The 57,671-nt window shown below is 38.5% G+C and carries 47 protein-coding genes (1 of these 47 running past the window's edge); 19 read left to right on the plus strand and 28 right to left on the minus strand.

All coding sequences use genetic code 11. From position 1 onward, the window contains the following. Positions 1-655: 655 nt before the first annotated feature. From H7254_RS13455 to H7254_RS13465, 3 genes are all read right to left on the minus strand, one after another. Positions 656-4,336 carry a glycosyltransferase gene (locus H7254_RS13455; RefSeq protein WP_301933460.1) on the minus strand — a complete coding sequence of 1,227 codons (3,681 nt, stop codon included), beginning with the start codon at positions 4,334-4,336 and terminating at the stop codon, positions 656-658. Then, the gene (locus H7254_RS13460) at positions 4,333-5,637 is read right to left on the minus strand and encodes a hypothetical protein (RefSeq protein ID WP_301933461.1); all 1,305 of its coding nucleotides are present in this window, start codon (positions 5,635-5,637) and stop codon (positions 4,333-4,335) included. The genes H7254_RS13455 and H7254_RS13460 overlap by 4 nt, the downstream gene beginning before the upstream one ends. 488 nt (positions 5,638-6,125) lie before the next feature. Further along, positions 6,126-6,623 (minus strand): DUF6702 family protein, encoded by a 498-nt coding sequence (locus H7254_RS13465; RefSeq protein ID WP_301933462.1) that lies wholly within the window; start codon positions 6,621-6,623, stop codon positions 6,126-6,128. 176 nt (positions 6,624-6,799) lie between these two features. Between H7254_RS13465 and H7254_RS13470 the strand changes: the two genes are divergently transcribed. Then, positions 6,800-7,378 (plus strand): HupE/UreJ family protein, encoded by a 579-nt coding sequence (locus tag H7254_RS13470; RefSeq protein WP_301921866.1) that lies wholly within the window; start codon positions 6,800-6,802, stop codon positions 7,376-7,378. Positions 7,379-7,622: 244 nt separating this feature from the next. Continuing rightward, positions 7,623-9,998, plus strand: a complete 2,376-nt coding sequence (locus H7254_RS13475; RefSeq protein WP_301933463.1) for a M1 family metallopeptidase — start codon at positions 7,623-7,625, stop codon at positions 9,996-9,998. 668 nt (positions 9,999-10,666) lie between these two features. On the opposite strand, the gene H7254_RS13480 is transcribed toward H7254_RS13475, so the two are convergent. Together H7254_RS13480 and H7254_RS13485 are read right to left on the minus strand one after the other, a co-directional pair. Next, on the minus strand, positions 10,667-13,531 hold the full coding sequence (locus H7254_RS13480; RefSeq protein WP_301933464.1) for a DEAD/DEAH box helicase: 2,865 nt from the start codon (positions 13,529-13,531) through the stop codon (positions 10,667-10,669). A gap of 239 nt (positions 13,532-13,770) precedes the next feature. Further along, entirely contained in the window at positions 13,771-14,463 is a 693-nt protein-coding gene (locus tag H7254_RS13485) for a hypothetical protein (protein ID WP_301933465.1), read from the minus strand. A 172-nt stretch (positions 14,464-14,635) separates the two neighbouring features. On the opposite strand from H7254_RS13485, the gene H7254_RS13490 reads away from it, so the two are divergent. The 9 genes from H7254_RS13490 to H7254_RS13525 all read left to right on the plus strand — a co-directional run bounded on the left by H7254_RS13490 (position 14,636) and on the right by H7254_RS13525 (position 27,701). Further along, positions 14,636-15,976 carry a sigma-54 dependent transcriptional regulator gene (locus H7254_RS13490; protein WP_301933466.1) on the plus strand — a complete coding sequence of 447 codons (1,341 nt, stop codon included), beginning with the start codon at positions 14,636-14,638 and terminating at the stop codon, positions 15,974-15,976. A 251-nt stretch (positions 15,977-16,227) separates the two neighbouring features. Next, positions 16,228-18,201 carry a KUP/HAK/KT family potassium transporter gene (locus H7254_RS13495; RefSeq protein ID WP_301933467.1) on the plus strand — a complete coding sequence of 658 codons (1,974 nt, stop codon included), beginning with the start codon at positions 16,228-16,230 and terminating at the stop codon, positions 18,199-18,201. A 638-nt stretch (positions 18,202-18,839) separates the two neighbouring features. After that, the gene (gene kdpF, locus H7254_RS21520) at positions 18,840-18,920 is read left to right on the plus strand and encodes a K(+)-transporting ATPase subunit F (RefSeq protein ID WP_367875446.1); all 81 of its coding nucleotides are present in this window, start codon (positions 18,840-18,842) and stop codon (positions 18,918-18,920) included. 15 nt (positions 18,921-18,935) lie between these two features. Next, positions 18,936-20,651, plus strand: a complete 1,716-nt coding sequence (gene kdpA / locus H7254_RS13500) for a potassium-transporting ATPase subunit KdpA (RefSeq protein WP_301933468.1) — start codon at positions 18,936-18,938, stop codon at positions 20,649-20,651. Positions 20,652-20,744: 93 nt separating this feature from the next. Beyond that, positions 20,745-22,790, plus strand: a complete 2,046-nt coding sequence (gene kdpB / locus H7254_RS13505; RefSeq protein ID WP_301933469.1) for a potassium-transporting ATPase subunit KdpB — start codon at positions 20,745-20,747, stop codon at positions 22,788-22,790. Positions 22,791-22,886: 96 nt separating this feature from the next. Next, the gene (locus H7254_RS13510) at positions 22,887-23,450 is read left to right on the plus strand and encodes a K(+)-transporting ATPase subunit C (RefSeq protein WP_301933470.1); all 564 of its coding nucleotides are present in this window, start codon (positions 22,887-22,889) and stop codon (positions 23,448-23,450) included. A 10-nt stretch (positions 23,451-23,460) separates the two neighbouring features. Beyond that, complete coding sequence (locus tag H7254_RS13515) at positions 23,461-24,522, plus strand: outer membrane beta-barrel protein (RefSeq protein WP_301933471.1); 1,062 nt, start codon at positions 23,461-23,463, stop codon at positions 24,520-24,522. 363 nt (positions 24,523-24,885) lie between these two features. Further along, positions 24,886-26,013 carry a sensor protein KdpD gene (locus H7254_RS13520; protein WP_301933472.1) on the plus strand — a complete coding sequence of 376 codons (1,128 nt, stop codon included), beginning with the start codon at positions 24,886-24,888 and terminating at the stop codon, positions 26,011-26,013. Next, on the plus strand, positions 26,013-27,701 hold the full coding sequence (locus H7254_RS13525; RefSeq protein ID WP_301933473.1) for an ATP-binding protein: 1,689 nt from the start codon (positions 26,013-26,015) through the stop codon (positions 27,699-27,701). The genes H7254_RS13520 and H7254_RS13525 overlap by 1 nt, the downstream gene beginning before the upstream one ends. A gap of 367 nt (positions 27,702-28,068) precedes the next feature. Here H7254_RS13525 and H7254_RS13530 read toward each other — a convergent pair whose 3' ends face one another. Continuing rightward, positions 28,069-29,601 (minus strand): catalase, encoded by a 1,533-nt coding sequence (locus H7254_RS13530; protein WP_301933474.1) that lies wholly within the window; start codon positions 29,599-29,601, stop codon positions 28,069-28,071. Positions 29,602-29,715: 114 nt separating this feature from the next. On the opposite strand from H7254_RS13530, the gene H7254_RS13535 reads away from it, so the two are divergent. From H7254_RS13535 to H7254_RS13545, 3 genes are all read left to right on the plus strand, one after another. Beyond that, on the plus strand, positions 29,716-30,651 hold the full coding sequence (locus tag H7254_RS13535) for a hydrogen peroxide-inducible genes activator (protein ID WP_301933475.1): 936 nt from the start codon (positions 29,716-29,718) through the stop codon (positions 30,649-30,651). Between the two features lie 217 nt (positions 30,652-30,868). Continuing rightward, positions 30,869-31,339 carry a redoxin domain-containing protein gene (locus H7254_RS13540; RefSeq protein ID WP_301933476.1) on the plus strand — a complete coding sequence of 157 codons (471 nt, stop codon included), beginning with the start codon at positions 30,869-30,871 and terminating at the stop codon, positions 31,337-31,339. A 78-nt stretch (positions 31,340-31,417) separates the two neighbouring features. Then, positions 31,418-31,807, plus strand: a complete 390-nt coding sequence (locus H7254_RS13545; RefSeq protein ID WP_301933477.1) for a T9SS type A sorting domain-containing protein — start codon at positions 31,418-31,420, stop codon at positions 31,805-31,807. A 119-nt stretch (positions 31,808-31,926) separates the two neighbouring features. On the opposite strand, the gene H7254_RS13550 is transcribed toward H7254_RS13545, so the two are convergent. Next, entirely contained in the window at positions 31,927-33,108 is a 1,182-nt protein-coding gene (locus H7254_RS13550; protein WP_301933478.1) for a class I SAM-dependent rRNA methyltransferase, read from the minus strand. A gap of 78 nt (positions 33,109-33,186) precedes the next feature. Between H7254_RS13550 and H7254_RS13555 the strand changes: the two genes are divergently transcribed. Both H7254_RS13555 and dnaJ read left to right on the plus strand, forming a co-directional pair. Beyond that, positions 33,187-33,855: a nucleotide exchange factor GrpE gene (locus H7254_RS13555; RefSeq protein ID WP_301933479.1), complete on the plus strand. Its 669-nt coding sequence runs from the start codon at positions 33,187-33,189 to the stop codon at positions 33,853-33,855. 96 nt (positions 33,856-33,951) lie between these two features. After that, positions 33,952-35,130, plus strand: a complete 1,179-nt coding sequence (gene dnaJ / locus H7254_RS13560; RefSeq protein WP_301933480.1) for a molecular chaperone DnaJ — start codon at positions 33,952-33,954, stop codon at positions 35,128-35,130. On the opposite strand, the gene H7254_RS13565 is transcribed toward dnaJ, so the two are convergent. The 5 genes from H7254_RS13565 to H7254_RS13585 all read right to left on the minus strand — a co-directional run bounded on the left by H7254_RS13565 (position 35,127) and on the right by H7254_RS13585 (position 40,888). Then, positions 35,127-36,881, minus strand: coding sequence for a VWA domain-containing protein (locus tag H7254_RS13565; RefSeq protein WP_301933481.1), 1,755 nt, complete (start codon positions 36,879-36,881; stop codon positions 35,127-35,129). The genes dnaJ and H7254_RS13565 overlap by 4 nt on opposite strands. 68 nt (positions 36,882-36,949) lie before the next feature. After that, positions 36,950-37,486: a hypoxanthine phosphoribosyltransferase gene (gene hpt, locus H7254_RS13570; protein ID WP_301921182.1), complete on the minus strand. Its 537-nt coding sequence runs from the start codon at positions 37,484-37,486 to the stop codon at positions 36,950-36,952. Between the two features lie 31 nt (positions 37,487-37,517). After that, a complete protein-coding gene (locus H7254_RS13575) occupies positions 37,518-38,684 on the minus strand; it encodes a glucosaminidase domain-containing protein (RefSeq protein ID WP_301933482.1) in 1,167 nt (388 codons plus the stop codon). Positions 38,685-38,712: 28 nt separating this feature from the next. Continuing rightward, positions 38,713-39,351 (minus strand): O-methyltransferase, encoded by a 639-nt coding sequence (locus H7254_RS13580; RefSeq protein ID WP_301933483.1) that lies wholly within the window; start codon positions 39,349-39,351, stop codon positions 38,713-38,715. Between the two features lie 94 nt (positions 39,352-39,445). Continuing rightward, on the minus strand, positions 39,446-40,888 hold the full coding sequence (locus tag H7254_RS13585; protein WP_301933484.1) for a sodium:solute symporter: 1,443 nt from the start codon (positions 40,886-40,888) through the stop codon (positions 39,446-39,448). 81 nt (positions 40,889-40,969) lie between these two features. On the opposite strand from H7254_RS13585, the gene H7254_RS13590 reads away from it, so the two are divergent. Beyond that, entirely contained in the window at positions 40,970-41,509 is a 540-nt protein-coding gene (locus H7254_RS13590) for a TIGR00730 family Rossman fold protein (RefSeq protein ID WP_301933485.1), read from the plus strand. Here the strand turns inward: H7254_RS13590 and H7254_RS13595 are convergent. The 12 genes from H7254_RS13595 to H7254_RS13650 form a co-directional block, all read right to left on the minus strand. Then, entirely contained in the window at positions 41,503-42,117 is a 615-nt protein-coding gene (locus H7254_RS13595) for a hypothetical protein (RefSeq protein WP_301933486.1), read from the minus strand. The genes H7254_RS13590 and H7254_RS13595 overlap by 7 nt on opposite strands. 243 nt (positions 42,118-42,360) lie before the next feature. Beyond that, positions 42,361-43,392: a PorP/SprF family type IX secretion system membrane protein gene (locus H7254_RS13600; protein ID WP_301933487.1), complete on the minus strand. Its 1,032-nt coding sequence runs from the start codon at positions 43,390-43,392 to the stop codon at positions 42,361-42,363. Between the two features lie 25 nt (positions 43,393-43,417). Next, on the minus strand, positions 43,418-47,071 hold the full coding sequence (locus H7254_RS13605; protein ID WP_301933488.1) for a PKD domain-containing protein: 3,654 nt from the start codon (positions 47,069-47,071) through the stop codon (positions 43,418-43,420). Between the two features lie 102 nt (positions 47,072-47,173). Next, positions 47,174-49,324: an ATP-dependent DNA helicase RecG gene (recG, locus tag H7254_RS13610; RefSeq protein WP_301933489.1), complete on the minus strand. Its 2,151-nt coding sequence runs from the start codon at positions 49,322-49,324 to the stop codon at positions 47,174-47,176. A 177-nt stretch (positions 49,325-49,501) separates the two neighbouring features. Further along, positions 49,502-50,743 (minus strand): DEAD/DEAH box helicase, encoded by a 1,242-nt coding sequence (locus H7254_RS13615; RefSeq protein ID WP_301933490.1) that lies wholly within the window; start codon positions 50,741-50,743, stop codon positions 49,502-49,504. 52 nt (positions 50,744-50,795) lie between these two features. Further along, the gene (locus tag H7254_RS13620) at positions 50,796-51,155 is read right to left on the minus strand and encodes a hypothetical protein (protein WP_301923363.1); all 360 of its coding nucleotides are present in this window, start codon (positions 51,153-51,155) and stop codon (positions 50,796-50,798) included. 349 nt (positions 51,156-51,504) lie between these two features. Further along, the gene (locus H7254_RS13625) at positions 51,505-51,699 is read right to left on the minus strand and encodes a hypothetical protein (protein ID WP_301933491.1); all 195 of its coding nucleotides are present in this window, start codon (positions 51,697-51,699) and stop codon (positions 51,505-51,507) included. A 101-nt stretch (positions 51,700-51,800) separates the two neighbouring features. After that, entirely contained in the window at positions 51,801-52,133 is a 333-nt protein-coding gene (locus H7254_RS13630) for a hypothetical protein (RefSeq protein ID WP_301933492.1), read from the minus strand. Positions 52,134-52,325: 192 nt separating this feature from the next. After that, a complete protein-coding gene (locus H7254_RS13635) occupies positions 52,326-52,496 on the minus strand; it encodes a hypothetical protein (RefSeq protein ID WP_301933493.1) in 171 nt (56 codons plus the stop codon). 8 nt (positions 52,497-52,504) lie between these two features. After that, on the minus strand, positions 52,505-52,816 hold the full coding sequence (locus H7254_RS13640; protein ID WP_301933494.1) for a hypothetical protein: 312 nt from the start codon (positions 52,814-52,816) through the stop codon (positions 52,505-52,507). 86 nt (positions 52,817-52,902) lie between these two features. Continuing rightward, the gene (locus H7254_RS13645) at positions 52,903-53,709 is read right to left on the minus strand and encodes an anti-sigma factor (protein WP_301933495.1); all 807 of its coding nucleotides are present in this window, start codon (positions 53,707-53,709) and stop codon (positions 52,903-52,905) included. Next, positions 53,706-54,257 carry an RNA polymerase sigma factor gene (locus H7254_RS13650; protein ID WP_301933496.1) on the minus strand — a complete coding sequence of 184 codons (552 nt, stop codon included), beginning with the start codon at positions 54,255-54,257 and terminating at the stop codon, positions 53,706-53,708. The genes H7254_RS13645 and H7254_RS13650 overlap by 4 nt, the downstream gene beginning before the upstream one ends. A 78-nt stretch (positions 54,258-54,335) precedes the next feature. On the opposite strand from H7254_RS13650, the gene H7254_RS13655 reads away from it, so the two are divergent. After that, entirely contained in the window at positions 54,336-54,677 is a 342-nt protein-coding gene (locus H7254_RS13655; RefSeq protein WP_301933497.1) for a hypothetical protein, read from the plus strand. 79 nt (positions 54,678-54,756) lie between these two features. Here H7254_RS13655 and H7254_RS13660 read toward each other — a convergent pair whose 3' ends face one another. From H7254_RS13660 to H7254_RS13675, 4 genes are all read right to left on the minus strand, one after another. Next, positions 54,757-55,383, minus strand: coding sequence for a SprT-like domain-containing protein (locus H7254_RS13660; RefSeq protein WP_301933498.1), 627 nt, complete (start codon positions 55,381-55,383; stop codon positions 54,757-54,759). After that, positions 55,376-55,771, minus strand: a complete 396-nt coding sequence (locus tag H7254_RS13665) for a hypothetical protein (RefSeq protein WP_301923354.1) — start codon at positions 55,769-55,771, stop codon at positions 55,376-55,378. Before H7254_RS13665 ends, H7254_RS13660 begins: the two co-directional genes overlap by 8 nt. Before the next feature lie 27 nt (positions 55,772-55,798). Beyond that, a complete protein-coding gene (locus tag H7254_RS13670) occupies positions 55,799-56,221 on the minus strand; it encodes a polymer-forming cytoskeletal protein (protein WP_301923353.1) in 423 nt (140 codons plus the stop codon). Between the two features lie 209 nt (positions 56,222-56,430). Beyond that, positions 56,431-56,829, minus strand: coding sequence for a hypothetical protein (locus H7254_RS13675; protein WP_301933499.1), 399 nt, complete (start codon positions 56,827-56,829; stop codon positions 56,431-56,433). Positions 56,830-56,930: 101 nt separating this feature from the next. Between H7254_RS13675 and H7254_RS13680 the strand changes: the two genes are divergently transcribed. Continuing rightward, on the plus strand, positions 56,931-57,671 hold the beginning of the coding sequence (locus H7254_RS13680) for a hypothetical protein (protein ID WP_301933500.1). Its footprint extends 2,304 nt past the window's final position; the window shows 741 of its 3,045 coding nt (coding positions 1-741); it begins with the start codon at positions 56,931-56,933; its stop codon lies beyond the right edge, outside the window.

Genomic DNA, 57,671 nt, shown 5'->3' on the forward strand with positions numbered 1-57,671 from the left:
ACCATAAAAATTTTCTTCAATAATTAAACATCCGGTAATAACTGTGATTTTTAACGTACTTGTTAAGCAACCTTTCAGCCAAATCTCCGTTGGCGAACTTACTGCACACTCACTTTAATCACGGTGGTTTTATTATCTGGCGCCAATACTTCCAGTTGGTAAATGCTGCTTAGCAATACCCTGGTTAAATTATTTCTGTAGCCGTTTTCGTCAGATGGATAATATAACGGATTCCAACTACCCGGCCCAGGTTATTCGCCAGCCTTGTACCATACACACTTTTTGGCATGTTTTTTATCTCCAGGTGTTAGTAACGGAAGGTGTAAATATCAGCTGGTATCTTGTGCAAAAGCAGTGCTGGTAACTACCATAAATCAGCATCAGGAGTATCAATCATATTAATTGCGGTGGTATAAATCAAGTTGAGGCTTTTAAATCAGCAAGTATCAATTTTGCAACAACAGCCAAACCAGTGATACTGCTTACCGATGAAAAAAATCGGGATCTTATATATTTTCTTTGCACTTCTTTCTTCTTTCCTTTGAGACATGTTCGAAAAATCTACCGGACAAACCAGTCAATTGACAAACAAGTCCCGAACATGATACGAACATAATACGAACAAGACACGAACAAGAGTCTCGTTTTAGCATTATTATTCCAGCGGCGTATTTAAAGTGGCGGTAACCATCTTTACATTGTCGCCCATTACCGCTTCAACAGCAAGTTTGTAATACTTCGGCTCTTTTGGAATAATTAATTCAAGCGACGGCCCGTCGCCTGCTTTTTTTATAAACATGGTATTGCCGTATTGATCCGTTCTTACAAGATACCATTCAAAACGAAGCCCGGGAATTTTATCATTGTATAATTTCCATACCCCGTTGTTTTTAATAATTACCTGGTAAATTAAATCCGCATTTTCACCGGCTATTTTTGCAGGTTTTAATATTTTTATGTCTGGTACCGGTGACGGAGTTGTTGCTGCATTCGTCCAGGTACTTTTTACCAGGTTGTACCATTGTTTTTTTCTTCCTTCCATATCAAGCAAACCATCCAGGCTGATATAGTTTACATTTTCAATGTCCTGCCACCTGGGTATAATTCCAGATTGTTGTATAGAAGGTATCATTGGCCACATATCAACCCCTACTTTCCCCCAGGCCATTCCTTCTTCCAGCGGTTCATTTAAACCCTCTTTATATTTTGTATCGGCTACCAGCATAAAGGTATTTATTTGTGGCACCTGCGCTTTATAATACTTAAACCGTTTACGCCCGTTTTCATCCCAGTTTAAATCCATAATAATTGGCCTGGTGGTGTCTAATAAACGAATCTGCTCACAAACATCTTTTAGCCAGCTAACATATTTTTGCTGATAATAAAAATAATCCGGTAAAAAAGTACGGCTCGCAAGACTGCCTAAAACATCATCTCCGATATTCCAGGCAATGATGTATTTTTTATCAAGATTTAATTTTATTACTTCCAGTATTTTTTCCTTTTGGTGTTGAAGCTGGTCATAATCATTTACTACTTGTGTAGTGGCCAATATTCTAAAACAGGGCACCAGGTTCATCCTGTTTTCATGCAGCATTTTGCCCAGGCTGTTATCATAAAATCCCGGCATTATTCTTTCAACAGTATTAATACCAATTGATTTCATTGCGGTAATATCTGCACGAAGTGTACGCAGATTAAGTGTATGCCGGTTTCTAAACCAGAGGTATCCTTTATTGTACCCAACACTTTTTATACCCTTTGGAAGCTGGTATTTTTTTGTACTGGCAACAGAAGTTTCATTTTTTATCAGGGGCAATTCCAGGGGCATATCTCCGGCAGGTGCATTTTGTAAGATGGTATTTATGGAAACAGCTAAATCTGCATTTGCCGGTTTACCGGGCGCATCAGGGTCGCCCGCTATCACTGATTTTATTTCTGTAAAAGCGGTGTCCATTGTTTTCCACGCAGCATTCCACCATTGCGGTATGCCTGCAGGACTGGCGGGTGTTTTTGTAATCATTACAGGCAAGCCAGCTTTAAAAAGAGGCAGCAGGTGGTAAGGGCGGTAAAGGGCATCAAAGCTATTACCAGGCTTACTATTATTTTCGGCAATGTTTACACCAATCCAGTCTGCAAAACCATTTCCGGGAAAATAATCTGCGGCGGCGGCGCCCTCCCCGGCATTCCATATCCAGATCATTTTATCGGCTCCCGCACTATCAAAGAGCCGGTGAATATATTGCCAGGCTTTAATAAACTGTGGGGGGCTTTCCTTAAAAGTTGAAAACAAAGCGTATTTATTATTTACCGGATTGTTACCAAATCTAAAAAAAACAGGCTTATTTAAACGGGCTACCTGTTTGGCAAACGATTGAATCAGGCTATCATATTTTCCGATAACGATGTGCTGTAAAACATCTGCATCTTTTGCAGTATTAGCAGTATTACCTTTTTGCCAAAGCTGCAAAACCAGTAATGGCAGGGCATTGTGGCTATACACCTGGTACAGGTAATTGGTGTCCAGCGTATTTTTTTCACCTTCGCCCCAGGGAATATCCACCGCAATAATTGCAATGTCCTTTCTTTTTGCCGCAATAGAAAAAACAGCGTGTACAACTGAATCTTCCGGCTGGTTGTTTTGCTGGTACAAGCCGTTGTAAAACACCTGAAGACCTGGCAAAGGCTTGGGTAAAAAAACTGGTAATTTTTGCTGTTGGTAGTATCCCCCTATAAATGCAACAATTAACACCAGCGAAAGCGGTAATGAATATTTTCTTAAAAAACTATGAGATTTTTCAATGAGCCAGGTGTATTGCCTTAGCTTCATTGCAATACTATTTATTTTACTTGTATTGCTGGTATAGCCAGAAATAGATAAGATAAAAATCACGAAAAATACCTGCATAGAAGCAAACACTACCATAAAAATTGTGTAAGGATTGTAATCGTACCGAACGCCATAAACAATGGCTGCCAGCGAAATTACCGCTATCAGTATATTGGGCAAATTGAGCAGCAGCGGCAGTGGCTCATGGTCGTTTTTGGGGGTGGGTATATAAGGTACTTTTTTGCGAAAAACAGTATAGATAATTCCAACACAATAAATCCACCAGGTACCAATCTGCAGAATACCCCCCACCAGATGAAAGCCCCTTTCTTTATCTTCGGCCACCCATTTTTGCACATAGTACCTGATGAGCATACTCATTGTAAACACTGGAAAAGCCGCCAGCAGAAAATTAAGTACATCCATCTTTAATGGTACATAGCCTGTAAATAAAGAAATGACCGGAATTAAAAAATTAATAAAAAAAATAAAGCCAAACAGATAGTGAAACGGCAGGGTGAAATAATGGATTCTTTGCCGCCAGGTAAATTTTTTAAACAGTTTTGGATAAGTGGTAACCAACAATTCCCAGGTTCCCCTGCTCCATTTTAATTGTTGTTTAAAATAAGATGACATTGTAGCAGGCACCAATCCACGGGTTAAAATGGCGGGTAAATATACCGACCGCCACCCCCGGGCATGCAACTGCATGGAGGTATGCATATCTTCTGCCAGGCCGCTGGCATGGCCTCCAATGGCATCCAGTGCCGCTCTGCGAAAAGTACAGTTGGCGCCAATTGCCTGCACGGTTCCGTAACTGTGCATGGCCATCATCATGGGGCCGTAAAACTGGTAGGTTTGCTGCGCCGCACCTTTGGCCACCAGGCTTTGCTGCTGGTTATAATAGGCCTGCACTACCTGTACATAACCAATTGCAGGATCATCAAAATAAGCGACCACCTGATCTAAAAATTCCGGTGCCGGAATATGGTCAGGGTCCAGTACTACACATAACTCTCCGGTGGCATATTGCAATGCATTGTTGATATTACCAGCCTTGGCATCTTTTTTATTGGTTCGGGTAACATGCCTAACACCTAACTGCAGGCATAATTGTTTTACATTTTCATCATCTGCTTCATCACAACACCAGGCGGTATGCGGATAGGTAATATTTTTTATGGCGGTAAGTGTTTGTGCCAGCATTTCAAAAGGTTCGCCTGCGCAATAGGTGGTTAAAATATCTACTGTATAAAGTTTATCAGTAATCGCTTTATTAATACTTTTAATAGAAAAATAGTGATACCATTCAAGCAGGTATTTAATGCAGTAATACACCATGGTTATCATCAGTAAAATATACAAGGGATAATAGCCGATATTATCTTTCTGCAGCATAGTGTATAAAAAAAATACAACAGACACGATGCCTATTAGAATCATCAGCCGCAAGGCTTTTTTTTCTTTAGGCGAAGGTGATGGTATTGCTGTTAAATTATAATTCATTGTTGTACTACATAAATGGGGGTATTGGCTGTAGCACAAAAGCCACCAGAATTTTTAACTGTTACAAATAGCCTGTATGGCCCTTCTGTTGCCGGCGCCTTAAAAACAATTTTATTATTTGTATTGTCTGTTATCAATCCTTTTTGGATTGCTGGTTTTTTAAAATTATCCCAGGTTTGTCCCCAGTGCTGCCAGTCGTCTTTTAAAATTTGCCATTGACAGACTACCGTATCAGCAGCAGATGATTTATACAAAAAAACTGTTGCCTGGTGTTCAGAATTAGCAGTTATAATAATATTATCATTAGCGCCCAGTTTATCTACCAGCATATATTGCAGCTGAGGCGACAAGTGTTTGCTAACCGTATCCCTCCAGCAATCCTTCAATACTTCCATAGCTTCTGTGGGTGTATTATCTTCATTAAAAATACTGTACCAGGTGTAAGTATACTCCTGCCGGCTACCCCAGTAAAAAACCATTGATCCTAAAAACCGGGGATCTTTACGGGGCATGTACCTGGTATAAAATTCATAATACAGTTCCGCCTTTTTGGTACTGGTATTTTCTATGGGTGCCTGCCAGGTTGTGAGAGAGGCTTCCCATCCGCCATTGGGCGACCATTCGCCCACCAGGTAAGGGCCATTCCATACCCACTTAATTAAAGTAAGGTCTTTTTCAATTGTCTTTATACGGTTATAGGTATTGATACAAATAAAATCCAGTGCAGGTATGCGCCATTGAATATTAAAGATATATTTTTTGGCAACATTGATAACAGAAGTTGATACCGGGTGATGGGGATCTTCCTGCTGTATAATGGCAAGCAACCCATTATAGGCATCGTAAAATTTTGGTGCGGTAATTGAAAAAGGCATGTGCAATTCGTTACCCAGGCACCAGGCTAATAATGCCGGCTGATCTTTGTAACGCAAAACAATTTTCTCATAATTAATATTTATTTTTTTTACATTGCTATCCTCATTGTAAAAATCACTCTGCTCTCCACCGGGTATGTCTATCCCAATTATAACAGATACATTATTTTGTGAGGCTTCTTTAAATGTATTTTCTAATTTGGACGTATCCCAGCAAATAATTGTATTTCCGCCACAGGCTACCAGTTCTTTAATGTGGGTAAATCCTGCGCCACCTTTTACAATAAATGGTTGCTCTGCTTTATAAAAACTATACCGCCCGTTTTTTTGTTGAATCGTAACTTTTCTGATACCGGAAAAAGAATTAATTTTTTGCGGCCCTTTTGTAAAATAAAAAAACAACCCCAGTGTTATCAAGCAGGTCATCGATATCAGGGCTAACCTAAGCAGCCATAATTTAATTTTAACTAAAATGGATTGGCTTTTATTCAATTGCTATATATAATTAACACCCTATAAAAAGGATGCTGTGTTTTAGGGTAAAAGAAATTATTTTAAAAACAGTTTATATCTGAATACGATTTTTGAAATGTGATACTTTACATGGTCAGTTAATAATATGTATGACAGCAGTTGACATTAACGGATATTGATAACGGTAGCACAATTTTTACACCCGCAAAAAACCAGCTGTATGATTAAAATTACTTTTTACTAAAAAATTAATACTCCCGTTTAAAAGACAAAAAAATATAGCTGATCAAAAAATCTATGATCAATTTTCTGCCACAAATCACTGTTTCAGGAAAATAGGTTTTTCAAAAATTTTTTGCAAACTTATTACTTTATTTTTAAGCTGCTATTCAAAAAAATGTAGATAATAAATGTTGTAGCCGAAATACCTGCACAGCAACTCAAAACTCAAAACCCGCTGTCTCATCCGGGTTATTTAATCTGGTGCTTTTTCTTTCACCCTTTACCATTACATGAATGATCTGCATTTGCTGGGGTTTCGTATCGTACAAAATATTGTTTGTTACAGTTATTTTTTTTACAGCAGTAATATCATTCACCTGGAAATAACTGATGATGCCTTCTTCCTGTTGTTCGAATCCTAAAAACTGCAGCGTACATTTTTTATCATCTGCTGCTATTTGTAAATGTTTTTGAATATACTTATTTACCAATGGGTTCATGGCATTTTTTAATGCAGGATCAAGCAAATCAACCTTCGTTTTATTTTGTTGCCGCAGGGTCTGTTCAAAATCATCTGTAAAAATTTTACAACTTATCTCCAGTGTTTTACCGGCGGCATTGTAATTAATTTCTGTAACACTTACAAAAACCGGATGATGAAAACCGCTGAAAGCAGCAGAAAAAATAATTAACCATTTATAGAATATAGACGCCATTTAAACAAAAAATTTGCTGTTTACAATTCAATGAAAGACATTGAACTATCAAAATTAACTACTAATAAAGTTTTTAAAAATGAATTATACAATTAGCTGCCTAATCTAAACCAATTAATATATTTTAATTGGTGAAATTCGTAATAATTTAGTGCAATTAAAAATATAGAATTTGAATGGGTGATTTTACTTTTTATTTGGATACCGGGTGGCATCACATCATTAGCTGGAATGCATTAGACCATATTTTATTTATTATTGCACTATCTGCTATTTACCTGGCACAAGACTGGAAACAGGTACTCGTTTTAATAACAGCCTTTACCATCGGCCATTCGCTTACTTTAGCATTGAGTGTAAATAACGTAATACGTTTTAACGAAAAATGGGTAGAGTTTTTAATACCCTGCACCATCTTTGCTACTGCCCTGTTTAATTTTTTTATTAAAGGGTATCAACCAAAATCATTGAGGATAAATTATTTTTTAGCCTTATTTTTTGGATTAATTCACGGGATGGGTTTTGCCAACTCCATCCGTTTTATGCTGGCGAAAAATCAGGCAATTGGCTGGCCATTACTGGGTTTTAATATCGGGCTGGAGGCAGGACAAATAGCAGTGGTAACTATTATTTTATTGATTAGTTATGTGCTGGTAAATAAACTAAATATACCCCGTAAATGGTGGGTTTGGAGTTTATCAATTACCGCCATCATCATTTCAGCAAAGATGCTGATTGAAAGATGGCCGCATTAATAGTAATTGCATGAAGTGCAACATGGGATAAAGCTGATTTTTACTTATGACCATCCTTTCTATTTACAGCAAATGATATTCGTTAATGATATTACGCAAAGCGAAAAAACAGTTCCGTTTTAATCCGTGCATTCGGCATTATACCCGTTTATATTTTATTTTGCGCAAGCCATGTAAAATTTATTAAAAGCAAACAATAAAACAATATATTTAACCAGAATTCAATAAAATAAAACAATTTCACATGACGAGACCTCTGATTTTACTCACTTTTTTATTTTCGTTTACACTTTGCTGTTACGCACAGGATATTAAAAATAATCCTGGCAGCAACCATGGCAACCGTTTTGAACAACTGGGCACCATACTGCCAACACCCAACGAATACCGCACAGCCAGCGGTGCTCCCGGACCAAAGTACTGGCAGCAACGTTGCGATTACGATATTGTTTGCCAACTGGATGAACCCAACCGCAAACTCAATGGCAAAGAAACTATTACGTACTTCAACAACTCTCCCGATGCGCTAACTTACCTGTGGATACAACTGGACGAGAACGAACACAGCAGCAAAAACAATTCAGGCTATCAAAACAGCAACGTTATGCCAAAAAGCGTAACGGAAAAGGAACTGCTGTTTTACAGCGGAAAAACGGATAAGGAATATGGTGATAACATTTTAAAAGTAACGGAGGCTTCAGGCAAGCCGCTTACGTTTACCATCAACAAAACGATGATGCGCATAGAGTTGCCGCAAACACTAAAACCCGGACAACAATTTATTTTAAAAATAGAGTGGAACTACTTTATCACCGACCGCATGAAATATGGCGGCCGTGGCGGCTATGAGTATTTTCCTGAAGATGGAAATGATCTTTACACTATTACCCAGTGGTATCCACGCCTTTGCGTGTACAGCGATTTTCAGGGATGGCAAAACCACCAGTTTGCAGGCAGTGGCGAGTTTGCTTTAACCTTTGGAAATTTTAAAGTAGCCATCACGGTACCTGCCGATCATATTGTAATGGCCACAGGCGAAGCACAGAACTACCAGCAGGTATTATCTGCTGCGCAATTTGCCCGCTGGCAAAAAGCACAAACCGCAACAGAGCCCACCGAAATAGCCACACTGGAAGAAGCCAAAGCAAGAGAAAAACAAAAGTTAACCTCTACTAAAACATGGATTTTTAAAGCCAGCATGGTACGTGATTTTGCCTGGGGCAGCAGCCGTAAATTTGTTTGGGATGCCATGGCTGCAAGGGTAGAAGGCAAAAAAGTAATGTGCATGAGCGCCTATGGAAAAGAAGCGTATAATCTTTACCGTAAGTACAGCACCAAGGCAGTAGCACACACCATTAAAAGTTATTCAAAATTTACCATCCCTTACCCCTACCCGGTGGCGCAAAGTTTAGAAGCAGCCAATGGGATGGAGTATCCGATGATTTGCTTTAATTATGGCCGCTGCGAAAAAGACGGCACCTACAGCGAAGCCACCAAGAACGGTATGCTGGGTGTGGTGATACATGAGGTAGGCCATAACTTTTTTCCGATGATCATCAACAGCGATGAACGGCAATGGACCTGGATGGATGAAGGCCTTAACTCCTTCTGCGAATATTTAACAGAAGAATTATGGGACAATAAATTTCCGGTAAGCAAGGGCGCAGCCTTCAAAATAGTGGATTACATGAAGCTTCCAAAAGATCAGCTGGAACCGATCATGACCAACAGCGAAAACATTGTCCAGTTTGGCCCCAATGCTTACACCAAGCCTTCCACCGGTTTAAATATTTTACGGGAAACCATTGTAGGCCGCAAATTATTTGACTATGCCTTTAAAGAATATGCCCGGCGCTGGGCATTTAAACATCCCACACCTGCCGATCTTTTCAGAACCATGGAAGACGCCAGCGGCGAAGATCTTGACTGGTTTTGGCGTGGCTGGTTTTACGGCACCGAACCCTGCGACATTTCTTTAGACAGTGTAAGATGGGCTACAGTAACCACTGAAGGCGGCAACCCTAAATTTGGTGGTAATACCATTCAACAAACGGTGGCCAGACCATTGCTGAACAACTTTGAAGATATATCTAAAATAAGAAACCGGGAAGATAAAAAAATAATTTTTGCAACAGATGCAGACACCAGCCTGCGGGATTTTTACTGGCGCTACGACAGGGGCCTTGCAAAGGTGGATACCACGCCGGTAGAAGTTACGATACCGGTAGCTGTTGCCGATACTTTTACCAACCAGCAAAAAATAGATTTAGCGGGCGGCAAAAATATGTATGAGCTAACTTTTAGCAACAAGGGTGGTTTGGTAATGCCCATCATTATTGAATGGACTTTTAAAGACAGCAGCAAAGAGATTGACCGCATACCAGCACAGGTATGGCGTAAAAACGAAAACAAAGTGGTAAAAACATTTATAAAAGACAAGGAAGTAGCCTCTATCCGGTTAGACCCAATGAGAGAAACTGCCGACATCAATACCAGCAACAACAACTGGCCGGCGGTAGAAACACCTACCAGTTTTCAATTATTTAAAGCCCGCACAGGCCCGGGCCGCGGGGGTGCATCTGGCAATGTTAACCCTATGCAAAAGGAAATCAAAAATTAACCTTCTTTTAAAAATAGTAAAGCCGCTCCGTTGTTTGAGCGGCTTTTTTTATGCTTTTATTGATGGCATTGTCCCGGCTAAGAGGCAATGTGGATCGTTGTTGCATCGCCCTCTTGTACAAAAAAAGCCTTTGGCAACGTTGGTTGAATTTCGCCCGCACTGGTGTTTCAACCTTCAATCATAATAAATTATATTTCCCCGAAGCCGGTGTTGTGTCTTATGGACCAACATCCCAAAGTGCCAGGCGTTGTGCACTTATTTTTTACCCTTACCGGCGTTCAAATCTTCAATCATAATAAACTATATTTCGCGGAAGCCGGTGTTGTGTCTTATTGACCAACATTCAAAGTTCCAGGAATTGTGCACTTACTTTTTGCCCTTACCCGTGTTCCAATCTTCAATCATAATAAACTATATTTCCCCGAAGCCGGTGTTGTGTCTTATGGACCAACATCCAAAGTGCCAGGCGTTGCGGGCTACTTTGCAGCAAGATGTGTCAATGGCTTTTTTTAAAAGTAAAACATTACGTGATTGAAACGAAATATTACCCCGGGTATAGCAACGTCTTCACCCCTGCTTAGGCTCATAACGCGACGTTGCTGCGAATCAAAATCAACGTTCTGAAATTGACCGGATCTAATTTATTTACCATTATCAATACGCACTATCTAACTAAACAAAAACTCTACATCTTCCTTACTTAACTGTTTTACAAAGCCTTCATTATCGCCAATTAAATGTTCGCTGAGTTCTTTTTTTCGTTGCTGCAACTGAATGATCTTTTCTTCAATGGTATCTTTGCAGATCATTTTGTAGGCAAATACGTTTTTGGTTTGGCCAATGCGGTGGGTACGATCTATGGCCTGTTGCTGCACGGCATTATTCCACCAGGGATCAAATAGAAAAACGTAATCAGCGGCGGTTAAAGTAAGCCCCGTATTACCCGCCATCAAACTGATTAAAAATACATTGGTAGTATTACCCGGCTCCTGAAAATCAGCAACCATTGCGGCTCTTTTTTTAGGTGGTGTACTGCCATCGAGCTGATAATATGAAATACCTTTTTTGATAAAAGTTTCCGCCAGCAGGTTAAGCATTTTTGTAAACTGCGAAAATACCAATACTTTATGATTGCCGAGATTAGCCAGCTCTTCCAGCAACATGTCGGTCTTTACCGAGTGGCCGGTGGTTTGTTCTTCGCCAGGCAATAATAAAGGCGAACTGCAAACCTGCTTTAATTTCATGATCCCCTGCAACACGGCCAGTTTACTTTTGCCGATACCCTCTGTTTTGATATTTAAAAACAGGTTACTTTTAATGTTTTCCTTTATGCCTTCATACATTTCCTTTTGTGCCACGCCCATATTGCACCACAATACGGATTCTGTTTTTTCCGGCAGGTCTTTGGCTACCTGCTCCTTGGTGCGGCGAAGGATGAAAGGTGCAGTTAATTTTTGTAACGTGACAATCTTTTCTTCGTTTCTGTCGCGGTCAATTGCATCGGCATACTCCCGTTTAAAAAACTCTTTGCTGCCAAACATACCTGGTAATAAAAACTCCAGTTGCGAGTACAGGTCGAAGGTATTATTCATTACTGGCGTACCACTTAAAGCAATCCTGCAACGCACCTGTAACTGATAAATAGCACGGGTACTTTGTGCAGCCGGATTTTTGATATTATGACTTTCATCTACCACAGCCACGTCAAAAATAAGTGCTGATAGCTGTTCAATATCCGACCGCATGGTGCCGTAACTGGTAATGCAAATATCCATGGTGGTGGCACAAATATTATTTATATCCCTTGCCTGCCCATGGTGGATATAAGAACGCAAATGTGGTGCAAATTTAGCCACTTCCTGCTGCCAGTTATAGATGAGCGAAGATGGACAAACTATCAGCACCAACCCGCCTTTTACCTGTTCCAGCCTGTCTGTAATAAAACAGATTGTCTGCAGGGTTTTACCAAGTCCCATGTCATCCGCCAGGCAAGCCCCGGCGTTGATGGCAGCCAGCATTTTTAACCACTCAAAACCTTTTTGCTGGTAAGGCCGCAGGGTGGCATTTATCTTTTTTGATATGGGGTACAATACTTTATCCGCCTGCTGCCAGCGCTCCCAGTTTTTCCACCATTCATCGCTGACTGTTATTTTTAAGGGTTGATATATTGTATCACTTTTTTGTTCACTGATGGCGAGCCATTGGGGTATGTTCAATTGCTTTTTATCAACCTTGCTGTGTTTGATGATGGTGGCATATTCCGTTATCCAGGTTTCTGTTAATACCCCCAGTGAACCATCTTTTAACATCACTGCCCGTTGCCCGGCGATGAGCATTTTTTGTAATTCCTGCAAGGGTATTTTTTCTTCTCCAAACTGTAAAGAAAAATCAGCCAGCAAAACCTGGTCATCTTTTTTTACAATAGTCATTTCGGTAACCGGCTTATGTGGCGAATACCTGAAATGGGTGAGTGTATCAATACCTGCCAGTTCAATATCCATCTCCAGCAACTGGTGATATACTTTTAAAAACCATTGCTTTTTTTGAGCATCGGCAAAGGATAAATAATACCAGCCATTTAACTGCTTTACAAAATTGGGATGCAGTGCCACCAATTGTTTTTTTAAGGCAGTTTCTATTTCTTTATTGCGTTTTACAACAATGATCTCACCGCGGTTGGTGGTTTCAAAAAATTCTTTCCACTCGCCTTCTGCAACATACCCATCGTACACCCATTGCGGTGTTAATACCAAAAAAGAATTACTGATCTCGCTTAACAAAACCCGTTGCCCTGGCAGCACATCTATAGTGGTTATCGCAAATAAATTATTTCGTTGAACGGTATAATTTTCTTCCAGCCTGCTTAAAATATTTTCTGCAAATAAAGGCGCATCGGCACTGTATTGCGACGGATTTTTTTGCACCAGCCATTCCAGTGTTTGATAATCTTTGTCTGCCAGTAAAAAATATTCATTTTTACTTTCCAATAAAAAATGAAAACGCCTGAAACCATCCAGCAAATAATCGCTGCCATTGATGGTTACAATGGTTTGCAACAGCAACCGGCCATTTTTTTTTGTTACTGCAAATGTTAAAGAAGGTTTGTACATGCTAAAATTACAGGGCGCTGTTCTCATATTGCCGGTAGCAGCATTGGGCAACTGGTGATACCATTTTACCAGGTGGGCAAATGGTTTAAAAAATTCAAACTGTTCCCGTAATTTTCTTGTGTAGGCGGCCGTCAGCATCTGGCTGAGTTGCACACCGGATTTTTGTTGTTTGTGGCGTTTTATAATTTCATCTTCCATCTGGTACAAGCCTTCGCTGGTAAGACTATACAGCCATTGTTTAGCCTGCCGGGGAAGCTCATCATAATACCGGGTTAGTTCAGTGTCATCAAGATTTACGATATCGTACTTTACGCCCTGAGTGTTTTTACTAACATGAATAGAACGAAGAATATATTTTTGTTGGTTCAACTGTTGAGGTAATAACAACAGGGCAATCTTTTTTTCTGTTTTTTTTTCAGCCATAATAAGACTGCAAATGTAAAAAAATATGAACAAAAGCTACGGTACAAAAAATGTATTATTTTAAACATTGAGCATTGCCGGATCTCGATGGATGTACGCACTTTCTGCCTACGCTTTAATAAACGTTGCCTGAAGATTTTTTTGTACAAGAGGGCGATGCAAGGATGTTCATTACGGCTTCTTAGTTTGGACCAACACCTGTTTATATCTGCCAGTCTTTATCGAAAGGATATTTCAGTTTATAAAGCTGTTTTTCCATCACGCTCCATTTGCTTTCTTTTCTTTTTACTATACTTTTTTTCGTACTCAAGTATTTCTTTGGTCTTTACTTTTTCTTCCGCAACTTCGGTAACTTTTTTTGTTACTATGGCCGTGCTGCCATCTTCTTTTAACAGCCGGCCATGATCATAGTTTTCTGCCTTTATAAATTTTTCACCTGCCGAATAATATTTCCAAATACCATTGGGTACACTGTATTGCTCTGCCTTTACAATTTTATAACTGCTTATTTGGTTGTTGCCCTGGCCATACACCGCAATGGTGTCAAAGGGAGTCTCGGGATCGTATCCTTTCCATTCTTCATGCCTCAAAAGATCGCCCAAAAAAGAAAAATATTCCTGTACGCCTTCTTTGCCGCCAGCTTTGTAATTTTCGACCGCTAAAATATCGCCTGTATTATTGTACTTGCGCCACGGACCCGTTTTTTTACCGGCTTTATAATACCCCTCTTCTTCATAGCCCGGCTCGCCTCTTAATTCTGCTACAGTAATTACCCATTTGCCCTGCTTTAAATTATTTTTATCTACATTGTTTAGTGTATCACCTTTTGGTGAAATGATAAATGATTTGTTTTGTGCATTTATTGAGTAGCAAAAAAACAAAGCCATCACAGCCAGAAATATGCCTGCCGTTTTATAATTTGTATTCTTCATACGCTTGATTTTGTATTGAGTTGCCTGGCAAATTTACCCTTTTGTTTTATAACCAGTACACTAACCATTATTTTTAACATCCGTGGTATTATTTCATCTTCTTTTTTAGCAGCAAATATATTTCCACAGGTACGCAAAATGGTATTTCACTACATTTGAAAAAAAACAGGCTGTGAATAAAATTCTGATCATTGATGACGAGGATAAATTAAGGGCATTAATGGCCCGCATTATTGGTTTGGAAGGATTTGAAGTTCTGGAAGCTGCTACGTGTAAAGCCGCTTTAAAAAAGCTGGAACATTTTACGGTTGATGTAGTGCTTTGTGATGTGAAATTACCTGACGGCAACGGCGTGGACTTAATTAAAGAAATAAAAAATTTATACCCGCAGATTGAGATCATATTATTGACTGCGTATGGTAATATTCCGGATGGCGTACAGGCCATTAAAAATGGTGCTTTCGATTACCTTACTAAGGGAAATGACAACGAGAAAATAATACCCCTTATTAACCGGGCCATTGAAAAAGTACAATTGCAGAAACGCATTGAAAAGCTGGAACAGCAGGTGGGAAAAAAATATGGGTTTGAAAGTATTTTAGGTAATTCGCCCTTAATATTGGAAGCGGTTGCTTTTGCAAAAAAAGTAGCGCCTACCGATGCAAGTGTTTTATTGCTGGGCGAAACAGGCACCGGTAAAGAAGTGTTTGCACAAGCCATACACACTGGCAGCCTTAGAATGACCAAGCCCTTTATGGCACTTAATTGCAGCGCTTTTGGCAAAGAGCTTTTGGAGAGTGAAATATTTGGCCACAAGGCCGGGGCTTTTACCGGAGCATTAAAAGATAAAAAAGGATTGATAGAAGAAGCAAATGCCGGCACGCTGTTTTTAGACGAGATTGGCGAGATGCACATTGAACTGCAATCGAAATTATTACGGGTTTTGGAAACCGGCGAATTTATAAAAGTGGGTGATACAAAATTTACCAAAGTAGATGTAAGAATTATTGCCGCTACAAACCGCGATTTACAGGAAGAGGTTAAAACCGGCAGGTTTAGAGAGGACCTTTTTTACCGGATTAATGTTTTTACCATAACCCTGCCTGCGCTGAGAGATAGAAAAAAAGATATAACCGAACTGGCTGTTAACTTTTTAAAAATATTTGCTCAAAAAACGGGTAAACACATTGATGGCATGAGCCAGGATTTTATCAAGCATTTACAAAACCACCAATGGAAAGGAAATATCCGGGAGTTAAAAAATGTAATTGAAAGAGGCGTCATTTTAGCAGAGGGATTGCAGTTAACCGCAGATAGTTTACCGGTAGAACTGCAAATTAATGATACACACCAGCAAAGTGGTATGTCGGCTTTTGAATTATCAAGTGTTGAAAAATTGCACATTCAACGGGTGTTGAACCATACAAAAGGAAATAAAACAGAAGCCGCCAGGCTGCTAAATATCGGATTAACCACTTTGTATAGAAAAATTGAGGAATACAAGATTTTTTAAACCATTTCAAAATGGAAATCACCCTACCAAAACGGAGGGTTTTTTGTTATTTTTTCTGGTTTGAATGTAGCTATGTGTTTTATTAAATAGTTTTGCAAAAGTTACTGCCAGCAAAAAGTTCATCGGTTTTGTCCCATTATCATTATGTCCTTACCCAATGATGTTTCCAGGGCAACAATCTATTTTTCAAATGCATATAAAAGCTGTTTTTACAGGTATATCTATGCAATTTTTATAACCAAAAAACTGTTATGAACCCTAACTTAAAAAAGATTACCAGCGCTGGCTTATTAATTACCCTTGGAATTATTTTTGGCGACATCGGCACTTCTCCACTCTATGTTTTCTCTGCCATTATTGGAAAAAGAGTTATTACAGATCAACTGGTATATGGGGGCATCTCCTGCGTTTTCTGGACATTGACCCTGCAGACAACTTTTAAATATATACTGCTTACGCTGCAGGCAGACAACAAAGGGGAAGGCGGCATATTTTCATTATATGCCATTGTGTGGCGGTACAGGCATTGGTTGTATTTTCCGGCTGCACTTGGTGCTGCTACCTTGCTGGCCGATGGAATTATAACACCACCCATCTCTGTTTCTTCTGCCATAGAGGGCCTCAATGGCGTACACGGATTAGAAAATATTATTGTGCCCGGCAATGCACTTACCATTGGAATTATTGTGGGTATCATCTCCCTATTATTTTTCTTTCAACAATTTGGCACTAAAGTAATCGGTAGTTTCTTCGGCCCTATCATGCTTGTCTGGTTTATTATGATCATGATTTTAGGTATTGTTCAGGTAACTTACTATCCGCACATTTTATCAGCCTTTAATCCATATTACGCCTACGATTTGCTAAGCCATTATCCTAAGGGCTTTTGGCTGCTGGGTTCTGTTTTTTTATGCACCACCGGCGCAGAAGCATTGTACAGCGACCTGGGACATTGCGGCAGAAAGAATATTCAGGTAAGCTGGATATTTGTAAAAATTGCACTGGTAGCCAATTATTTTGGGCAGGCGGCATGGTTACTAAAAAGTGGCAAAACAACATTAGATGGTATCAATCCATTCTATGCAATTATCCCTCATGCATATTTATTACCGTCTATAGTTGTTGCCACATTGGCTACCATTATAGCAAGCCAGGCATTGATCAGCGGTTCATTTACCTTGATAAGCGAAGCGGTGAATATGAATTTCTGGCCACGCATCACTATAAAATTTCCTACCAATGTACGGGGGCAAATTTACATTCCCAGCATTAACTGGATTTTATGGATTGGCTGTGTGGTAATGATGCTGTATTTTAAAGAATCAAGCGCAATGGAGGCTGCGTATGGTTTTTCCATTACTATCGCCATGTTAATGACAACTATGCTCATGTTCTACTACATGAAGTTTATAAAAAAATGGGCCGCCCCTGTTTTTATTTTGATAGTCACCATTTTTTTAGCGGTAGAAATTTCTTTTTTTATAGCCAATGTTGCCAAGATAAAACAACGATGGATGTTCTTAATATTTGAAATCATGCTGGTATTTATCATGTATATCTGGTACAAGGCAAGAAAAATTACCAACCGCTTTTTAAATTTTGAAACCATTAATGCCTTTGTACCTGCATTACATAATTTGAGTGTAAACTTAAATGAACCTAAATATGCTACCCATCTTGTATATCTGACAAAAGCCAATAACTCAAAAAGTATTGAAAAAAGAATTTTAGAATCCATTTTCAGTAAACGGCCCAAGCGTGCCGATGTGTATTGGTTTGTTCATATCGACCGGACAGATGAACCTTACACCATGGAATATTCTGTAGAAGAAATTGAACATGATAAAATTATTAGGATAGAGTTTCGCCTGGGCTTTCGTATTCAGCCAAGAATAAATCTTTTTCTTAAAAAAGTAATGCAGGAAATGGTTGAACACCATGAACTGGAAGTTGGCACTAATCATGAAGCGCCATTGTTAAACAAACATAATATTTCTGCTGATGTAAGGTATGTGTTGATCCAAAAATTCCTCTCTATAGAAAATGAGTTTTCGTTTGAGGATAGTTTTATCCTCAACTCTTATTTTGCCATTTTAAACCTGGGTCAATCTGATAAAAAGGCTTTTGGTTTGGAGATGGGAGATATAGCGATCGAACGTATTCCTCTCGTGGTTTCACCGGTGATAAATGTTCCGCTTAAACGAATTGATCATCACAAAGAATAATATTACTATATTTTTAGCCAGATTAAGTAGCTGCTAAAACCGGTATAACCGATTATTCCCATCCTAAAAAATATACTTCGCACCATGCTTTTTTGATAAAAAACCCTTCCAAAACGGAAGGGTTTTTTTATTTTCCTATTTTATTATAGTAACCTGATACTGGCGAAATGCAATGTGGCACAGCATCTTAGAAATATTATAGAAGAATTTGTGTTATGGTACATTATTGGCAAACCATTGGTTCTAAAATTAAAAACATGATCAATAAATATAAAACTGCCTTATTTATATCGAAGGTGGCTATGGAGAAAAACCAAAATGTTTTAAAAAATATCTCGGGTAACTAATATTCCTGAACGCATCCTTGAAGGAAACAATTATAAGATAATTACAAGTATTGGAGCAACATGTGTAGATACTGAGTAGCTGCAACCAAATATACTACAGCGCAATTATTTATTAGAAAAGCCTTTCTAATAAATAAGATTTAAACAAATTTTAAACTAAATTTTATGACCACATTTTTGTTACTAATTGCAGGGCTGTTATGCTTTGCCCTTTTTTTTAAATGCATTGATTATTTTGAAAATATTTAATGTTGACCAACCACAATTTTTAAAAAACTAAATCTACAAAACATGTTTTTAATACTCTTCATTCTTTCGATAGCGGTATTTGTTTACCTGCTGTACGTTTTATTGAAACCCGAAAAATTTTAATCTTAAAAAAGAATTATGAACACAGAATTAATAGGTATAATAGTATCTTTTTTACTTACGGTATTATTAGCTTTTCCACTTGGTAAATATATTGCCAAAGTATTTGGCGGAGAAAAAACCTGGACTGATTTTATGAAGCCAGTTGAACGGCTGATATACAAAATAACCGGCATCAACCCTGCACAGGCCATGACCTGGAAGGAATTTTTAAAAGCTATGCTTACCATAAACATGTTATGGTTGGTGTATGCATTTTTTATGTTTCTCTATCAGGCGCACTTGCCCATGAATCCAGACGGTAACCCGAACATGACAGCAGACCTTAGCTTTAATACGGCTATCAGTTTTGTGGTAAATTGTAACCTGCAGGATTACTCCGGCGAAAGCGGCGTTACCTATCTTACACAACTTTTTGTTATAACTTTTTTACAGTTTGTCAGTGCCGCCACGGGTATTGCCTGCCTGGTTGCCTTGTTCAATGGCCTCAAACAAAAAACAACCAACAACCTGGGTAATTTCTGGCAAATTTTTACGGTAAGTATTACCAGGATATTGCTACCGCTTTGTATAGTGGTTGCCGTACTGCTGGCATTCAATGGTTCGCCTGCAAGCTATGATGGTAAAGATACTATTACAACATTGCAGGGCGATACCATGCAGGTATCCCGCGGGCCAGCTGCCGGCATGATCGCAATCAAGCACATAGGCACCAATGGCGGCGGCTGGTTTGGCGCCAACTCTGCGCATCCGCTGGAAAACCCCAATTACTTTACCAATATGGTTGAAATAATTGGTCAGGCACTGATACCAATATCATTGCTATTTGCATTGGGCTTCTACATCAAACGTAAAAAATTCGCTTACATTATTTTTGGCGTGATGACGCTGGGATTTCTTTGTTTAGTGATACCCACCGTCATTACAGAAATTCACGGAAACCCCCTGATAGCAAAAATGGGCGTTGCGCAATTAACCGGTGCAATGGAGGGCAAAGAAGTAAGATTCGGCCCGGCTGCTTCCGGTTACTGGAGCATTCTTACCACAGTTATATCTACTGGGTCTGTAAATTCCATGCACGATAGTTCTATGGCATTATCAGGGCTTATGCAGATACTTGCCATGCTTGTAAATGGTTTTTACGGAGGTTGCGGTGTAGGCATACTAAACTATTTTATCTACATAATTATTGCGGTATTTATATCGGGGTTGATGGTTGGCCGTACACCAGAATTTTTGGGTCATAAAGTAGAAGCGAGAGAAGTTAAGATAGCCGCATTGGTCACTTTATTATCTGCCTTTATTATAAAAGCAGGCACCGCTTTGGCGGCTTATTACGTTGTTCATCATGCCAATGCAGATTGGGCCGTTAAGCCAGGTGCATGGTTAAACAATCCCGGCTACCACGGTTTTACTGAAATGTTATATCAATATACTTCTTCAAACGCAAACAATGGCAGCGGTCTTGCAGGGCTAACAGCTAATAATCCTTTTTGGAATATTACTACCGGTTTTGCTATGATACTTGGCAGGTACCTGCCTATCATTGGGCCTATTGCTATCATTGGTTTGATGGCTAATAAAAAATACGTTCCCGAATCTGCAGGTACTTTAAAAGTAGACTCGGTTACATTTGGCATGATGACATTTGCGGTAATCATCATCGTTACAGCGCTCTCTTATTTTCCTCCGCTGGTACTAGGCCCAATTGCAGAATATTTCAGTATCCATTAAATGATGTAAAATAAATCATCAGTAAAATTTATCAATAAAACCTAACTCCGTACTGTTTCTATCAGACATAGCATTACGGCAAAAATAAAAATTATGGCAAAGGAACAATCAAATAAACTCTTCGAGCCAGCACTTGTAAAGGAAGCGCTCAAGCAGTCTTTTGTAAAATTAAACCCACGCATCATGATGCGCAACCCTGTAATGTTTACTGTGGAAATTGGAACTGCCATCATGCTTGCAGTATGCATCTGGATATTGGCCGGTGAAAAAACGCAGGGACATTTTGGGTACAACCTGGCAATATTCCTGATATTATTCATCACCGTACTATTTGCCAATTTTGCAGAAGCTATTGCAGAAGCAAGGGGAAAGGCACAGGCAAACAGTTTACGTAAAACAAGAGAAGAAACACCCGCAAAATGGATACAGCCAGTGGGCGACATGTACGTGAATGAAGTGAAGATAGTACCGTCGAGCCAATTAAAAAAAGGGGACGTATTTCTTTGTGAAACCGGCGACATGATACCGATGGATGGCGAGATAATAGAAGGTATTGCTACGATCGATGAAAGCGCCATCACCGGCGAAAGTGCTCCGGTGATAAGAGAAAGCGGTGGCGACAAAAGCTCCGTTACGGGCGGTACCAAAGTATTGTCGGATAAAATTAAGGTAAGAGTAACCACCGATCCCGGCGAAAGTTTTTTAGATAAAATGATTGCATTGGTTGAAGGTGCATCCCGCCAGAAAACACCCAACGAAATTGCATTAACCATCTTACTGGCAAGCTTCACAATTATCTTTTTAATAGTTTGCGTAACCCTCAAGCCTTTTGCAGATTATGCAAACACACCTATTACCATCGCCGCATTTGTTAGTTTGTATGTATGTTTGATACCCACTACCATTGGTGGCTTATTAAGCGCCATTGGCATAGCTGGCATGGATAGAGCTTTGCGTGCAAACGTAATTACAAAAAGTGGTAAAGCGGTAGAAACAGCGGGCGATCTGGATGTGTTGTTGTTAGATAAAACGGGTACCATCACCATTGGCAACAGAAAAGCTACCAATTTTTATCCTGCACCTGGCGTAGTTGAAAAACTATTTATCGAAATGTCGGTACTGTCTTCGCTGGCGGATGAAACCCCCGAAGGAAAATCTATTGTAGAATTGGGCAAGCTGCCACCAAATCATTTTAACACAGAAAAGTCTGCTTTTATAAAATTTACAGCAGAAACCAGAAGCAGTGGTATGGATATGGCAGATGGTACAAAGGTGCGCAAAGGTGCCTTTGATTCTATCCGAACCATGGTTATAAAAGCTGGCAATCCTTTTCCAGCTGAAACTGAAGAGAGGGTAAAAGCTATTGCCAGTAACGGTGGAACTCCACTGGTAGTTAGCTGTAACAACCAGGCTTTGGGTGTTATCGAGTTACAGGATATCATCAAACCAGGCATACAGGAACGTTTTGAACGCTTAAGAAAGATGGGTGTAAAAACCGTAATGGTAACAGGCGATAACCCGCTTACTGCCAGGTTTATTGCAGAAAAAGCAGGCGTAGATGATTATATAGCAGAGGCCAAACCAGAAGACAAGATGAACTACATCAAGAAGGAACAACAAAGCGGTAAGCTGGTTGCGATGATGGGCGATGGTACCAATGATGCGCCCGCCCTTGCCCAGGCAGATGTGGGCGTAGCTATGAACAGCGGCACTGCAGCAGCAAAGGAAGCTGGCAATATGGTTGACCTTGATAACGACCCTACCAAATTGATTGAGATAGTTGAGATAGGCAAACAACTGTTAATGACCCGGGGAACGCTCACTACCTTTTCTATCGCAAATGACGTGGCTAAATATTTTGCCATCGTTCCTGCCCTGTTCATCGTATCTATCCCAGGGCTTCAATCGCTCAACATCATGTACCTGAAAAGCGCCGAAAGTGCCATCTTATCAGCAGTTATATTTAATGCCATTATCATCCCGATACTTATCCCACTGGCTTTAAAAGGAGTTGCTTATAAACCAATAGGTGCAAGTGCCTTGCTGCGAAGAAATCTTTTAATCTATGGTCTGGGTGGTATCATTGTTCCCTTTATAGGGATTAAATTAATCGATATGCTTTTAGGCTTATTTATGTAGACATCATAAAGTTGATACAAAATATAAATACTAAACTTTTTGTACTCCTTTTTTTGCATCGTTCAAAGTAAAAATTGACATCTTAAAATTAATAAAATGAAAAAATATTTGTTGCCTTCGTTAAAAATAACGCTGGTGTTCATTGTTATATGTTCAGTATTGTATCCACTGTTTATTGCAGCAGTGGCAAAACTTGCTCCAGGTGGGGGCAAAGGCGTAACCGTTAGCGTAAACGGTAAAGTAGTGGGTTATGCCAATGTTGGCCAAAAATTTACAGCAGATAAATACTTCTGGAGCCGGCCATCTGGTGTGGATTACAATGCCGCAGGTTCTGCAGGTTCTAACAAAGGGCCCACTAATTCTGATTATTTAAAGCAGGTACAGGACAGGATAGATACTTTTATTGTACATAACCCCACTATAAAAAAAGAAGCTATCCCTTCAGAATTAGTAACTGCTTCTGGTAGCGGGCTAGATCCAGACCTATCTCCGGAAGGTGCTTATGTACAAGTGGAAAGAATTGCCAAAACAAGGAACCTTTCAGCAGAAAAAATAAACGCTCTTGTTGCACAACAAATACAGAATCCTCTGCTGGGATTGTTTGGACCCAAAAAAGTGAATGTACTTCAGCTCAACATTCAATTAGATATATTAAAATAATTAAAATACAATGAAAAAAATATGGATTTTAATTGTAGCTATTGCAAGTAGTCAGCTAACTTATTCGCAGGGTAAAGATTCAACAAAAAAAACATCGCCGCCGGTTACGATTACTGGTTCTGTAGACGGCTACTACAGGTACAATTTTAATAACCCAAAAATTTCGCCCTACAATAACTTAACAAGTTTTACACATTCCAGCAACTCTTTTGAATTAGGAATGGCATCTTTACGGGCCGACCATAGTTTTGGAAAAGTGAGTGCTACTGTGGACCTTGGCTTTGGAAAAAGAGCAGAAGAATTTGCGTACAATGATGCCAATACAAGATTAGTCATTAAACAATTGTATGTTACTTATTCACCATCATCTGTAATTAAATTTACATTGGGTACCTGGGGTACACACATTGGATATGAAGTGCTGGACCCTTATTTAAATAGAAATTACAGCATGAGTTATATGTTTACCAACGGGCCATTTTCTCACACGGGCTTAAAGGCAGATATTAGTATTGGTGGCAAGTCTGCGGTGATGCTGGGTATATCAAACCCTAACGATTACCGTTCTGCACCGGCAGCTCCAAAAACATTTATTGCACAATTTTCTACTGCATCTAAAAACGACAAATTAAAAGCTTATTTTAATTTTGCAGGCGGCAAACAAAACGACTTTAAAAAAGTAATTCAGGGAGATGTTGTGGCTACTTACGCAGTGTCAGGTAAATTTAGTATTGGTATAAATGGTACGTTGCAATCTGTAAAAGCAGACCTTGACAGCAGTGGCACTTTCAAAAAATCTATCTGGAGCGGTGCTGCTTTATACCTTAACTACGACCCTGCAACCTGGGTTGGGCTTACGTTACGGGGTGAGTACATCAGCGACAAGGATTTATACCTTGGTTTAAAAAATATATTTGCACCAACATTATCTGCCAATTTTAAAATAGATAATTTAATCATCATTCCTGAAGTTAGGTTTGACAAAGCTGGTACAGAAGCGTTTTATAAAAATATAACCACATCCGCAAAATCAACCGGTAGTTTTATTTTAGCAGTGGTATACCATTTTTAGTAGTGGATGTTAAGTTGTTATAAGGTGCCAGGAACAACGAAGGTTGTGAGGCGTAAATAGCTATTTCCTGCAGGTGGTGTACACTGCTGAATTGAATGTATTCAACCACGGTGGAAACTTTTACCTAAAACTATCCCTGGGAGATTTTAGGTTTGTTGTAATGGATAGTTTTTTTTGAGACAATAATGATATGCCCGCTTTAAAAGATTTTATTAACGAAAGTTTTTATAACCTTAAACAAATTAGCGTAAAAAAAGCTGCAGGATTTGGATTAGCTAAAAGCAATTTAGTTCCAGAAAATTATCTGTTAATGTTGCAACTGGTTGAACATTTAAAATTTACACGGGAATAATAATTTTTACAATGCCAGACGAGAAAGAAAAAAACGCTGAACATTTTTTAGACCTCATACGCAAAAGCAGGCGGGGAAAGTTTAAAATTTATATTGGCATGAGTGCGGGTGTAGGAAAAACTTACCGTATGCTGCAGGAAGCACAAACCTTGTTGCGCAATGGTGTGGATGTAAAGATTGGCTACATAGAAACACACAACAGAAAAGAGACGCATGACTTGTTAGAAGGCCTGCCCGTTATACCAAGGCGTAAGCTGTTTTATAGGGGGAAAGAACTGGATGAGTTTGATGTGCAGGCGGTGATAAACCTTCATCCCGAAGTAGTGATTGTAGATGAATTGGCGCATAGTAATATCGAAGGCAGCAAAAATGAAAAACGCTGGCAGGATGTAGTGGATATATTAGATGCCGGCATTAATGTTATCAGTGCGGTAAACATACAACATATAGAAAGTCTGCATGCAAGCATCAAGACAATTACAGGAGTTGATGTAGGAGAACGGATACCAGACAGCGTTTTAGGGCAAGCCGATGAGGTAGTGAATATTGATTTGACTGCAGATGAACTAATCACCAGGCTAAAAGAAGGCAAGATTTATTCACCTGATAAAATAGAAATTTCTTTAAAGAATTTCTTTCAGAGCGAACGTATATTACAGTTGAGGGAACTGGCTTTAAAAGAAGTGGCAGGGCAAGTGGAGCGCAAGATAGAGATAGAGTTACCCCGGAATACGCATCTTAAAACAGAACGTTTTTTAGCCTGCATCAGCAGCAACCATGAGATAGCAAAAAAAGTAATCCGCAAAACGGCAAGGTTATCATCCTACTATAACAGCAAGTGGTATGTGCTGTTTGTGCAAACACCCAAAGAAGATGGCGACAATATTGGCCTGGCGGCGCAACGGCACCTTATAAACAATTTTAAACTGGCAACGGAGTTAGGCGCAGAGATCATCAAAATAAAAAATAAAAATATTGCCAAAGGAATTCTGGAGGCAAGCGTTGCACAAAATATAACCACTATTTGCATAGGTAAACCTCACCTTACTTTATTCAATGTTATCCTCAGTACGCCTGTATTTAACCAGCTTTTAAATAAATTATCCGAATCAGATATTGACATTGTAATTTTATCATAATGAAACTTAAAACAAAATTATCCCTGGGTCTTTCTTTTCTATTTGCAGTAATACTGGCCTTTGGTATTCTTGGATTTTTTTATATCAACAAGCTTAGTAATGATGCTTCAAAGGTTTTAAAAAATAACCACGAATCACTGGTGTATGCCAACAACATGCTGAAAGCATTGGAAGATATTCCGGCACAAAAAAATGCATTTAAAATATTTGATAATAACCTTATAAAGCAGGAAGCAAATATCACAGAACCTGGTGAAAAAGAAAGTACCGAAGATTTAAGAAAAAATTTTACAGAGTTACTGTCCAATCCAAAAGATTCTTCCAACTATGCACAGTTGCGCCAGTCATTGCAGGTAATCAATGCGCTTAACCAGGACGCCATTCTTAAAAAAAATGATATAGCGCAAAAAACCGCAGAAGATGCCCGCTTTTGGCTTACCCTTATTTTTACCATTTTAATTATTGTTAGTATTACATTTATCTACAATTTTCCGGCAGTAATTTCAGGTCCGGTAATCAAACTTTCGCAGGGCATCAGGGAAATTGCCAATAAAAATTACAGCCAGAGAATTTACCTCGACCAAAAAGATGAATTTGGTGAGCTGGCCAATGCGTTCAACAGTATGGCAGAAAAATTAGATGAATATGAACACAGTAACCTGGCAAAAATTAAGTTTGAGAAAAGCCGGATAGAAACCATCATCAACCAGATGAAAGATGGAATTATTGGTCTGGATGACAAGAAGCATATCCTGTTTGTAAATGCGGTTTCTGAAAAAATACTGGGTTTAAAGGAAAGTGATATCATTGGTAAATATGCAGCAGATATTGCTATCCAAAACGACCTGATGAGAACTTTATTAAAAGAAGAAACAAGAAAAGAATTAAAAATTTATGCGGATGAAAAGGAAAGTTTTTTTAGCAAAGATGTAATAAATGTTACTGCCAATGAAGCCGTGATCGGGCAGGTGATTGTATTGCGAAACATTACGCCCTATCATGAACTGAATGAAGCCAAAACAAACTTTATTGCCACCGTTTCGCATGAATTAAAAACGCCCATAGCCGCTATCAGAATGAGTTTACAATTGCTGGATAATAAACAAACGGGCGAAGTTAATACAGAGCAGCAATTATTGCTGGACAGCATAAAAGATGATACCAACCGCTTATTAAAAATAACAGGCGAGTTACTGAATATGACTCAGGTAGATAGTGGTAAAATACAATTGAGTATTGTTGCCAACGATGCAAAAGAGATGCTGAACTATGCTATCAATGCCAACAAAACTGCCGCAGAGCAAAAAAATATTCAGTTAACTATTTCTGTGGCGGAACAATTGCCACAGGTATTGGCAGACAGTGAAAAAACAGCCTGGGTGCTTATTAACTTACTATCAAATGCTATTCGCTACTCTCACGATAACTCCGCCATTTTCGTTAGTATTCATTCAAAAGATAAAAAAATATACTTTACTGTAAAAGACACCGGGCAGGGTATTGCGCCTGAATACAAGGCTAAAATATTCGACCGTTATTTCCGGGTTCCAGGTACGCATAAAGAAGGTACCGGGCTTGGACTTTCTATTTGTAAAGAATTTATTGAAGCACAGGGCGGACAAATAATGGTAGAAAGTGACTACGGTACCGGGAGTGCTTTTATGCTGGTTTTAAATGCGGCCTCTTAGCAAAAACCAAAAAAACAGGTGAACGATTGTATCGCCATAAAAATTATATAAAATTATTGGGGTGATTTTTTAATATGCCGCTTATTGTGCCTGCTGCCAGCCCTTTATAGCAGGTAATTAATACGCCTATGAACCAGCTGGTATTTTCTTTTTCAATATAATATGACAGCCCTTCTTTCTTATTTGAACAAATGAAAGAGCCCGGAAAACCAGATTAATTTTTAGCCAGACTGACTGGCTAATTTAAGCATATGCCGTAGTTGTAAAAGTTGTAATTGGCAAGTCGGTTATAATTTTACAATACGCCCAACAAAAAAAACGTTCCGGTTTTTAGGCCGGAACAGTTCTGGTTTTTCTGGAAAATATTTTATACAGATTGCATTGCTCCGGTAGTAACCTGAGTTGCTTTTAATGCACTCATCATTTTATCAACATCTACATTCAAGCCTTTTGCTATTGCCATTCCCAATTGAACATCTGCTCTAAAAAAATGACACAGCTGCCGGCTAACAATCAAATCTTTTTTGTCGCCTTCAATACCACTCATAGCACCAACAATATTGCTTACTAGGTTGTGCCGGTCGTAATCATTCATCACTGTCCGATACAGAATTCCTGGTTGTGTATAATGATCATTTTCACCTGCTCCATTTCTGTCGTACCAGTCTGCAAGTGTGCTTTCAAGCTGCATGGATGGTTCTTTGTATTCTGTGTCTATAACAATATCATCAAAACTATTGGGAAAATAATTTGGTGCATCTTCCCCATTGCCATTGATAGCAAAAGCACCATCACGCTGGTAATTATTTACTGCATACGGGCAACGGTTTACAGGTATCTGTTCATAGTTTCCACCCAGGCGATGGCGATGTGCATCAGGATAAGAAAGCAATCTTCCCTGCAACATTTTATCAGGGGAGTAACCAATGCCATCCACTACATGCGCCGGCGCAAAAGCACTTTGTTCAATTTCGGCAAAATAATTTTTGGGTACCTGGTTTAGTTCAAGTACACCAACATCTATCAAAGGAAAATCAGTATGTGGCCATACTTTGGTAAGATCAAAAGGGTTGAAGGGAAATGTTTTTGCCTGCTCGTCTGTCATCACCTGTATTTTTACATTCCATTTTGGAAAGTCCTTCTGGTCGATAGCAGATACCAGATCACGTTGTGAAAAATCAGGATCTTTTCCTTTCATTTCTGTAGCTTCATCACTGGTAAAATTTTTAATACCCTGTGCAGTTTTAAAATGAAATTTAACCCATACCCTTTCATTACTGCTGTTGATCATTGAAAAGGTATGACTGCCATATCCATTCATGTGGCGATGGCCATACGGTGTTCCTCTATCGCTCATCAATATCAATACCTGGTGCAGACTTTCGGGATTTAAACTCCAGTAATCCCACATCATAGCAGGGCTTTTACAATTAGTGCGGGGATCCCTTTTTTGAGTATGAATAAAATCACCGAATTTTTTGGGATCTTTTATAAAAAATACGGGCGTGTTATTACCCACCAAATCCCAGTTGCCATCTTCGGTATAAAATTTAAGGGCAAAACCGCGGGGGTCTCTTTCGGTATCAGCACTTCCCTTTTCGCCCCCAACCGTACTAAACCTTAACAAGGCTTTGGTCTGTTTTCCAATAGTACTAAAAATTTTGGCCTTGGTATACTTCGTAATGTCGTGCGTTACGGTAAAAGTACCAAATGCTCCGGAGCCTTTAGCATGAACAACCCTTTCTGGAATACGTTCCCTGTTAAAATGCGCCATCTTTTCGTGCAGGATATAATCCTGTAATAACAACGGGCCACGTGGGCCGATGCTCATGGAATTTTCATTTTCAGCAAATGGCCTGCCTGAGGCAGTTGTAAGCCTTTTGCTATTTTCTTCGGTCATGGAAATATGTTTTAAAGGTGTAAAAAATGAATGAAGGGACAAATTTAAATAATTCTTTCAATAAACTATATTGATATTTATTATAATGATATAGAAAATATCTATTTTTACCGTATGACGATTACTCAACTGGAATACATTATTGCATTGGATACTTACCGGCATTTTTCTACTGCTGCGCAAAGGTGTTTTGTAACCCAACCTACGCTAAGTATGCAGATACAAAAACTGGAAGAAGAATTGGGTACAAAGCTTTTTGACCGCAGTAAGCAACCCGTTATACCCACCGAAACAGGTGAAGAAGTAATTCAGCAGGCAAGAGTAATTGTACATAAAGTTAAGATGATGCACCAGTTGATAAAAGATAAACAAGGTGTGTTGCAGGGCGAATTAAGAATAGGCATTATACCCACATTGGCACCTTACCTGCTGCCCATGTTTTTACAACCATTTCTTGCAAAATATCCTGATATTAAAATATGGGTAAAAGAAATGACCACGGATATTTTAGTAGAAAAACTAAAAGCGGGAAAAATTGATGCAGGTTTGCTGGTAACCCCTTTACAGGAAAATGCCATCAAGGAATATCCCCTGTTTTACGAAGAGCTGGTGGCCTATGTTTCCAAATCAAATGCTGCTTTTAAAAAAACGTATGTACTTGCGGACGACATTGATCTAAAAGAATTGTGGCTACTGGAAGAGGGCCATTGTTTTCGCTCGCAGATAATAAATTTGTGTGAACTCAAAAAGCAAAGTAAAGACCATAGCCGTTTTGAATATGAAGCCGGTAGTGTAGAAACACTTAGAAAAATGGTAGAGAAAAACAACGGTATTACCATTCTTCCCGAAATGGCCACTCTCGATTTTACATCAAAGCAACTGAATATGGTGCGGCATTTTAAAGCACCGGTTCCGGTAAGGGAAGTGAGCCTGGTTACACACCGGGACTATGTAAAGAAAAAATTGGTAGATGTACTTAAAGCAGAAATCATTGCATCTATACCAGCAAAAATTATGTTGAACAAAAATAAAAATCTGGTAAAAACCTGATGTAGAGAAAAAATGTATAATAAATATGACAATTGAAGTTAACAGAAGGATAAAAGAATAATTTCAATAGCTTATTGTACAAGTGAAGTGAATGCTGTTTGTTACTATAAGCTTAGGTAAAAAGCAAAATAATTTTAAAATTGTTAAACAAAAAATTACGGATTATTGTTACCGATATTTTAGTCACTCTATATTTACACCTTAAAAACACATCATTATGGCAATTGAAATCGGCCAAACAGCCCCTGCATTTACATTACACGACAGTGAAAAAAACAAAGTAGCCCTGGCAGACTACAAAGGTAAAAATGTACTGCTGATGTTTTTTCCGCAGTCTTTTACGGGCGTGTGTACAGCAGAGTTGTGCAGCCTGCGTGACAATATTGCTATTTACAACAATGCCAATGCACAGGTATTCGGCATTTCAGTTGATTCCGTATTTACACTGGCAAAATTTAAAGAAGAGCAACATTTAAATTTTCCGCTGCTCAGCGATTTTAATAAAGAAGTTTCTACAGCCTATGACGCCATTTATATGAATTGGATATTAGACATGAAGGGCGTAAGCAAACGCTCTGCTTTTGTGATAGATAAAGAAGGCATTGTGCGCTATGCGGAAGTACTGGAAAGCGCAGGTGATCTGCCAAATTTTACTGCCATCGAAAAAACGCTGGATACACTTAACTAACCGTTATGTAAATACAAAGGGTCAATAATTATAACCTATTATTGACCCTTCACAATAAATTGTATATTAATTTGTTTAATGCAGGTATTAAATGTTTATAGAATTTTAACTACTTTTACTATACTGAAAAAATTAATAATTATATCAATTGTATTATTTGGATTAATGTTTACTTCTTTTGCTCAAAATAAAATCGCTGCTTCTAATGGCGAGCCTTGTGCAAAGCTGATTAAATATTATCCAAATCCTGCCACTACGGCAATTAACTTCGAATTTATTCAAGGTTACGATAAATCTTTTTCCCTGCAGTTATTTAATTTTATGGGCAAAAAGGTTCTGGAGATAAACACGCTTTCTCAGTTAACCAATCTTTCCTTAAATAATTTTTATCGTGGTGTATATATTTTTCGCCTCAGCGATAAAAATGGTAACGTGATCGATTCCGGTAAGTTCCAAGTAGTTCGGTAATTTCTCTTTTGATTTCTCCCTTTTTTAAAAAATAATTTTTACTGTAAAGTCTTCAGTATTTCAATCCATTTTTTATACAATTTTTAAACCAGCAGATATACGCCTTTCCAATAATTGCATTACAAAACCTGCACAATCAAAAACTTTAAATAATGCGTATTTTCCTGTCCGCGAATGATTGGATGATCGGCTGATTGTGCATTAAAAACCACCTGTCTTATCTTTCGTTTGGCATCTTTGGCAGCCATTTGTATAATATCTAAAAACAACTCCGGCTGCACCAGGTTAGTACAACTGGAACTTACTAAAAATCCTCCCGGTTTTACTAATTTTATGCCCCGCAAATTAATTTCCTTGTAGCCCGCAACTGCCTTATCAATGGTACTTCTGTTTTTTGTAAATGATGGCGGATCAAGCAGTACAACGTCCCATTGCTTTCCTTCCCTGCTCCATTCTTTTAAAACATCAAAGGCATTTACACATTCAAAACGACATATTTTTTCGAGATGATTTAATGCCGCATTTTTATTACACATATCAATGGCACCCTGGCTAATATCAAGGCCCAAAACGCTTTTGGCACCGTAATGGGCTGCCGCTATTTCAAAAGAACCCGTGTAACAAAACGCACCCAAAACATCGGCTCCTTTTACAATGTGCTCAATGGCCCGGCGGTTGTCCTGTTGATCTAAAAAATAACCGGTCTTTTGACCGTTGGCAATATCCACATTCATTTTTATTCCATTTTCATGAATGATGATATTGGTGTCAAATTCAGGAGATAAAAATCCTTTGTGTTGTTCCATTCCTTCCAGTTCCCTAACCGGAACATCATTGCGTTCATAAATACCTTTGGGCGAAAATAACTTTACGAGGGCATTCACGATTGCCGGCTTCCAGATATCAATCCCCAACGCCAGCGTTTGCACCACAAAATAATCATTGAATTTATCAATAATGAGTTGTGGAATATCATCTGCTTCACCAAAAATTAAACGGCAGTTTTCGGTATACCCCAACTTTTGGCGATAAGCCCATGCCTGTTTTATCTTATTATAGAAAAAGGTTTCGTCAATAACAACATCTTTATCTCTGGTAAGCAATCTTACCATTATTTGCGATTGCGGATTTACATATCCCTTCCCGATAAATTTTTTATCATGCGTAAATACATTCACTATTTCACCTGGTTTGGCAGCCGCATCCAGGGCTTTACCACGGTTTATCTCATTGGCAAAAATCCAGGGATGTCCCATTTCAACCCGGTTACCCACATTTTTATTAAGAAAAAGACTTTTCATGCGGTAAAGGTAACTTTTAACGTGTCTTCCTTTTTAAATTTGCAATCGTAAAGGGTTCAATTGCCAATTTGGCTGTAAATGAAGGTTGGCAAAATGTTTGACTATCGTACATTTGCACCCAATTTACCACCTTCATTTCTTTATAAAGAAGAAGGCCTTAATTATTATTATATGGAACAAAAAATAAAAGGAACAGAAGACGAACAATTTACATCGGAGCAAATGGAGGGATTCCAGGACATTAATGCGGATTCAGATATTCCTGGAAATACACATTTAAGCAATGAAGACGGAGAAAATCCGTTAGAAAAAATACAGAGCGAACTGGAGGAACAAAAAGACAAGTACATCCGCCTGTTTGCCGAATTTGATAATTATAAACGCCGCAGTGCAAAAGAAAGAATTGAACTGATTCAAACTGCCGGAAAAGAGGTTATTACTTCCTTACTGGATGTATTGGATGATAGCGAAAGAGCTGAAAAACAGTTGCAAACCAGTAAAGATCTGGAACAGATAAAAAAAGGGATTGAACTTGTTTTTGGTAAGTTGAGAAATATTTTACAGGCAAAAGGCTTAAAAGCTATGGAAAGTATCCATACTAATTTTGATGTTGAAAAACATGAAGCTATTACTGAAATACCTGCGCCGACCGAAGAGCTGAAAGATAAAGTGTTGGATGAAGTACAAAAAGGATATTACCTAAACGACAAAATTATTCGTTTTGCAAAAGTGGTTGTGGGCAAATAATTAGAAAATGTGCCGATAAGCCCATCAGGAATATTTAACTCCGGGTTTTCGCATAAGCACATTGGCAAATTAGCATAACAGCACATTAAAAAAATTATGAAGAAAGATTATTACGAAATATTGGTGATTGCAAAATCTGCATCGCAGGATGAAATAAAAAAAGCCTACCGCAAAGTGGCTATGCAGTTTCATCCCGATCGTAATCCGGGCGATAAAGCATCTGAAGAAAAATTTAAAGAAGCAGCTGAAGCTTACGAAATATTAAGTGATGCTGATAAAAGGGCACAGTACGATCGTTTTGGGCACCAGGCATTTAGCGGTAGTCGCAGCAGTGGCGGCGGATTTGGTGGTGGTGGAATGAACATGGACGATATTTTTAGCCAGTTTGGAGATATTTTTGGCGACGAAAGTCCGTTCGGTAGTTTCTTTGGAGGTGGTGGTAGTGGCGGTGGACGCCGGTCAGGAGGAGGACGCAGCCACGGAGTGCGTGGTAGCAACCTGCGCATAAAAATAAAACTGAATTACGAAGAGATGGCCAAGGGCGCTTCTAAAACAGTGAAGGTAAAAAAATATGTACCTTGCGTTACCTGCAGTGGCAGTGGCGCTAAAGATAAAAATAGCATACAATCCTGTGGAACCTGCGGTGGTAGCGGGCAAGTTAGAAGGGTGCAGAATACTTTTTTAGGACAAATGCAAACGGTAACCACCTGTCCAACCTGTAATGGCGAAGGTTCCACTATTGCTAATAAATGTACCAGTTGCAAAGGCGAAGGCCGGGTATATGGCGAAGAAACAGTTACCATCGAAATTCCGGCGGGTGTGCAGGATGGCATGCAACTGAGCATGAATGGCAAAGGCAATTCAGGTGAACGCGGTGGAGCCAATGGTGATTTAATTATTCTTATTGAGGAAGAAGCACATGCACAGTTACACCGGGACGGGTTGAATGTGGCTTTTGATTTACATATTTCTTTTCCTGAAGCGGTTTTTGGTACAAATATAGAAGTTCCTACAATTGATGGAAAAGCAAAAATAAAAATTCCGCCAGGCACCCAAAGTGGAAAAATTTTCCGGTTAAAAGGAAAGGGTTTTCCGGCTGTTAACTCTTACGAAAAGGGAGATCAGTTGATACATGTAAATGTATGGACACCGCAACATGTTAGTACCGAAGAAAAAGCTATGCTCGAAACAATGCAGGAAAGCAAAAATTTTGAGCCAAAACCAGAGAAAGGTGATAAATCTTTTTTTGATAAAGTGAGAGAGATGTTTGCCTAATATTTAATCTTCATTCTTTTTTTTACATAGATTTTCTTAGCCATTGCAATCAGTTGTATAAACTGTTTTTGAAGATAGTTACCGGGATCGTATGCAGCTGTAGCAATTCTTTCGGTTTCGGACCAGTCAGATAATGGAAAATATTTTGACTGTCTCAGCTTCATACCAAACATGGCAATGGCCGTACCGAATTGATATTCTTTATCAATATTATTAAAAGAAAGATAGTTGGCAGGGCAATTGTAATTTAGCTCCCTGCTTAACTTAGTTGCTGGCAAAGTAAATTTTAAGGAGATTTTTGCATAAGATAGCAAAGCTGTTGTATCTATGCTATTCGTTTCCGTTGGTGTTAATTCAAAGATTGCCAGTACGCTGTTTCCGCTGCCAATATCGCCTCCCTCCAGCTCTCCGGAACTATCTGTGATAGCATCTTTTTTATTATCAAACCCAATCAGCCGACAGTCTTTAACTGCCGCAGGATTAAAATGTACATTTAAATAAACATCATCCGCCACAGAAAAAAATGTTTGGGTAACTTCTTTTATCAGTACTTTTTCTGCTTCATTTATATTATCAAGGTATGCATAATTTCCATTACCCCTTTTAGCTAGCGTTTCCAGTTTGGAATCTTTAAAGTTACCCATTCCTACACCCAGGCAGGTTAAATAAACGCCGCTTTTTTTCTCTTTGGTTATCAGATCATCCAGTGCTTTTTCGCTTGTTTCCCCCACATTAAAATCGCCGTCCGTTGCCAATATTACCCTATTATTTCCTCCTTTTATAAACGACCTTTCTGCAAGCCCGTACGCCATTCTTATGGCTGATTCCCCAGGCGTATCTCCGTTGGCTGTAAGCTCTTCAATAGACTGGGTAATTTTTTGCTTTTCCGCTCCGCTTGTAGGGGGAAGCCAAACAGAAACCGTACCACCATACTCCACAATGGATACCGTATCGATGGCCCGTAAATTTTTTATCAGCATTTGAAAAGCGGCTTTTACAAGGGGAAGCCTGTTGGGTAAGTCCATACTGCCAGAAGCATCTATTAAAAAAACAAGATTAGATGGTGGCACATTATTCATATCTAATTTACGGGCATTTACATTTAGAAATAATAATTTGCTATTGTTATTCCAGGGGCAATCAGACAACTGCGATTCAATACCAAAAACATCTTTTTTTTCAGGTTCCCTGTAATGAAGATTAAAATAATTCAATAATTCTTCTATCCTCACTGCATCGGGCGGCACCAAACTTTTAGTGGTGAGAAACCTGCGGACATTGCTGTAGGATGCTTTATTAATGTTAAGCGAAAAAGAAGCGTTTGGAAATTTATTTACGGTAACCGTTTCATTCTCAACCAACGAAAAATAAGACTCATCACTAACGTACCAGGTATTGTTGGATGAAAAATCCTGATCCCTTGTAATAGAGATTAATTTGGGCTTATTTTTACTGATGTTAGCCGAAAGCGTTTTTAAAGTAAGTTGCTGAAATACATCTGTTTTTATGCCTACGGATTTTGTTTCATATCCATCTAAAATCAATGTAACAGAATCATAAAGAGAGTGACAGGAGATACCAAAGCCGCCGGACGTTCCGGAATAATATAAATTTTTATCTGAGCGAAGCAAGATTTTTACATTTTGCAATAATTCATTTTTACCATTCTTTATTTCGCCCCGGAGATAATACTGGGCATTGGCTGCAGGCACAAAAAAAAGAAAGGATATGTAGACAATTAATTTTTTCAACTGTTAAGGAGTTGTGGTTAGTTATAAAATTTATCTGGCACAAAACTTATGTTAATATAGCTTTATTATTATTCTGTTACCTGATAAATTTCTGCAAGGTTCCTGCCTAACCCGTCATAATCAAGCCCAAAGCCCAGTAAAAAAATGTTGGGTACACTAAAACCCAGGTAATCTATTACAACCGGATGCTGTAAAGCGGTTGGTTTATGCAGCAAAGCCGCTATTTTTAAAGAAGCTGGTTGCTGAATGTATAACTGTGGTAAAAATTTATGCAAGGTAGTGCCGGTATCAACAATATCTTCGATAATGATGACATGCCTGTCTTTTAATGGTTCATCCAGCCCTATGGAAGTAATAACGTTGCCGGTAGAACGGGTGCCTTTATACGAAGCCAGTTTGATAAAACATATTTCAGCATCAATATGTATTTCTTTAAAAAGATCGGAAGCAAACATAAAAGAGCCGTTCAAAATGGCAATAAATATCGGGCGTTTGCCATCATACGCTGTGTTAATTTCTTCAGCAAGTTCTTTTATCCGGTTCCTGATTTTTGATGCACTGATGTATGGTTTAAATTTTTTATCATTTACCTGGATCACTGACATTGATGTTGGCTGTTTATATTTTTAAAGAAGACTATTCAGATACAATTAACTGCTGACCTATTTTTAAATAGTCGGTTGTTAAGTTATTCCACTGCCGTAATTGTTGTACACTTACCTGGTATTTTTTAGCGATGGCATACAACCCTTCCCTGGGTTGAACAGCGTGTGTTTTAGGCAGAACAACCGGCTCATTTTTAACTACTGCTGAAGCTGCTGTATTCTTTATTCCAACTGCTTGCTGTGTTTGTGGTGCAGGAGTTAAATACAATTTTGTTCCGGAAGGAATTAGTGAATTTTCTGTAATGGTATTATATAACAAAAGGTATTTTAACTGGATACCTTTTTTTTGTGCAATATCATAAATAGGTTCCTGTTGCTGAACCAGGTAAAAATCCTGTTGCCCGGTTTTTGATTTTTTTTGTAAAAAAACAATCTGATCATTTTTAAGAATCCCATCTTCCTCCAGATCGTTAAATGCCAATAATTTACTTAAATCAATATCATTGGATGTGGCAATTGCCAGCAGCGAAGTACCTTTTTGTGCATTGATATATTTATGACCGTTGATATAATTTATTGCATTTGCTTCAGCCGGCACGTTCGGGTCATTGCTATCAGATGGCTTTTCAGTGGCAGGTTCTTTATCGTCCTGGTATTTTCCGGTTTCGATTTTGGCTAAATCTTTAGCCCCCATTAAAGAATACTGCTGCAGGTTGTATTGCTCAATATTTTTTATCAGAATGTCTGGATATTTAGGATTGGTTGCATAACCCGCTTTTCGTAAACCCTTTGCCCAACCTTTGTAATCTGTCGGGTCTAACGTAAATAAAAAAGCGTACCATTCTTTTCCACGTAAATAATTGCTGTGATCCCTGTAAGAAGCTTCTGCGTCTTTGTAACTGCGAAAGCATTCACCCGGTGCATCATCATCATGAGTTACGGCATCTGATGTCCAGGAGCTTTTACATTTTATACCAAAATGATTGTTCGATTTTTTTACGAGCACACTGTTACCATTTTCAGTTTCCAGTAACCCCTGTGCCAGGGTTATGGCTGCAGGCACCCCCATTCTTTTCATTTCATTTATTGCAAGGTCTTTGTACTTTTCAATATATTGATCCGGCGTGATAGTTTGCGCAACTACACTTCCGCAAATACCGGCAACCATCGTCAATAAATAAATTATTTTTTTTATCATAATTAATCGCCTTTTGGTGAACGGATATTTATAATTTTCTTATCAGCGTCAGTCCATCCCTGACAGTTAATAAAACCTGCTGTACCCTTGTATCTTTTTTTACGTGCTCATTAAAAGCATGCATCGCTATGGCATTTTTGCCACTGACATTTTGTTCCAGCACCTGCCCGTGAAATAACGTATTATCGGCAATGATAACAGCATTCGGTTTTACAGAAGGTAAAATTAATTCGTAATAATCAATATACCCTGTTTTATCTGCATCAATAAAAACCATGTCCCACAATTCATTCAAAGCAGGAATAATTTGCCTGGCATCACCAACATGCTGCACAATATTATCTCTGTAAGTTGATAGTTCAAAATATGCCTTTGCTGTTGTTGCGTCTTCGTCCCGCAATTCAATGGTGTGCAGTTTGCCCCCAAATTGTAATCCTTTTACTAAACACAATGCGCTGTATCCGGTAAAAGTACCAATCTCCAATATTGTTTTTGGATGCAATAACTGACTCAACATCGTTAAAAAACTTCCCTGCACATGGCCACTCAGCATATGTGCGTGGGCATGCGTTTTTGTTGTATGTAAATTTAATGCATGCAAAAGTCCATCTTCTTCCGAAGAAAATTTAGCAGCATATTCTTCTGCTTCCCTGCTTACCAGCTCCATAATAATCGATTTAGTTTATAACAACAACCATCCTTAATTTACCGGTTAAAGAATACTGTTGAAAGACGCAAAAATAAAATTTATATTGGTTGAATTACTGTTTTTTAGATATGATTAACAAGCCCATAAAGGTAAGCAGACCGTTAATAACCAATAACTCTAACCCAATTTGATAATTACCGAAAAGTGCCTGCTGGTATTTATCAATAAAAAAACAAGCTAGCGGTGCCGCAATACATACAACCGGTACAAATTTATCCTTAACACTTCTTTTTAATAAAATACCAAAAGTAAAAAGACCAAGTAGTGGCCCATAAGTGTATGCTGCCACTTTTAATATAACACCAATCATACTTGGCTCATTGATCCACTTATATAACATTACAAATAATAAAAAAATACCTGCAAATACAAGGTGTACCCGTTGCCTTAATTTTTTCTTTTTTATATCCGTTAAATCGATTCTTCTTTGTATGCCAATTATATCGATACAGAAAGAAGAGGTTAATGCTGTAATGGCACCATCTGCACTGGGAAATAATGCCGATATCAACGCAATAATAAAAATGATTGAAATAAAGGGTGGCATGTGTTGTAAGGCAACAACAGGAAATATTTTATCGCCAATAGCAGTAACATTATTTTGCGCTGCAAACAGATACAGTAATCCGCCGAGAAAAAGAAATAACAGAATAACCACCAGCAGTATCACGGATAAAGTGATCATATTTTTTTGCGAATCTTTTAGCGTCTTCACAGAAATATTTTTTTGCATCATCTCCTGGTCCATACCGGTCATTGTAATAGTTATAAATGCACCAGCCACAATTTGCTTCACAAAAAAAAGCTTGGTATCCGGGTCAGTAAAAAAAATCCGGCTATATCCCTTTTCATTCATCGCCTGCAAACTTTCACCAAAGCCAATATTTAAGTTATTTAAAATATAGATCACACAAATTATCAGCCCTGCCAGCATGCAGGTTGTTTGTAAGGTATCTGTCCACACAATGGTCTTTACACCACCTTCGTATGTGTATACCAGTATCATAATTAAAATAACCAGTGTGGTAACCCAAAAAGGCACACCAAAACTTTTTAAAATAGCTTCCTGTAAAATATTTACAACAAGATAAAGTCTTGCTGTGGCACCTAAAGTTCTTGATAAAATAAAAAACGAAGCCCCGGTTTTATAGGATATAAATCCTAATCTGCCGCTGAGGTAATTATAAATCGAAGTAAGATTAAGCCTGTAATAAATGGGCAGTAATACAAATGCAATTATTATATAGCCAATAAGGTAACCCAGCGTAATTTGAAAATAGGCAAACGATTCTTTTGCAACTGCACCAGGCACACTCACAAACGTAACACCGCTAAGCGAGGTACCAATCATACCAAATGCAACCAGCATCCAGTTGCTATTTTTGTTTCCTATAAAAAATGTTTCATTGGTAGAATTTCTGGAGGTGCGCCACGCCACAAAAAGTAATACTATAAAATACAAAAGCACTACAGGAAATAAGATAGTTGGAGACATTTATTATTTATTTACCTAAAATTAAGATTGAAAATAGAGAAAAACTTTGTGTCTTTGCTTATAAATAATGTATAAAATTATATGCAGTACAAATCAATAGCTGTTTTTTGTGGCAGTAAAACAGGCAATAATATTTTATTTGCAACGCATGCAACCCAACTTGGTTACTTGTTGGCCGAAAAAAATATTACGCTTATTTATGGTGGCGGCAATAAAGGTTTAATGGCTTCTGTAGCCAATGCGGTGCTGGAAAAAGGTGGCAAAGTAATTGGCATTATTCCACAGGTTTTAACCCAATGGGAACACCATCATCAAGGTATTACAGAATTGATTGTTGTTGAAACGATGCATGTTCGCAAACGCATGTTGTACGAAAAGTGTGATGCTGCTATTGTATTACCCGGCGGTTATGGCACACTGGATGAATTATTTGAAATGCTTACCTGGAACCAGCTCAGCATTCACGATAAACCCATTTATATTTTAAACAGTGACGGTTTCTATGACGGCTTAATAATACACATCAACAATATGCAGCAGGAAAATTTTCTATACCATGAACCTGCAAATAGTTTTACTGTGGTAAATACACCAGAGGAGATTTTTATTGCGGATCAATAACGTTCTCTTCTTTGCCTTCCCTGGAACAAACCAATATTGTAACCAGCCCTGACTACAGGTATCATCCGGTGATAAGAATCTATATAAGGTGAATTGGGTTGTTGTGCCACATCAAACATTACAGACAGGTAGAAATAGGAATTATTTCCTTCTGAACGTCCACTACTGTAACCCGCTCCCAGCAATACACTGTTTACATCTGTTTTACTTTTTGAAATTGTACCAACGCCTGGCTCTATCACTTTCCGGCTTATAAAATTATGTTCATACTGTGCCTCCAGGTACAAAAAATTAATAGGAAAAACTCTCACAAACGCACCAGGACCTATATTGGTTTGCCGATACTTAATTCCGCTGTAATCTTTTTGTCCCTGATAAACAAAATTTAAACTCACAGCAGCATCCAGCCATTTTGTAACATTGTAACCCAGGTAGGGGCTTACTCCCAAAGTTGTTCCTCCGGTATAAAATGCCAGTGTAAGATCGCCGCCTGTAAATAATTTATCTTTTTGAAATCCGGAAGGTTTCTCTTCATCCTCTCCAGTTTTTTGAGCAAAAACTGATGTTGAAAAAACAATAACAGTAACCAATAAAAATATCTTTTTCATTTGTTGTTTTTTGAGCTTACGGATTATTTCATAATCCAGTAAAATTTGGTGTTCTATAAATATATTCTTGTAAAAATCGTTTAAAAGATTGAGTTATGCTTTAATCAATTTTAAGTGAGTACAATAAATATTGTTAATTTTTATTGCACGCTTTAAACGACGCACCTCCGAATATCTTTTAAGGTAGATTTTAAATAAGTTTAGAAGTATTACTGCAAAATAAAAAGGAAATAAAAAATGCTTTTAAAATTTTGGACAAATAACCTGACGGCTATCGCCGTTAGAATCGCCATAGTAGCCCTTCCTTATTATATTGAATTCGGAAGCCCCCTGCAGATTATTATAATTTCTTAAAGAAGAGGTAGTAGCATCATAGCTAAATGTAAAGCGAACAAATTTAACTTCGAATCCAACCATAGGTATAATGGCATCGCCACCCCGATAATACAAACCCGCCAATAATTGGGTAGCTCCACCAGCTCCGGAAAGATTATAATTGGCATTTAATCCAATCACTATTTCGCTTGATTTTGCCTGCGTAGTGTAATAGGCATTGGGGTTAAGAATAACCCGGTCGTTTACTTTTAAAAGTGCATTGATAAACCCAATATGGCGCATAGATAATTTTGAGCTATCTGCATTATCACTAAAAAATGTTTCCTGCGGGCGGTTTACATGATGTATCGAATAGCCTCCGTTGATATACACATTTTCATTAGGGAAATAAGCATAATTTAAACCAACCTGTATATCAAAATAGCTTACATTATTGTTTACTAATACCACATCTGTAGGTGTATTTGAATCAAAAAATTTTCCATCAAACTGGTCAGGAAACTTTAATTTGCTTTGATCAATTCTTTTGTTTGCCCAACCAAGATTAAAGCCTGCGGTAAGCAAACTGCTGCTTGCAAGCATCTGATGGTACGCTATAGAACCGTAAACTTTGGTTGAACGCAGACCGCCGCTACCTGCTACATCACTTAAGATAAAACCGCCCAAACCCAGCCAGCCATTCTCTATCTGATTACGCAAAACTTGTGCGTCTCCGAATATACTTACTGTTTTATAAGGAGCTGCCAAAATGGAAGAATACTGGTTACGGTAACTGGCGCCCAGCCTGTAATCTGCATCCGGAATAAAACCTGTATTAGCCGGATTGATTGTTAGCGGCGCATTAAAAAACTGGGAAAAATGTAGGTCCTGTGCCTGAACAAATGTGGCAATTTGCAGGCTAACCGCTATTATAAAAAATATTTTTTTTCCGTTTTCCATTTAGGCTTATTCAGCAAATGATTGTTTATCTTAACAAAGTAATGTCTCCTGCTTTTCGATATTTTGTGCCATCTGTAAATTCAACATCCAGTGTATAAGTATATACTTCCAATGGTTGAAGCGCTCCTCTGTAAGTACCATCCCATCCCTGGTTGATACTTGTACTTATAAATATCAGCTGCCCCCGACGGTTATAAATTTTCCAGTTCATTTTTCCAATTCCAAAACCTTTTACATTTATAACAGCATTTTTTCCAAATTTACCCGGCGTAAATGCATTGGGTACATCAATCAGTGGGATAACTTTTGCAGACACATCTAAACAAAAAGTATCAATACAACCGGCTGCATTGATCGCCTGCAAGCATACCTTATAGGTTCCGGTAGCTAAAAACTGATACAGCGGATTGGTTTCAGTAGATGTTTGTCCTTCACTAAATGTCCATATATAACTGGTGGCACCCACAGAAAGATTTGTAAACTTTACCGGTGTATTTTCCGGCGATGGATTGGGGGATGCACTGAAGTTTGCAGCAGGAATTTCGTACACAGTAATAGTAAAACTGAAAGAATCTATTTTATTACAGGTAGAAGTATCATTGGCAACCAACTTAACAGAGTATGTACCGGCATTTGCATAAAAATGAACCGGATTAACATCTGTCGAAGTGCTGCCATCGCCAAAAGTCCATTTAAAATCGGTACCCCCCAGAGAAGTGTTATTAAATAAAGCATTGTAAGGCTTGCAACCTTTTTCGGGTGTTGCAAACTGTGCCTTAACCGTAACGGCTAAACGCACCTGATTAACAACAGAGTCGGGCGCATTGCAAAAAACCGTATCATCCACCACCAGCCGCACATTATAGGTACCAACTGATGCATAAGTATGTTGTTGATTTCCAAAACCGGATCTTACCAGTGGTGTGCCATCTCCAAAATCCCATAAAAAACTCGTGGGTTTAAATAAAGGTATTCTGGCTGTAGTGGTATTTGTAAAAATGTAGGAAAGATTAGTACAAGGTGGAATTTTATTTGCAATAAAATCCGGGTGTACTTCATTATTACCAACCTTAACATTGATATACGCCGTATCGGATATATTACAGGTGGCTGAATCAATAGAAACCAGCATCAACCTGTAAATGCCCACTTTGGTATATATATGAGTTGTCGAGTTTTTGGGTGTAAAAGTGGTGTCTTTTTTTGGGCTGTTGACATCGCCATAATCCCAGATGTACATTTTTCCTTTTGCGAGCGTGTCAGTAAACTGAATGGTAAGTGGCACGCAACCAACAGTATCAACCACGCCGTTGATGGTTGCTTTTACACTTGCGCCAATTCCGCCAAAATTCATTTCTATTTTAACTGCGGCTTCGTTGCAATTGGAAGATCCGTTTACAGGTGCCCAAACACCTGGGGTAGTGGGAAAAAATCCTGCAGTACGCGGCCCTCCGCAATTGGCGCAAATGGCCTGGTAAATAATTCCGTTGGCATCAAAGCGGCTGGTTCCTCCGTCTACATGGTCATCAAAACCACCTGTTTGTCCGAAAAAGCTGCCGAATAATTGGCTTTTAGCATCTTTTTCCAGAACAAAAAAGTAGAAATCGCCCCCGTCGCTGACAGATTTGAGCGCATTGGAAGTAACCGGCATTCCCCGCGTTCCTGCACATGGATATTGCCGGTCATTATTGAATTTGCCCCCCCAACCAGATACATACACATTCTGACACCTGTCTACCAAAAAAGCAACTGGTGAAATATTTGGAATGCTTGAGTTGGTACCGAATATGGTGGAATACACAAAAGATGATAAATCTGGTTGCAACTTGGCAATAAACTGCTTCGCACCAGCATTACTATATGCAGCATTTTTAACGGGCCAGTTACCGGTAGTAGCACCCATAATATAAGGAAATCCAAATTTGTCAAACTGAATTCCATAAACAAGGTCATTACCACTGGTGCCCGCGAAAATAGTTTTTATAATAGCAGATCCAGCGGTTGTAATTTCTGTTACAAATCCATCTGTAGCGCCTCCCTGGTTTGTAATGCCAAGCCCCGGTTCTGTTGGCGATCCGGGAATGATACCGGGAAGCACTGTACTTGTGGTTCCACCGGCCACATATAAATTTCCATTTGCCGGATTGATTGACAATACAAAACAGGCATCGCTGCCCTCTCCTCCAAAAAAAGTACTGAAAATAATACCCGTAAGATTGGGGGTAAATTTCATCACAACTCCATCCTGCCTTCCTCCACCATATTTACTTTGAAACACTCCGCTGGTTACCGGAAAATCTGCTGATTGAGTGCAGGATGCCAGGTAAATATTGCCGCCGCCATCCAGTATCACTTCACTCCGTGCATCATCCCCATAATTTCTTCTTGTTTCGAAAGCGCCATCTGTTTGGCCATTGGGTGCCCCTACCAGAGGAGAGTATTTGGGTTTAATATTAACGCCATCATCTCCGCTCCCTCCCACTTTAATTGATCCAATTAAAGCCGTGCCGGTTGAATTAAATTTCGTAACTACAATATCGTATCCCCCGGGTATCCCTATAAAAGGCGTTGTTGTAGGATAATCGGAAGATGTTGTTCTGCCTGCAACAATCAAATTTCCCTGTCCGTCACTAATCATACTGTGTGGCTGTTCGTTGCCCGTTGCCCCACCCAAATAGGTGGCATACATCCGGTTAAGCCCATCGGGTGAAAATTTAATAATAGCAATATCATAAGGGCCGTTGGCGTCTTCTTGTGAGCCACCGTTAAAAGTTTGATTAAAAGCGCCTGTTGACGTTGGATATCCTGAACCAAAAGAGATACCGCCTGCAAACAAACTTCCATCCGGGCCCGGGGTTGCTGTATATCCCCAGTTATCGGTGGTGCTTCCTGTAAAGGAACTAAAAATTAATGTTGGATCAATAATAAGCGTTGCATCGGGAGAGTAATTTTTAATTTTAAATCTTACCACGTTATCTTTTACCACATATTTACAATCCACGTTTGTTCTACCCGCCGTGGATACCTGGTACGAATAGGGGTATAATTCTTTTACGTCACCAACTGAAGTACCAATAACCAGTTCCTTATTTCTTACTTCCAAATTATCAACTCCCTCATACTTCAATGCAATGTCGTTTACATTACCTCCGGGATGAACAATTAAATCATATTTTAAAGTGCCGGCATCTGTATAATATCTTACATCAATATTAGGATACATATTGGTGTAGGTAACCCCCTGATAAATTTTGCAACCACCTTTCCATTTGCTTTTATCGTTGCCTATAAAATAGTTATTGTAAGTAGATAAGGGCTTATCTGGCCGGGATTCTGTAGTATTCGATGCCCCTAAAAAATTCACTCTATAAGCATGTGAGTGAATTACGAGATTATTATTTTTTGGCAGAGAAGATTTACTATTGATAGTTCTTGATTCAACCGTGTTGCTGTCTGTACCAAGACGCCCATGCATTTGATCGGCAAGTTTTTTCAGATCATCTGAATTATGCAGTACAACACTAAAGCCATTTTTTTGTAAAAAAAATGCGCCGGTAGATATCTCACTTTTAAATTCAGCCCTGCTGTCCCACTGACCTTTGTTTTCAATAAATTGTAACTGGGCAAAACATGTACCGCCTATAAATATTATTGAAGACGTAAGAAACAGATAAAGCATTATTTTATTAATACATTTCAATAGAAAGAATTTTATACAAAGTACTCTAATATAACCACACAATCTACCCGATTGTTGCGTTTATGATTTGTTAACTATTAATTACGATATTTTACTCCAAACTGTTTTACCTTTTTGAATTTGCAAGTAACTTTTTACTGGCAAATTTTCTGCCATTATTAAATCAGGATCAGTATTTATTATTTCTGTCGCTGCATTTTTTGCTGCTTCCAGCATTACTCTGTCATTGACTATGTTTGCCAGCTTAAAGTTTAATAAGCCACTTTGTTTTGTTCCCTCAATATCTCCGGGCCCACGAATTTCCAAATCTTTTTCTGCAACTTTAAATCCATCATTGGTAGCACATAAAATCTTTAATCTTTCCCGTGCATCTTTTGATACCTTATTGCCTGTTAATAATATACAAAAGCTTTTTTCGCTTCCCCGTCCTACCCTACCTCTTAACTGGTGCAATTGCGATAACCCGAATTTTTCTGCGCTTTCTACTACCATGATGGAAGCATTGGGTACATTAACCCCTACTTCAATTACCGTAGTACTTACCATAATCTGCGTATCGCCCTTTACAAACCGTTGCATATTGGTATCTTTTTGTGCAGCAGGTTGCCTGCCATGTACCATACTAATCCAGAATTTCGGTTCCGGAAAAAATGATTTTACTTCTTCGAAACCTTTCATCAGGTTTTCATAATCCATTTTGGCAGATTCTTCTATTAATGGATAAACAATGTACGCCTGTCTGCCTTTTTTAATTTCATCCCTGATAAAATCCATTACCATTGGGCGTTTGCTTTCAAAACGATGTACGGTGGCAATTGGTTGTCTGCCGGGAGGCAATTCATCAATCACGCTGTAATCCAGGTCACCATAAGCCGTTAATGCCAGCGTGCGGGGTATGGGCGTTGCTGTCATTACCAGCACATGAGGTGGCAAACTATTTTTGTTCCACAATTTTGCCCTTTGCGCCACTCCAAACTTGTGCTGCTCATCTATTACTGCAAAACCCAGGTTTCTAAATTTAACTTTATCTTCTATTACCGCATGCGTTCCAACCAATATATTTAGCGTGCCATCTTCACAAGCTTTTAAAATTTCCCGGCGTTGTTTAGCAGCAGATGATCCGGTTAATAGTTTTACACAAATGGGCATATCTTTTACCATGGCAGAGATGGTATTAAAATGTTGCTGCGCCAGAATTTCGGTTGGTGCCATTAACACAGATTGAAAAGCATCGCAATTGGTTGGGTGAATATTGTCTGCCGCAATCAACATACTTAATAAAGCCACAATAGTTTTTCCACTGCCCACATCCCCCTGTAACAACCGGTTCATTTGTTTGCCGCTGCCAATATCTTTTCGTATTTCTTTTAATACCTTTTTTTGAGCATTGGTTAATTTAAAAGGAAGGTAAGTATTGTAAAAAGTATTGAATAAATCGCCCACCTTGTTAAACGTCCAGCCTTTGCTAAAACGGTGCCGTGTACTGCGTAACAGGCCCAGCCGCATCTGGGCAAAAAATAATTCTTCAAACTTTAAGCGCCTTACTGCATGGGTATACATTTCTTCGGACGCTGGAAAATGGATAGAACAAAATGCGTCCCAACGGGAAATAAAACGATATTTTGAAAGAAGGGTTTCGGGAATGTTTTCCGGAAGGTCTTTGACAGATAATTGCTGTAATAATGCATAGGTTAGTTTTGCAAATGCCCTGCCAGTTAAACCGCGTGCTTTTAATTTTTCTGTAGAATAATAAACAGGCTCCAGAAATTTTTTACCCTCCGCTTTTTCAGCAGCGTACAATTCAATTTCAGGATGATTGATCTGCACCTGGTTCATAAAAAAACTTACCTTTCCAAACACCAGATAATAGTGGCCAACGGTTAGTAATTTTTCTGCCCAACTGATGCCCTGAAACCAAACCAGTTCCATTTGGCCGGTATCATCCTGCAGGCAGGCTACCAAACGTTTGCTTCGCTTCTCCCCTATCAGTTCCACATGCGTCAGCTTTCCCGCCACCTGTGCATAGTCGGAACCAGGATTGAGAGAAGCTATTTTATCTATTTTGGTTTTATCTACATGGCGAAAAGGATAATATTCCAGCAGATCTTTAAAAGTAAAAATGGCTGATTCTTTTTTCAGCAGTTCGCCTCTTAACGTTCCAACACCTTTAAGGTACTCAACCGGACTGGATAATATATTGGGAGAAGATGAAATAATAAATTGTTTATACAAATATATTTCTTTGGAAGCAAAATCTGCCTTATCACCCAAGGATTACAGATGATGACTTCAGGAATAATTAAACATGATTTTTTAAAAATAAATTTAGCGGTGGGCATATTGCAACTGTAACCAGTTTATAATGCGTACTATAAAATAAAAACGATTACGCCTTGTCTGTAATGTAGTTTAAGAAGGTCTTCTGGCAGGTGCATTTCTGCTAAAATGCATTGGTTTTTTACCATGTTTAGTACCGGTTTCCCTGGGGATAAATGCAGATGGTGAGTAAACAGGAGCTTCTCCAAATTGTTCGGGAACTATTTCCTTTGGTACCGGTTTACCTAATAATTTTTCTATAGCTGCAAACTTGCGTTGTTCTTTTACACTGATAAATGTGATGGCCGTACCTTCTGCTGCAGCCCTTGCCGTACGTCCGATGCGGTGCACATAATCTTCGCCATCATGTGGTACATCGTAGTTTAAAACAAGGCCAATATTATCAATATCAATACCACGGCTTAATATATCTGTTGCCACTAAAATCTGTAGCCGCCCGCTTTTAAAATGCATCAGTACTTCTTCTCTTTTATCCTGCTCCAGATCACTATGTATTTCATCCACAGCCAGTTTTGTTTTTTTTAATTCCCTGTTTAATTCTTTTACACTGTTTTTACTGCTGCAAAAAATAAGTACAGAAGAAAAAGTCTTTTGCATCAACAGATATTTAACCAATGGTATTTTTTGGGTGTCGTATACAACGTACGCCAGTTGCAAAATTTTTTCATTGGGTTTGCTGATAGAAATATTTATTTCAGCAGGCTGGTGTAAAATACGCCGGGCCATTTCCCGTATTTTATGCGGCATGGTAGCCGAAAACAAAAGGTTTTGACGCTTGGCAGGTAAGGCTCCGATAATGCGCATGATGTCATCATAAAAGCCCATGTCCAGCATGCGGTCGGCTTCATCTAAAATTAAATATTTTAATCCCTGAAATTTTACATAGCCCATATTGATGTGTGCCAGCATTTTACCGGGCGTACAAATCACAACATCGGCACCCACACTCAACGCCTTTTTTTCCTGGATAAAAGCGTTGCCATCACCACCGCCATAAACAGCAATAGAACTTACGGAAGTAAAATAGCTTAAGCCTTCCATGTGTTGTGCTATTTGTATAGCCAGTTCCCTGGTGGGTACTATTACAAGCGCTGTAATGCTATGGTGGTTAACCGGACTGGAAATAATATTATTGATAAGGGGCAATAAAAAAGCGGCTGTTTTACCGGTCCCCGTTTGGGCCGATGCAATTACATCTTTGCCTGCTAAAACCAGTGGAATTACCTGTTCCTGAACAGGCGTTGCTTCATTGTATCCCGAGGCTTCAATACCTTCTATTAATCTTTCGTCAAAACCAAAATCTGTAAACTTCAAAATGCGGAGGGTAATTAAATTAAAAGAGTGTGTGTTGTTATTAATGGTATGTTTATTCTGCTTCTATCGCAACAGTAGTTTCTGTTTCTACCGGTTGTGGCGTGGTATTTTTTATAGTCAACTGAAATTTTGTATTCAATATCACTTCAAACTGGCCGGTACGTAAAACTGCTTTAGTGGGTTCATCTTCCAACATAGCGCTGGCCAAATGACTGGCAAGTTCTGACCCACTAATTACATTACTTACTTTACCATCTGTAAAAGCAATTACAAATTTATAACCTGCCTTTCTTCCTGTCCCAGCTCTTTCAAAATCTTCTCTGTTAAGGCTTAGCAACTGATCGCCGGCAGAAGATTTTTTTAATAAAATTCTGATAACCGGCAGGTATTTGTTCCAAATATATGTATACATAATAAAAGATTTTAAATGGTGTTACTTTCAAACAAATCACAGATATTGAACGAAAATAAAATATGGCTTATAAAGATAGGCTTTAAAGACGGATATTGATGCTTTGATTTTTAATGCCCCTTACATGCTTCTCTTTTATAATGTGTAATTATATGCTGGTAACTCAACAGTTCCTTTTATTGTAAACAGGTGGTAAAATTATCTTTTAACGCAATATTCCCTATTTACCGGAGAGCCCATCTGTGCACTTTTTAACCCTTAACCAGATTTTTTTAAAGATATCTTTTTCTTCAAAACCATTTGCTTTAATTACTTTTCAATTGATCTTACTGAAGTTTACCCAAAAAATTTAATCAGGGAACAAACGCAATATTATACAATCTGCCGGGTTGTCATCCTTGTCGTTGCTTATACCTTTATTTGCTTTTTTGAGCAATTCAAAAATACCATCTTCCATAGCATGATTAAAAAAAGTGGAGATGCCGGAGAAACGCCTGGACAGGATAAATACCTTTTTTACCATCAGTTTTAGTTTGAAATTCATACCCATATATGTGCTTGTAAAATAAGCAATGGCATGTACAGTGGCGGGAAGGTTGCGATGCCGTTATATCTTCTCACCCTTCTATCTTCTAAGTTGCAGGATTATTCGATGTACCTGAAACATTGGTCGTATTTCCATCTGGTAAGATAAATTTCTACTATTTTGTGAACATCTTTTGGCGCTTTGCTATCGGGTTTTTTATTGGTGAGCAGTATCAAAGGATGCTGCCCAAATCCTTTGATGAGAACTGCATTCATCCATTTATCCGGCTTATCATACAGGGCTATTTTGGTAATACCAAAAGTGAGGTCGATATGGGATTCTTTGCCATCTTCTATTTTAGTGATTTGTACCTTGTAGTTGATAGTTGTGCGCTTTTCTAATTTATCAGCCTGAACAGGCACTACGCCACCATTTTTATTATGTGTTACCAACCAGCGGTTGAGTTTTAAGCAGGTTACAAATTTTAATTTATTGCCCGTAAAATGTTCAATAATTTCATTGCAGTCGCCACCGCTGTTAATTGACCAGGTGCCAGCTGTAGCGGTTTTTGCGATTACCTTATTGATGGCTTATATTATTTTTTGGATGGCTGTGATATAGGCTTCTTATTTGTCTTAAAAGGCTTAACAATATAGCGGCACTACTTTATTGTATTCTAAATTTGCTACTGTTACTTGGCATAAATGGTAACCTGTTGCACCATTGCCTGTGCTTCCATCATAAATGCCGCAAAGGTTTTCCATCACTTTAGCATAGGGTTTCATTGTATTACCAAGGTCAATGGCCGTCACCATTTCACCGGTTATTTTATCATCGCCAAGGCGAATAATCTGGGTGTTGATATAATCGCTAAATCTTCGTCGGATAAATTACGGCAGAGGCGTTCCGTTGTTTTTATCAGTACAAGATCTTCCTGCAAGCTATCGGCAACCTTGCATATCTTAATATCTTTGGCGGCCTGAATACCGTAAATCAATTCTTTAATAATTCTTTTAGCAGGCTTATTAAGGCCCTTGCCCAAGATCCCTGAAAATTTATTAGCTGGCGAATTTAAACGCCCAATAGCAGGAGAGTTTGCAGATGCACAAAGCCAAAGCGTTAGCCAGCGTGGCAACACAAAATAGTAAACAAATAAGCGAAAACTTACGGGCAAAAAATTGCAGTCGGAAAGACTGGCTATAAAAATTAAACAGAAACAAATTACATTTTACCCAACACAAACATAGGACCTTTCGGCGATGTATTGCCTGATTCGCTCTCAAGTGTTATCGCAAAGGCATCCACCTTGCCAAAAGTTTTCATTTTCTGAATGCGGTATTTCTCTCCTTTTTTTGAAGTTAAAATCATACCTCCGCTAACCGGTTTACCATCTACAATTCCCCACAACTGGTACTGCTTTCCTGCGGGAGCTTCGGGTAAATTGACTGGATCAAGATATACTTCACCCGTATTTTCCATCCAGAATATTTTTGCGGCGGCATTGGGTGATGCTTCAAGCCCTTTTAAAGAAACGGGTTTGCTGTATTTATTTTGAACCACCGCCATATCTCCTTCCATCGTTTTATTCTCATCTTTTAAAGCTGCCAAATCCTGTTGTGTTTGCTGCAGATTTTTGGTGATGTCGTTACTTTTGTTGTACAGCACCATATTTAATGCAATGCTTCCCAGCAACAATACAACAGAAGCTGCTGCTGCATATTTCCAGTAAGGAGCAATACCTATTATTGGGGCGGGGACACTATTGATTGATTTAACAGGCGCAACGGTTTTAACTTCCTCCTTTTCATTGTTAATGCGGGCAAATATTTTTTCTTTAACACTTGCAGAAGGTTCCATTGCAAGTGCCTGCGCATACGATTCCATATCAGCGTCTATCAGGGCTAACTCTTCAGCTACTTCAGGGTATTGAGCAATGTAAGCCTGCACATCCTTCTGTTCCTCCTCAGAGGCAAGGCCGGCAGCGTATAGCTCTAAAATTCCTGATAATATGATATCCTGTGATTTCAATTGTTATGTAACATTTTTCTTAATTCTAAAATTGCTGTACGCATTCTTGTTTTAACGGTGCCCAATGGTATACCCAGTTCTTTTGCAATTTCATCCTGGGTAAATCCGTTAAAGTATGCCATATCTATGATAATGCGTTGTTCGGGTTTTAAATTAAATAATTGTTTTCGTATACCTAAGGAGTCAAATTTAAGATGAGGATTGCTTGTATCCGGTAAATTATTTACGGAATTTTCATCGCCGGAGATTTTGCTTTGCTTTTTATATCCCTTGCTGCGCAATGTATCAATGGCAAGATTTCTGGTTAAATTCAGCATCCAGGTAAACAAACGTCCTTTTGACTGATCATATTGATTAAAATTATTCCAGATTTTTACAAACGCTTCCTGCAATATATCTTCTGAAAGCATGATATCTTCTACCATTCTAACGATAATGTTGTTTAACGCACTCGCATAGTTATCGTATAAGTAGGAGAATGCCTGCTTATCCTGGCGCTGCAATAAAGCAACCAGCTCTTCCTCACTATATTTATTAACAGCTTCCAAAAAATGTATTGTTCTTAGTTTAAGTTGTTAAAAATAAAGCTATTTTAAATACCTTTTGTATAATTCAATAATTAAATAATGTTATTAAAGGCTGTTTCTGTTTTACCTGTTACCAATATTACCGATGCCATTGATTTTTATAAATGCAAACTAGGTTTCAAAGGCTTAAATTTTGGCGATTATGCAATACTAAAATGTATGGAAGCCGAAATACATTTATCTATGGCCGATCCAGCTAAACAATTTACACCTGGCGGCTGCTATATTTTTGTGGATAATATTGAAGATCTATACGCAGATTTTTCTGCAAAAAATTTAATTTTCCCAAGAGGACAACTGGTAAACAAACCCCGTGGTTTTAAAGAGTTTATTATTTTAGACAACAATGGTAACGTACTACGTTTTGGGCAAAAGAAATGAGCCGTCTTCATCAACACAGGATTGCCGATGCTAAGATATCCAGGGAATTAATTTTTAAAATTTTATCATATGCAGGTTACTATTTTAGATCAATGGCCTGCACTTCGTACACAGGGCTAAACAGGTATATTTTGCCTGTGGCCAGCTCTTTGCATTTAAAACGCTTGCGAATTCTTTCTTCTTTTATGAAAATGCGGCCACCTTTTATAGTAAATTGTGCGCCTTCAGGCAGGGTTTCAATTAAAGTTATACCGTCCTTTTTCTTGTCATATTGATGCAATACCCTCAGCAATGCGGTATCGGCACAACTACTGGCAGCGGGGTTTTGCAAGGTTTTAAGTAAAGTACGCTGAATATCTGCAGGAAAAATATGCTTCGCTAAAAACTGCGCCAGTACTTTGCTGAATTCGTTCTTCCATTCCTGGCCATGGGCTAATACCCGGTGCCCGTATCGCTCAAAAGTAAATAAGTGTGCCAGCTCGTGTAAAAGCGTAATTAAAAAGGAGTAAGGGTTCAGATTGCCATTTACACTAATGCGGTGATTTTTGTTTTGGTATGAATTGCGATAATCGCCCAGCACCGATTTTCGTTCACGGGTGATCGTTAGCTGAACTTTATAATACATCAGGTAGTGACATACCTCGTCAAAACTACCATCGGGTAAATAATTTTTTAACTGGTGTAACGGTGCTTCCTGCTTAGGCATTTTTTTGACGGTTCAATTTGGTAACCAGGATAACTTCTGCCACCAGGTAAATAAGGTACATAACCATGGACACAATAACGGTAGCCTTGCTAAACTTTTCCTTCATTAAAAGCCAATAAACAAAAATAGCAATCATGCAGGCAAACATTTTTATCATCATGCCAGCCATTACACTGCGCACAAATACATGGGGGTTAGCATTTTGCAATGCCTTTTGCTGAATAAAAAACGTAATGAGTGTAAGTAATAGGAATAAAATATTGGCAATCTTCAACACATCAGTAACGATTCCCCATTTTACCAATAGTGTTTCACCCAAAATAAAAAATCCATTGCAAATAATAAATACCAAAACCAATGGTAATAAAAATTTTTTTTGTGTCTTCATTAAATTACCATTGGTGATAAATTTTATTTACTGGTTAACTGCTGTAGCCAGCTCAACATTTAACCCAACAATATTGCTAAGTTCTATAACACTGGCTCCCATTTGGCAACGTCCGTTAAAGGTTGCAGTTGGTTCTACTTCAAGCTTCCCTGTGCAAATATCACCATCCACTACACATTTACCGCGTAATTGCAGTACTTCTTTAACATCTATTTGTCCGGTTACTTTGCCTAGTACATCGGCATTTTTTCCCTTAATGGAACCATCAATTGTTCCGTCGGCTCCAACTAAAATCTTTGATTTAGAGCTAAGGTTGCCAACTAAGGTTCCATCAATCCTTATGTCGCCGCTACTTTCGATATTTCCTTTAATAATGGTTCCGGCACCAATAATAGTTGTACTGCCTCCGGATATTTCGCAACCCGAAGATTTAGATTTTGAATTGAACATGATAGCTGATTTTTTTAGGTTTGGAATTGGTTAGTCAAAATTTATTTTACAAAAAACTTATCTTTCAATAATAACAGTCAAGCAATATTGATTTATATCTCTATTTCTATTATACCTTCTATTTCTCTATTTACCGCACGCTTTAGACGAACAGCATTAAAACAACGATCAAATAGATTTGGTGGTATGCACACCGCAATAAATTTTTGCTATTCATTTGTATTATCTTCTTTTGGCAAGTCTAATTTGCTGGTATCCAGTGAAGGTATTTTTCCTTCCAGCACTTTTTTTAGATCATCTAAATATTGCTGTTTAAATTTCATGGCATTTTCCATCGAATCAGCCCTTATTTTAAGTTGTCTGTATTCTCTTACCTGCCTTGCATCGCCGTACCCTACTCCAGGCAAATAATATTTTATGGGCGTAAAAACAATAAGGGCAACTGTTAAAATAGTGAAAAACACAAATACACTACTCAGGATAATATACACGCTAAGCCTGCTTAAACGAAACTTTACCACTTCTTCATAAGTATCCTCATTCATTACTACCAGCAGATACCTGTTGCGTAAACGTTTTAATGTATTGTTTCCTTCTAAGAGGGCCATATTTCTGTATTGGATGTTAAAAATAAGAAACGAAAGGCATTATCCGATAGTAATTGGTAAAAATAACCGATATTTATCCGCATTATTTTAAACAATTATTCATGCAAAAAAGGATCTTATTCAGGCTATTGTTATCATCAGTTTTATTCACCTGTGTACATGTTGTTTTTGCACAACCTGCCTGGACAATTAATTTGCTGGATTCTTCTAAAAGATCGAAAAAATTTGAAGAACGAAAATTAGGTTCCGAAAAAATGGCTGACAAAAAATTCACGAAATTGCGGCATATTTTTCAAAATAATTATACCCATTTTAACTACTATTATAATGCCCATAATAAAATAAATACTGTTATTGAAAGGGCAAAAGCAGCACAAAAAGACGACTATACCAAACTACTCCGGTATTATCCATATAGCCTGGAAAATACCGCTACCCAAAAAACAGAACTGGACTCGGTAATTTATAAAGCCACCGCGGGTATTTTACTGCATGACCTTCGTAATGACTGGGTGGACAATATGTATTTATTAATGGGGCAGGCTTATTTTTTTCGCAAAGATTTTGATTCTGCGGCGGCTACTTTTCAATTCATTAACTACAATCTTTTTCCGCGTAAAAAAGATGAAGATGATAACCACGTTGTAGGTACCAGGTCGGCATCAAGTAGCGGCAACCTTAGCATTGCCAACAAAGAAAAACAAAACATTCTTCAGAAACTTACGGCACAGCCACCCAGTAGAAATGATGCGCTGATATGGATGATACTTACGTTGATTGAACAAAATGAACTGGGAGAGGCCGCCTCCCTGATCAATACTTTACAACACGATGATAATTTA

It is taken from the genome of Ferruginibacter sp. (assembly GCF_014377975.1).
GTDB lineage: Bacteria > Bacteroidota > Bacteroidia > Chitinophagales > Chitinophagaceae > Ferruginibacter.

Bases quoted from the DNA above. Each gene is read 5' to 3' on its own strand.
- H7254_RS13580 (WP_301933483.1), bottom strand. From the start codon at position 39,351: ATGGAGCTGGTAAGCAGGGAAGCAGAAGAATATGCTGCTAAATTTTCT.
- H7254_RS13510 (WP_301933470.1), top strand. From the start codon at position 22,887: ATGAAAAAATATTTGTTGCCTTCGTTAAAAATAACGCTGGTGTTCATT.
- H7254_RS13520 (WP_301933472.1), top strand. From the start codon at position 24,886: ATGCCAGACGAGAAAGAAAAAAACGCTGAACATTTTTTAGACCTCATA.
- H7254_RS13525 (WP_301933473.1), top strand. From the start codon at position 26,013: ATGAAACTTAAAACAAAATTATCCCTGGGTCTTTCTTTTCTATTTGCA.
- H7254_RS13485 (WP_301933465.1), bottom strand. From the start codon at position 14,463: ATGAAGAATACAAATTATAAAACGGCAGGCATATTTCTGGCTGTGATG.
- dnaJ (WP_301933480.1), top strand. From the start codon at position 33,952: ATGAAGAAAGATTATTACGAAATATTGGTGATTGCAAAATCTGCATCG.
- H7254_RS13575 (WP_301933482.1), bottom strand. From the start codon at position 38,684: ATGATAAAAAAAATAATTTATTTATTGACGATGGTTGCCGGTATTTGC.
- H7254_RS13585 (WP_301933484.1), bottom strand. From the start codon at position 40,888: ATGTCTCCAACTATCTTATTTCCTGTAGTGCTTTTGTATTTTATAGTA.
- H7254_RS13555 (WP_301933479.1), top strand. From the start codon at position 33,187: ATGAAGGTTGGCAAAATGTTTGACTATCGTACATTTGCACCCAATTTA.
- H7254_RS13545 (WP_301933477.1), top strand. From the start codon at position 31,418: ATGCAGGTATTAAATGTTTATAGAATTTTAACTACTTTTACTATACTG.
- H7254_RS13495 (WP_301933467.1), top strand. From the start codon at position 16,228: ATGAACCCTAACTTAAAAAAGATTACCAGCGCTGGCTTATTAATTACC.
- H7254_RS13605 (WP_301933488.1), bottom strand. From the start codon at position 47,071: ATGCTTTATCTGTTTCTTACGTCTTCAATAATATTTATAGGCGGTACA.
- H7254_RS13535 (WP_301933475.1), top strand. From the start codon at position 29,716: ATGACGATTACTCAACTGGAATACATTATTGCATTGGATACTTACCGG.
- H7254_RS13515 (WP_301933471.1), top strand. From the start codon at position 23,461: ATGAAAAAAATATGGATTTTAATTGTAGCTATTGCAAGTAGTCAGCTA.
- H7254_RS13540 (WP_301933476.1), top strand. From the start codon at position 30,869: ATGGCAATTGAAATCGGCCAAACAGCCCCTGCATTTACATTACACGAC.
- hpt (WP_301921182.1), bottom strand. From the start codon at position 37,486: ATGTCAGTGATCCAGGTAAATGATAAAAAATTTAAACCATACATCAGT.
- H7254_RS13475 (WP_301933463.1), top strand. From the start codon at position 7,623: ATGACGAGACCTCTGATTTTACTCACTTTTTTATTTTCGTTTACACTT.
- H7254_RS13455 (WP_301933460.1), bottom strand. From the start codon at position 4,336: ATGAATTATAATTTAACAGCAATACCATCACCTTCGCCTAAAGAAAAA.
- kdpB (WP_301933469.1), top strand. From the start codon at position 20,745: ATGGCAAAGGAACAATCAAATAAACTCTTCGAGCCAGCACTTGTAAAG.
- kdpF (WP_367875446.1), top strand. From the start codon at position 18,840: ATGTTTTTAATACTCTTCATTCTTTCGATAGCGGTATTTGTTTACCTG.
- H7254_RS13635 (WP_301933493.1), bottom strand. From the start codon at position 52,496: ATGGTGACGGCCATTGACCTTGGTAATACAATGAAACCCTATGCTAAA.
- H7254_RS13550 (WP_301933478.1), bottom strand. From the start codon at position 33,108: ATGAAAAGTCTTTTTCTTAATAAAAATGTGGGTAACCGGGTTGAAATG.
- H7254_RS13600 (WP_301933487.1), bottom strand. From the start codon at position 43,392: ATGGAAAACGGAAAAAAAATATTTTTTATAATAGCGGTTAGCCTGCAA.
- H7254_RS13480 (WP_301933464.1), bottom strand. From the start codon at position 13,531: ATGGCTGAAAAAAAAACAGAAAAAAAGATTGCCCTGTTGTTATTACCT.
- H7254_RS13595 (WP_301933486.1), bottom strand. From the start codon at position 42,117: ATGAAAAAGATATTTTTATTGGTTACTGTTATTGTTTTTTCAACATCA.
- H7254_RS13670 (WP_301923353.1), bottom strand. From the start codon at position 56,221: ATGTTCAATTCAAAATCTAAATCTTCGGGTTGCGAAATATCCGGAGGC.
- H7254_RS13470 (WP_301921866.1), top strand. From the start codon at position 6,800: ATGGGTGATTTTACTTTTTATTTGGATACCGGGTGGCATCACATCATT.
- H7254_RS13590 (WP_301933485.1), top strand. From the start codon at position 40,970: ATGCAGTACAAATCAATAGCTGTTTTTTGTGGCAGTAAAACAGGCAAT.
- H7254_RS13675 (WP_301933499.1), bottom strand. From the start codon at position 56,829: ATGGCCCTCTTAGAAGGAAACAATACATTAAAACGTTTACGCAACAGG.
- H7254_RS13665 (WP_301923354.1), bottom strand. From the start codon at position 55,771: ATGAAGACACAAAAAAAATTTTTATTACCATTGGTTTTGGTATTTATT.
- H7254_RS13660 (WP_301933498.1), bottom strand. From the start codon at position 55,383: ATGCCTAAGCAGGAAGCACCGTTACACCAGTTAAAAAATTATTTACCC.
- H7254_RS13460 (WP_301933461.1), bottom strand. From the start codon at position 5,637: ATGACCTGCTTGATAACACTGGGGTTGTTTTTTTATTTTACAAAAGGG.
- H7254_RS13625 (WP_301933491.1), bottom strand. From the start codon at position 51,699: ATGAATTTCAAACTAAAACTGATGGTAAAAAAGGTATTTATCCTGTCC.
- H7254_RS13530 (WP_301933474.1), bottom strand. From the start codon at position 29,601: ATGACCGAAGAAAATAGCAAAAGGCTTACAACTGCCTCAGGCAGGCCA.
- H7254_RS13620 (WP_301923363.1), bottom strand. From the start codon at position 51,155: ATGTATACATATATTTGGAACAAATACCTGCCGGTTATCAGAATTTTA.
- kdpA (WP_301933468.1), top strand. From the start codon at position 18,936: ATGAACACAGAATTAATAGGTATAATAGTATCTTTTTTACTTACGGTA.
- H7254_RS13465 (WP_301933462.1), bottom strand. From the start codon at position 6,623: ATGGCGTCTATATTCTATAAATGGTTAATTATTTTTTCTGCTGCTTTC.
- H7254_RS13655 (WP_301933497.1), top strand. From the start codon at position 54,336: ATGTTATTAAAGGCTGTTTCTGTTTTACCTGTTACCAATATTACCGAT.